Annotated in this window: 50 protein-coding genes and 1 pseudogene (2 of these 51 running past the window's edge); 21 read left to right on the top strand and 30 right to left on the bottom strand. The window is 37.5% G+C overall.

The features are described from left to right. On the bottom strand, nt 1-744 hold the beginning of the coding sequence (locus AC3CAU_RS01085; RefSeq protein ID WP_447053094.1) for a DUF262 domain-containing protein. The gene continues 1329 nt to the left of window position 1, outside the view; only the first 744 of its 2073 coding nucleotides appear in the window; it begins with the start codon at nt 742-744; its stop codon lies off the left edge, out of view. Further along, nucleotides 731-2158, bottom strand: coding sequence for a DUF262 domain-containing protein (locus AC3CAU_RS01080; RefSeq protein WP_447054314.1), 1428 nt, complete (start codon nt 2156-2158; stop codon nt 731-733). The genes AC3CAU_RS01085 and AC3CAU_RS01080 overlap by 14 nt, the downstream gene beginning before the upstream one ends. 540 nt (nt 2159-2698) lie before the next feature. On the opposite strand from AC3CAU_RS01080, the gene AC3CAU_RS01075 reads away from it, so the two are divergent. Next, nucleotides 2699-2932: a VF530 family protein gene (locus AC3CAU_RS01075; RefSeq protein ID WP_131218144.1), complete on the top strand. Its 234-nt coding sequence runs from the start codon at nt 2699-2701 to the stop codon at nt 2930-2932. A gap of 858 nt (nt 2933-3790) precedes the next feature. On the opposite strand, the gene AC3CAU_RS01070 is transcribed toward AC3CAU_RS01075, so the two are convergent. From AC3CAU_RS01070 to AC3CAU_RS01060, 3 genes are all read right to left on the bottom strand, one after another. After that, nucleotides 3791-5995: an OsmC domain/YcaO domain-containing protein gene (locus tag AC3CAU_RS01070; protein WP_447053093.1), complete on the bottom strand. Its 2205-nt coding sequence runs from the start codon at nt 5993-5995 to the stop codon at nt 3791-3793. A gap of 468 nt (nt 5996-6463) precedes the next feature. Next, complete coding sequence (locus AC3CAU_RS01065; RefSeq protein WP_447053092.1) at nt 6464-7021, bottom strand: DUF4385 domain-containing protein; 558 nt, start codon at nt 7019-7021, stop codon at nt 6464-6466. Between the two features lie 265 nt (nt 7022-7286). Continuing rightward, nucleotides 7287-7502 carry a cold-shock protein gene (locus AC3CAU_RS01060; RefSeq protein ID WP_067723482.1) on the bottom strand — a complete coding sequence of 72 codons (216 nt, stop codon included), beginning with the start codon at nt 7500-7502 and terminating at the stop codon, nt 7287-7289. A gap of 1016 nt (nt 7503-8518) precedes the next feature. On the opposite strand from AC3CAU_RS01060, the gene AC3CAU_RS01055 reads away from it, so the two are divergent. Then, on the top strand, nt 8519-9598 hold the full coding sequence (locus tag AC3CAU_RS01055; RefSeq protein ID WP_447053091.1) for a zinc-binding metallopeptidase family protein: 1080 nt from the start codon (nt 8519-8521) through the stop codon (nt 9596-9598). 361 nt (nt 9599-9959) lie between these two features. Then, a complete protein-coding gene (locus AC3CAU_RS01050; RefSeq protein ID WP_488368418.1) occupies nt 9960-10121 on the top strand; it encodes a hypothetical protein in 162 nt (53 codons plus the stop codon). Here the strand turns inward: AC3CAU_RS01050 and AC3CAU_RS01045 are convergent. Continuing rightward, nucleotides 10078-10900 (bottom strand): IS5 family transposase gene (locus AC3CAU_RS01045; protein ID WP_488368406.1). Its coding sequence is split into 2 segments (ribosomal slippage): nt 10078-10518 and nt 10520-10900, totalling 822 coding nucleotides; the frame shifts between segments, so codons are not numbered across the junction. The two genes, AC3CAU_RS01050 and AC3CAU_RS01045, sit on opposite strands and share 44 nt — an antisense overlap. Nucleotides 10901-11533: 633 nt before the next feature. Here AC3CAU_RS01045 and AC3CAU_RS01040 point away from each other — a divergent pair. The 3 genes from AC3CAU_RS01040 (at nt 11534) to AC3CAU_RS01030 (ending at nt 15940) form a co-directional block, all read left to right on the top strand. Continuing rightward, nucleotides 11534-11983: a universal stress protein gene (locus AC3CAU_RS01040; RefSeq protein ID WP_131218133.1), complete on the top strand. Its 450-nt coding sequence runs from the start codon at nt 11534-11536 to the stop codon at nt 11981-11983. Between the two features lie 1687 nt (nt 11984-13670). Beyond that, nucleotides 13671-14519: a trehalose-phosphatase gene (gene otsB, locus AC3CAU_RS01035; protein WP_447053089.1), complete on the top strand. Its 849-nt coding sequence runs from the start codon at nt 13671-13673 to the stop codon at nt 14517-14519. Further along, nucleotides 14507-15940, top strand: coding sequence for an alpha,alpha-trehalose-phosphate synthase (UDP-forming) (locus tag AC3CAU_RS01030; protein ID WP_131218540.1), 1434 nt, complete (start codon nt 14507-14509; stop codon nt 15938-15940). The genes otsB and AC3CAU_RS01030 overlap by 13 nt, the downstream gene beginning before the upstream one ends. Before the next feature lie 105 nt (nt 15941-16045). On the opposite strand, the gene AC3CAU_RS01025 is transcribed toward AC3CAU_RS01030, so the two are convergent. After that, nucleotides 16046-17236 (bottom strand): MFS transporter, encoded by a 1191-nt coding sequence (locus AC3CAU_RS01025; protein WP_447053088.1) that lies wholly within the window; start codon nt 17234-17236, stop codon nt 16046-16048. A gap of 642 nt (nt 17237-17878) precedes the next feature. On the opposite strand from AC3CAU_RS01025, the gene ppnP reads away from it, so the two are divergent. Then, a complete protein-coding gene (gene ppnP, locus AC3CAU_RS01020; RefSeq protein ID WP_250697895.1) occupies nt 17879-18205 on the top strand; it encodes a pyrimidine/purine nucleoside phosphorylase in 327 nt (108 codons plus the stop codon). A 104-nt stretch (nt 18206-18309) separates the two neighbouring features. Here the strand turns inward: ppnP and katE are convergent, their stop codons facing one another. Further along, complete coding sequence (gene katE / locus AC3CAU_RS01015; protein ID WP_131218535.1) at nt 18310-20439, bottom strand: catalase HPII; 2130 nt, start codon at nt 20437-20439, stop codon at nt 18310-18312. A gap of 74 nt (nt 20440-20513) precedes the next feature. Continuing rightward, complete coding sequence (locus tag AC3CAU_RS01010; RefSeq protein WP_447053087.1) at nt 20514-21932, bottom strand: iron-containing redox enzyme family protein; 1419 nt, start codon at nt 21930-21932, stop codon at nt 20514-20516. A 243-nt stretch (nt 21933-22175) separates the two neighbouring features. Here AC3CAU_RS01010 and AC3CAU_RS01005 point away from each other — a divergent pair, with 243 nt between their 5' ends. The 4 genes from AC3CAU_RS01005 to AC3CAU_RS00990 all read left to right on the top strand — a co-directional run bounded on the left by AC3CAU_RS01005 (nt 22176) and on the right by AC3CAU_RS00990 (nt 24975). Then, nucleotides 22176-22646 (top strand): CinA family protein, encoded by a 471-nt coding sequence (locus AC3CAU_RS01005; RefSeq protein ID WP_447053086.1) that lies wholly within the window; start codon nt 22176-22178, stop codon nt 22644-22646. A 200-nt stretch (nt 22647-22846) separates the two neighbouring features. Beyond that, the gene (locus AC3CAU_RS01000) at nt 22847-23137 is read left to right on the top strand and encodes a hypothetical protein (protein WP_447053085.1); all 291 of its coding nucleotides are present in this window, start codon (nt 22847-22849) and stop codon (nt 23135-23137) included. An 80-nt stretch (nt 23138-23217) separates the two neighbouring features. Further along, nucleotides 23218-23532: a hypothetical protein gene (locus tag AC3CAU_RS00995; protein WP_447053084.1), complete on the top strand. Its 315-nt coding sequence runs from the start codon at nt 23218-23220 to the stop codon at nt 23530-23532. Nucleotides 23533-24108: 576 nt separating this feature from the next. After that, nucleotides 24109-24975 (top strand): SDR family oxidoreductase, encoded by an 867-nt coding sequence (locus tag AC3CAU_RS00990; protein WP_447053083.1) that lies wholly within the window; start codon nt 24109-24111, stop codon nt 24973-24975. Between the two features lie 107 nt (nt 24976-25082). Here the strand turns inward: AC3CAU_RS00990 and AC3CAU_RS00985 are convergent, their stop codons facing one another. Continuing rightward, nucleotides 25083-25277: a hypothetical protein gene (locus AC3CAU_RS00985; RefSeq protein ID WP_131215366.1), complete on the bottom strand. Its 195-nt coding sequence runs from the start codon at nt 25275-25277 to the stop codon at nt 25083-25085. Nucleotides 25278-26175: 898 nt separating this feature from the next. On the opposite strand from AC3CAU_RS00985, the gene AC3CAU_RS00980 reads away from it, so the two are divergent. Further along, nucleotides 26176-27597 carry a cryptochrome/photolyase family protein gene (locus AC3CAU_RS00980; protein ID WP_447053082.1) on the top strand — a complete coding sequence of 474 codons (1422 nt, stop codon included), beginning with the start codon at nt 26176-26178 and terminating at the stop codon, nt 27595-27597. 52 nt (nt 27598-27649) lie between these two features. On the opposite strand, the pseudogene AC3CAU_RS00975 reads toward AC3CAU_RS00980, so the two are convergent. Continuing rightward, a pseudogene (locus AC3CAU_RS00975) lies at nt 27650-27841 on the bottom strand (IS3 family transposase); the annotation flags it as partial. Nucleotides 27842-28021: 180 nt separating this feature from the next. Between AC3CAU_RS00975 and xseA the strand changes: the two are divergent. Beyond that, a complete protein-coding gene (gene xseA, locus AC3CAU_RS00970; RefSeq protein ID WP_424619623.1) occupies nt 28022-29284 on the top strand; it encodes an exodeoxyribonuclease VII large subunit in 1263 nt (420 codons plus the stop codon). Then, nucleotides 29277-29471 carry an exodeoxyribonuclease VII small subunit gene (xseB, locus tag AC3CAU_RS00965; protein ID WP_131215375.1) on the top strand — a complete coding sequence of 65 codons (195 nt, stop codon included), beginning with the start codon at nt 29277-29279 and terminating at the stop codon, nt 29469-29471. The genes xseA and xseB overlap by 8 nt, the downstream gene beginning before the upstream one ends. A gap of 338 nt (nt 29472-29809) precedes the next feature. On the opposite strand, the gene AC3CAU_RS00960 is transcribed toward xseB, so the two are convergent. The 6 genes from AC3CAU_RS00960 to AC3CAU_RS00935 all read right to left on the bottom strand — a co-directional run bounded on the left by AC3CAU_RS00960 (nt 29810) and on the right by AC3CAU_RS00935 (nt 34756). Further along, nucleotides 29810-30019, bottom strand: a complete 210-nt coding sequence (locus AC3CAU_RS00960; RefSeq protein ID WP_131215379.1) for a hypothetical protein — start codon at nt 30017-30019, stop codon at nt 29810-29812. 293 nt (nt 30020-30312) lie between these two features. Beyond that, a complete protein-coding gene (locus tag AC3CAU_RS00955) occupies nt 30313-30984 on the bottom strand; it encodes a glycosyltransferase family 2 protein (protein WP_131215381.1) in 672 nt (223 codons plus the stop codon). After that, a complete protein-coding gene (locus AC3CAU_RS00950) occupies nt 30981-31580 on the bottom strand; it encodes a class I SAM-dependent DNA methyltransferase (protein ID WP_447053081.1) in 600 nt (199 codons plus the stop codon). The genes AC3CAU_RS00955 and AC3CAU_RS00950 overlap by 4 nt, the downstream gene beginning before the upstream one ends. Beyond that, nucleotides 31573-32355 carry a PIG-L deacetylase family protein gene (locus AC3CAU_RS00945; RefSeq protein WP_447053080.1) on the bottom strand — a complete coding sequence of 261 codons (783 nt, stop codon included), beginning with the start codon at nt 32353-32355 and terminating at the stop codon, nt 31573-31575. Before AC3CAU_RS00945 ends, AC3CAU_RS00950 begins: the two co-directional genes overlap by 8 nt. Then, nucleotides 32343-33371, bottom strand: coding sequence for an acyl-CoA dehydrogenase (locus AC3CAU_RS00940; protein WP_447053079.1), 1029 nt, complete (start codon nt 33369-33371; stop codon nt 32343-32345). The genes AC3CAU_RS00945 and AC3CAU_RS00940 overlap by 13 nt, the downstream gene beginning before the upstream one ends. 221 nt (nt 33372-33592) lie before the next feature. Then, nucleotides 33593-34756 (bottom strand): zinc-dependent alcohol dehydrogenase, encoded by a 1164-nt coding sequence (locus AC3CAU_RS00935; RefSeq protein ID WP_131215389.1) that lies wholly within the window; start codon nt 34754-34756, stop codon nt 33593-33595. Nucleotides 34757-35754: 998 nt separating this feature from the next. Here AC3CAU_RS00935 and AC3CAU_RS00930 point away from each other — a divergent pair. Further along, nucleotides 35755-36942: a catalase family protein gene (locus AC3CAU_RS00930; protein WP_447053078.1), complete on the top strand. Its 1188-nt coding sequence runs from the start codon at nt 35755-35757 to the stop codon at nt 36940-36942. A 186-nt stretch (nt 36943-37128) separates the two neighbouring features. On the opposite strand, the gene AC3CAU_RS00925 is transcribed toward AC3CAU_RS00930, so the two are convergent. The 5 genes from AC3CAU_RS00925 to AC3CAU_RS00905 form a co-directional block, all read right to left on the bottom strand. Continuing rightward, nucleotides 37129-37353, bottom strand: a complete 225-nt coding sequence (locus AC3CAU_RS00925) for a hypothetical protein (RefSeq protein WP_447053077.1) — start codon at nt 37351-37353, stop codon at nt 37129-37131. Between the two features lie 291 nt (nt 37354-37644). Further along, entirely contained in the window at nt 37645-37866 is a 222-nt protein-coding gene (locus AC3CAU_RS00920) for a hypothetical protein (RefSeq protein WP_447053076.1), read from the bottom strand. Nucleotides 37867-38255: 389 nt separating this feature from the next. Then, nucleotides 38256-38525, bottom strand: coding sequence for a hypothetical protein (locus tag AC3CAU_RS00915; RefSeq protein WP_131215398.1), 270 nt, complete (start codon nt 38523-38525; stop codon nt 38256-38258). A gap of 170 nt (nt 38526-38695) precedes the next feature. Then, a complete protein-coding gene (locus AC3CAU_RS00910) occupies nt 38696-39130 on the bottom strand; it encodes an I78 family peptidase inhibitor (RefSeq protein ID WP_447053075.1) in 435 nt (144 codons plus the stop codon). A gap of 581 nt (nt 39131-39711) precedes the next feature. Continuing rightward, on the bottom strand, nt 39712-40983 hold the full coding sequence (locus AC3CAU_RS00905) for an MFS transporter (RefSeq protein ID WP_447053074.1): 1272 nt from the start codon (nt 40981-40983) through the stop codon (nt 39712-39714). A 362-nt stretch (nt 40984-41345) separates the two neighbouring features. Here AC3CAU_RS00905 and AC3CAU_RS00900 point away from each other — a divergent pair, with 362 nt between their 5' ends. Then, nucleotides 41346-42569: a CaiB/BaiF CoA transferase family protein gene (locus tag AC3CAU_RS00900; RefSeq protein WP_447053073.1), complete on the top strand. Its 1224-nt coding sequence runs from the start codon at nt 41346-41348 to the stop codon at nt 42567-42569. 69 nt (nt 42570-42638) lie between these two features. Here AC3CAU_RS00900 and AC3CAU_RS00895 read toward each other — a convergent pair whose 3' ends face one another. The 7 genes from AC3CAU_RS00895 to AC3CAU_RS00865 all read right to left on the bottom strand — a co-directional run bounded on the left by AC3CAU_RS00895 (nt 42639) and on the right by AC3CAU_RS00865 (nt 50486). Then, nucleotides 42639-43823, bottom strand: coding sequence for an MFS transporter (locus tag AC3CAU_RS00895; protein WP_447053072.1), 1185 nt, complete (start codon nt 43821-43823; stop codon nt 42639-42641). 38 nt (nt 43824-43861) lie between these two features. Continuing rightward, nucleotides 43862-45136 carry a DcaP family trimeric outer membrane transporter gene (locus AC3CAU_RS00890; RefSeq protein ID WP_447053071.1) on the bottom strand — a complete coding sequence of 425 codons (1275 nt, stop codon included), beginning with the start codon at nt 45134-45136 and terminating at the stop codon, nt 43862-43864. Nucleotides 45137-45177: 41 nt separating this feature from the next. Then, on the bottom strand, nt 45178-45834 hold the full coding sequence (locus tag AC3CAU_RS00885) for a 3-oxoacid CoA-transferase subunit B (protein WP_424621046.1): 657 nt from the start codon (nt 45832-45834) through the stop codon (nt 45178-45180). Continuing rightward, a complete protein-coding gene (locus AC3CAU_RS00880) occupies nt 45831-46502 on the bottom strand; it encodes a 3-oxoacid CoA-transferase subunit A (protein WP_131215413.1) in 672 nt (223 codons plus the stop codon). The genes AC3CAU_RS00885 and AC3CAU_RS00880 overlap by 4 nt, the downstream gene beginning before the upstream one ends. A gap of 39 nt (nt 46503-46541) precedes the next feature. Then, entirely contained in the window at nt 46542-47819 is a 1278-nt protein-coding gene (locus AC3CAU_RS00875) for an MFS transporter (protein ID WP_447053070.1), read from the bottom strand. Between the two features lie 281 nt (nt 47820-48100). Then, on the bottom strand, nt 48101-49300 hold the full coding sequence (locus AC3CAU_RS00870) for an acyl-CoA dehydrogenase (protein ID WP_447054378.1): 1200 nt from the start codon (nt 49298-49300) through the stop codon (nt 48101-48103). Nucleotides 49301-49331: 31 nt separating this feature from the next. Beyond that, complete coding sequence (locus AC3CAU_RS00865; RefSeq protein WP_447053068.1) at nt 49332-50486, bottom strand: acyl-CoA dehydrogenase family protein; 1155 nt, start codon at nt 50484-50486, stop codon at nt 49332-49334. A 205-nt stretch (nt 50487-50691) separates the two neighbouring features. Between AC3CAU_RS00865 and AC3CAU_RS00860 the strand changes: the two genes are divergently transcribed. The 4 genes from AC3CAU_RS00860 to AC3CAU_RS00845 all read left to right on the top strand — a co-directional run bounded on the left by AC3CAU_RS00860 (nt 50692) and on the right by AC3CAU_RS00845 (nt 55286). Continuing rightward, on the top strand, nt 50692-51465 hold the full coding sequence (locus AC3CAU_RS00860; RefSeq protein WP_447053067.1) for an enoyl-CoA hydratase: 774 nt from the start codon (nt 50692-50694) through the stop codon (nt 51463-51465). 20 nt (nt 51466-51485) lie between these two features. Next, nucleotides 51486-53003: a 3-hydroxyacyl-CoA dehydrogenase gene (locus tag AC3CAU_RS00855; RefSeq protein WP_447053066.1), complete on the top strand. Its 1518-nt coding sequence runs from the start codon at nt 51486-51488 to the stop codon at nt 53001-53003. Nucleotides 53004-53037: 34 nt separating this feature from the next. Next, on the top strand, nt 53038-54243 hold the full coding sequence (locus tag AC3CAU_RS00850; RefSeq protein WP_447053065.1) for a 3-oxoadipyl-CoA thiolase: 1206 nt from the start codon (nt 53038-53040) through the stop codon (nt 54241-54243). Between the two features lie 203 nt (nt 54244-54446). After that, the gene (locus AC3CAU_RS00845; RefSeq protein WP_447053064.1) at nt 54447-55286 is read left to right on the top strand and encodes an IclR family transcriptional regulator; all 840 of its coding nucleotides are present in this window, start codon (nt 54447-54449) and stop codon (nt 55284-55286) included. A gap of 62 nt (nt 55287-55348) precedes the next feature. Here the strand turns inward: AC3CAU_RS00845 and AC3CAU_RS00840 are convergent, their stop codons facing one another. Then, complete coding sequence (locus AC3CAU_RS00840) at nt 55349-57151, bottom strand: acyl-CoA dehydrogenase C-terminal domain-containing protein (protein WP_447053063.1); 1803 nt, start codon at nt 57149-57151, stop codon at nt 55349-55351. Nucleotides 57152-57605: 454 nt separating this feature from the next. Here AC3CAU_RS00840 and AC3CAU_RS00835 point away from each other — a divergent pair, with 454 nt between their 5' ends. Further along, nucleotides 57606-57671, top strand: the start of a protein-coding gene (locus AC3CAU_RS00835) for a PaaI family thioesterase (protein WP_447053062.1). It continues 369 nt past the right edge of the window; the window shows 66 of its 435 coding nt (coding positions 1-66); its start codon is at nt 57606-57608; the stop codon falls past the right edge of the window.

The raw sequence follows: 57671 nt of genomic DNA, 5'->3' as shown, positions 1-57671 counted from the left end.
TGCTTCCCAAATTTTATTAAAAGCCTCTCTAATAGCGGGTTCATCCGAGCTCAAATAACTCAATAAACGAGATTTAAGGACTTCATGTTTTTCGAGTTGTTCTCCTCTAGTATTCATAATTTCAAAGTAATGATTTAGATCTATACCTTGTGGAACCTGTACACGCGTCAAAATTACTGAGTTAAATAAATAGTGTAAATACCCAGAAAAGCTTCTATCCGTTTGACCTATTTTAAAATCATCTGCAATAGATTTTAGTACATGTTTCACAATTTCAAAACCTTCTGACATTTTTGTATTTGCATTGCTAAAGTCAGGGCTAATTTTTCCAAATTGATGAAGTTGATTTAAGGTCTTATCTGCAAAAATACGGCTTTCAAATTTTAAAATAGGTTGCTTAAAAAAACTGTCAAATTCTTTACGAAATAAATTTTCATTTTTCAATGAAAACTTAAGTGCACAGGCGATGATGTTAAATGTCGTTAATCTTTGTTGGCCATCAATTGTTTCAAAAGTGTTATAGGTATATTCACTATTTTTTGTCCGATTTACAATCAGTGTTCCTATATAATAATTTTTATCCGCTTCCTCTAAGTAGTAATCTCTAACATCATTTAGTAGCTGACTGATATGCTTTTCTTGCCACTCATAATTACGTTGGTAAACTGGTATGAAATAACGATCATCACTTAAGAAGAGTTCTCTAAGAGACAAAAAATCAATGAGCTCATTATTGTTGGACATAGTAATGATTCTCTTTAAAAAAGTTGACTACACGGACATCTATGCGTTCTTTAAAACTACTCCAACTTTCCTTATTTATATTGGGTAACATTTTTATCGGATAGTTAAGTACTTCTTCTACATGAATTGCTTCTTTAATCGTTATAAATAAATTGTAGCGTAGTACATAATTATCCAAAGAAATAAACTTTAATTGGCTATATTCAAATCTTAAGCAAAATGCCCAAACAAATGCTTTTTCAGCAAATTCCTCTAAATCACTAGTACCAAATTTATCGATAAAACACATCATAAGACAACCAAATAAGTTGGCTATAAATTGCTCACCTTCTCGATAACTTTTGCTATTTTTAAACAATAATGTGATGAGGTTAGTTTGTACTAACTGATTTTTTTCATCTAATAATTGGTACTGCGTAAAATTTTCATTAGAATTTAATTTAAGAATATAATCTTTAATACTTTGATAATAATCAACATATTCAAAGAATCTCCTACCATTAATCATCACTTGATCGAGTTGAAATGGAAAGTCATAGTGTTGCTTGTCAATGTTTCGATCAAGATCCTGATTATAGCGATCAGTGAAATGATGGCTAATTAATAATGCTTTAACATATGGATAATGATCAATCTTCGTTAAAGTTACACCTTTAAATAAGTGTACATCATCTTTAATGAAAGCCACTTTTGCAGGCTTGCCAGCCATCCATTGTTTTACACGATACAAATTACGAGCAAAGAGATTACTGAGCTTTTTTGATTCAATGCTTTCCCAGCGATCAACAATCGATGTTTTTCTTTGTTGGTCTACCTCCTCAAACTCTCGTAAGTGATAAGCTTTAAGTAAATCATGTGGATCTAAATCCTTACCACGTGCATTTTGAGAGTCAAAAAATTGGAATGCTTCAGTAATATTATTTAAGTAAAAAACAACGACCTGTGTATTTTGAAGGAGTAATAAAATTTCTTCATCATTCCAACTGCGCAACAATCTCAGAAGCAATTGGTAATTATTTGAGATGTTTTTAATACTGAGAGAATGATTATATTTCCAATGATGTTGCTTTAAATAGTTATAAATTTCCGTAATATTTTTTCTAATAACTTCACTACATTTGATAGTCGGCTCTTTACCAGTGACTCCAGTCAACTCAGCAAAAGCGAAAATAATGAGCTTTAATGTAGTAAATCGTTGTTGCCCATCTACAATGTCTTGAACATCATCATGTCTATGAAAGACAATCGTACCTAAACGGTAAGGTGCTTTTGGTGCATGTTGCATAATATCCTGAACCAAAGCTGTGACTTGGTGAGCTTGCCATTTATAAGGACGTTGATACTCTGGAATTTGTACTTTCCTTTGTTTTAGCAGGTCTGACACTAAAATAATGTCTGCTTGCAATTCCTCCATTTTTGCCAAGATTAACTCGCTGTAATTATTAAATAATTTAAATATTATAAAACAAATCTCTTCTTATGCTATCTCTTTTTAATGCTAGTACTTTCCTCCATATCGGTATGTTGAAACATAAAGTTCCTATTAACCTGAACTTAAACATTAGAGTTGAATTTAGTCTATTTTTCATAAAATTAACTGACAAGATCATTAGGTTCATGAACTTAAATTTTAAAAAATATTCAATATTATTGATAAGTAGCTTATATTTATATAATTATTGGTAATAATATTTATGAACTAGACTTTAGGTAAACATAAGTTAAATGGTGTGCACCTGAAAGAAGTCGTTTTCTTGTAGCTTTTTAACGGTAGCATATATTAAAAAGCTTTCTTTGAATTATTAATTAGTTAAACTATTTTATGCATCAGCACTGTTGTAAATAAGAAGATAAGCTGTAATTTTCTATGTTAATTACGTTTAAATTCCAACCCTCTCATTTTCTAACTAGCTCAGGTTATAATAATAGCCTCCCAAAATATGGTTGATCTATTATGAACACCTCCAATGACCCTTTACATGGCAAAAAACTTGCTGACATTTTGGATGAATTATTGGATTACTACGGTGGCTTTGAAGGCTTAAATCGTAAAATTGAAATTAGATGTTTTTGCATAGATCCAAGTGTTAAATCATCATTACGATTCTTACGTACCACACCATGGGCACGTGAAAAAGTAGAAAGCTTATATCTGTATGTCTTACGCCAAAAAGCCAAACAGAATTAGTAGCTATCAAAACCGTAGTCTCAGCATAATATTTTATACCAAATAGTAACCTACACTTATTGAATAGCCACCAATTTTATAGACACCTTTTAATTAGTGGTGGCAGGCCACCACTCTCCCAGACAAATTGAGTCTAGTCTTAAGATCTTTTTAGTAGGAAAATATGTATTCATAGCTAGGTTCATGAACCAAATATTTTATAATTTATCACTTTAGTGCTCTAAGTAATTAAATTTATTGTTTATTAAACTTAAATTTAATTGTGAACTAGATTCTAGGTGAACATAAGTTAATTACAATATCTTTAAAGTTCATATCCTTTATTTAGGTCAACGATCTATCTTACGTTAACCAATATTTAGTTTAATTGATGATATGTCCTAATAGTTAAATCTGATTTATAAGTCTTTCTGTTTTTAGCTACATGAATACTATGTCTAGATCCCTTACCTTAAGTTGACGAATTCGAGATATCAAAGTTTAGCAATATAATAAGCTGATCTTATGGCTCTCGAATGTTGATGAAAATTGAGTAATTTAGCGAATATATAATTCGCTACAAAGGATTTTATACTGATTAGCATGTGTCAAGAAAGTTAAATAAAACATTGAAAAGTATGGATAAAAGAAAAACTTAGCTTAACACGTTCAAAAAATCTATTTCAGTGATTTAATCTGGATATGCTTTTTTTATGTATATATTCATAGGCCAAAAAATAAGCCTAATATTTTGAAATCATTAGGCTTATTTCTGATACATAAGCATTTAACATTTCTTAACTGTCTTTAGTTTCCATCAAAAGTATAGGAGCAACTGCGTAATATGCGCGATTGCTCCCTTCCTGCTATGTGGTATTCCTATTTTGATAAAGCTGCAAACTTAGAACGTGCTGCATGAAGCTTTTTATAGCTTTCAATCAGACGTAAATGACGGTCTAAGCCTTCCAGTTTTATACTGGTTTCAGTTAAACCATAGAAGCGGATACTGCCATCCATCGAACCAATCACGGCATCCATCCGCTCATCACCAAACATACGGCGGAAATTTGTTTCATAATCATTCAAATCCATACCGTCATCCAGTTCAACTTCAAGAACGACATTCAGGCACTGATAGAATAAACCACGTTCAACCGTATTGGTATTGTATTGCAGGAATTGCTCAACTAAATCTTTTGCCTCTTCAAATTGCTGTAAGGCAATATAAATCAGTAGTTTAAGCTCAAGAATAGTAAGCTGACCCCAAACGGTATTATCATCAAACTCAATCCCAATTAAGGTCACGATATCCGTGTAATCATCAGAGTCACATTCTTCCAAACGCTCAACCAAGGCTTCAAGCTGCTTATCATCCAAACGATGGATATTTAAGATATCTTCGCGGAATTGAAGAGCTTTATTGGTGTTGTCCCAAATTAAATCTTCAACCAGGTAAATTTCAGAATAACCGGGTACCAAAATGCGGCAAGCTGTTGCACCTAAATGCTCATACACCGCCATATACACTTCTTTGCCCATTTCTTCAAGAATGCCGAACATGGTGGCAGCTTCTTGCGCATTGGCATTTTCACCATCAGCAGTAAAATCCCATTCGACAAACTCATAATCAGATTTTGAGCTAAAGAAACGCCAAGACACTAGTCCGCTTGAGTCAATAAAATGCTCTACAAAATTATTTGGCTCAGTCACTGCATTACTGCTGAAGGTTGGTTTTGGTAAATCATTTAGACCTTCAAAGCTACGGCCTTGCAATAGCTCAGTCAAACTACGCTCTAAAGCCACTTCCAGCTTCGGATGTGCACCGAAAGAAGCAAACACCCCACCCGTACGCGGATTCATTAAAGTCACACACATGACTGGATACTTCCCCCCCAAAGACGCATCCTTAACCAAGACCGGGAAGCCTTGTTCTTCCAAAGCTTTGATACCTGCCACGATGTTTGGATATTTCGACAATACATCTTCTGGTACATCGGGAAGTGCTATTTCACCTTGTAAAATCTCACGCTTCACCGCACGTTCAAAAATTTCAGACAAACACTGTACTTGGGCTTCGGCCAAAGTATTGCCGGCACTCATACCGTTACTTAGATACAGGTTTTCAATCAGGTTCGATGGGAAATAAACCACCTCCCCATCAGAATGACGCATAAATGGCAATGAACAGATACCACGCTCAATATTACCTGAATTGGTGTCATACAAATGCGAGCCAAGCAATTCATCGTCTGGGTTGTAAACTTCTAAAGTATATTCATCCAGAATTTCTTTTGGTAATTCATCATTCAGGCCTGGCTTGAACCATTTTTCATCTGGGTAATGTACAAACTCAGCATTGGCAATGTCTTCACCCCAAAACTGATCATTGTAGAAAAAGTTACAGTTCAGCCGTTCAATGAATTCACCCAATGCTGATGCCAAAGCACTTTCTTTGGTTGACCCCTTACCGTTGGTAAAGCACATTGGCGATTGCGCATCACGGATATGTAAAGACCACACATTCGGTACAATATTGCGCCATGATGCAATTTCAATCTTCATGCCAAGACCTGCCAATATCCCTGACATATTGGCAATCGTTTCTTCTAAGGGCAGATCTTTACCGGGAATAAAGGTGCTGCTTTCAGATGCTAAACTTGGCATCAACAAAGCCTGTGCATCCGCATCAATGCTTTCCACTTGCTCAATAATAAATTCAGGACCCGTCTGGATCACTTTTTTAACCGTACAGCGGTCAATTGAACGCAAAATACCTTGGCGATCTTTTTCTGAAATGTCCGCAGGTAATTCCACCTGAATTTTAAAAATCTGTTTGTAGCGGTTTTCTGGATCTACAATGTTGTTTTGCGACAGACGAATATTATCGGTCGGGATATCACGTGCTGCACAATACACCTTCACAAAGTAGGCTGCACATAAAGCAGAAGATGCAAGAAAATAGTCGAAGGGTCCCGGTGCCGAACCATCCCCTTTATAACGAATTGGTTGGTCGGCAATTACCGAAAAATCATCGAACTTGGCTTCTTGTCGAAGGTTGTCGAGATAATTAACCTTGATTTCCATGCTGCTGGCACCTAACTATTCTTATGTGTCACGACAGACCCATAAGATTCTAAATATTGAAACATAAGCCGAATCACGAAAAAGAAATTGACTTAAAAAAGAGAGTAACTAGCGTCATCCGTTTAGTGAGCACACCGAACATCCGACATTTGCAATAATGGGCAATATTATAGAGGGATTTGGTTTAATTGATAACTTTTCTCTGTCTTTAAAGATTAATTATAAAAACCTTTAATAAAAGAAAAGCTTAGAAAAAATATGGACAATCTCAAGTCATGTATTTCAAAATAAGAGAATAAATATGATAAATAAGGACTCTCTAGCGCTCTGATCATTATTTTTTTAAGTATTGCTTTGATTTAACCTTAAGCCCTAATTCAATCTCATATAAGTTTTAGAATATATAGGAGGTAATACATTAAATTTCTGGTGTTGATTCGTTCTATTTATTAGAACATCTATTGCAGCTTACACTTGGCTATTTTTCTGAATAAACGTATTAAATTGATCTTTCAATTCCAGATACTTGGGGTTTGACTTGGCGTCATCCCATTTCTTCTTAAAAATTTGTGCCGCCGCAGCTTTAACAGGATCTTCTGCACTACGCGCTAACTCTGGCCGACCATGTGCCCCACTCAAACCTTTTTTGTCTTCAGGAACTGAACCCTTATATTTTTTACCGCCTTTATGATTGGCATAGCGACGTGCGCGGGTATAGCCCATTTGTAAAAACTTTCTGGCCATATCCGCACCAATAAAGTCAGCCTGCTCTAAATACTCTAAAAATAATGCATAAATCTTTTCACTACTTTGGGTAGCTTTAACTTCATCGGCAAATTGCCAATACGGCAGTATTTCTGATTTATACGGTTCGACCAGAAGTACCCCTTGTTCACCGCGGCCAATACGATACAGTTCGGGTCTTTTTCTAAAATTAATTTTTTTAAAATCTAAAGAATAATCAAAACTTTTTGAAAAAACGCGTGATTCTCGCTTAGGGATATTTTGTTGTTGATCTGGATTCATTAGAGTCTCCATGAGCATTGCGCAGGAAATTGATCGCATATATATATAGCATCATGGCGGATTTGATTGAAAATTTGCAGCTGATTTTTGCAATCAGTTTGTTATTAAATAGAGCAGCTACTACCTGGTTGAAGGTATTAAATTACCTTATATATAGGCATAAAAAAAAGCCGAGATTCTCGGCTTTTTTTAGCATACAAAAATTAAAAATAATTGGTAATTTACATTACTTTTAATTCATCTAATTTCTGTATATTAATATCTTTTAGATAGCAACAATATTCACGGCATTTGGGCCTTTTTGACCTTGTGCAACGCTGAATTCTACTTGCTGACCTTCCATTAAGGTTTTGAAGCCTGAACTAGCAATTTCGCTGAAATGAGCAAAAACATCTGGACCGTTTTCTTGTTGAATAAAACCAAAACCTTTAGTTTCGTTGAACCACTTTACAGTACCTTTAACAACATTTGAGTTTGACATAATAAATCCTATTGATTTTTAATAATTTTAGCCAATTTAATGACTATTCATAACTTGAAAATAATAAAGAATGAAACTTAAAATCTGAAAAACGAAGGATTATGACTAAAACTGCGATACTTAAAGAAGATTTACCGAAACAAGACTTTTTTCTAGTTGAGCTAATAATACATGAATTAAATTAATATTCAAGTTTTTTATGTCTATTATTTATTTTTATGATAAATAAATTTATATATTTTTAAAAATTAAAAACTTATATACGGCGATGCATTTTAAAAAAGTCGACAGCTTACTATGGTTGATGCTTGATTGTGTGATCAGCACGTGGTCTACACCCTGACAAGTTTACCTAGAACACAGAATATTAGGATTCAACTACAAATACTCTAGAAACTAAGAATATTGAACCTATTGAAAGCTTGAGGTATCAACTATCGGTACTGATCTTAACACGGGATTTTATTCAACATTTCGGGGAATATTTGTCATCACCGCATCCAGCCTCTCCAAATGCCCTCTGCTAACCTCTTTTAAAGCAATAGATTGTTGGTTGACGTGCAGTAGTTCTCCACTGCCCCTATATCCAGCTCACGTCATAAAGTAAAATCGAGATGTCGACCATCACTGCGTTATGCTCAGTATGACCGGCAATTACATGTTTATTGATCATATCAACAACGGCTTGTGAGTGACACAGTCATACTGATTTTGTTTTGACACAAGGTTATCCTCGCGGGTGAACCTACTTCACGTATAAACCGGTACGTGTAGTAAAAGTTCAATTAAAAATTATTTTCATGTATCGAGTACTTTTTTCTGTTTTTCAACGTTCATGTCCATCTTGTTTTAGGTATTACCAACATTCTGTTTTTATTACTTAAAGATAAGCAGAAAGTGTATCAATTTTAAAAACAAGAAAACCGTTAAAAACTCACAAAAATAAGAAACATATGTGTAAAAGTAGAGATTGTATGTCCACTCTTGGGACTTTATGATAAAAAATTGGACCTGTTATGAAGTATTTTTCGTGTGCTAGCTGTAATAATCAGGTGTTTTTTGCAAATTCGATGTGCGTCAACTGTCAAACCGTATTGGGGTATGTTGCTTCTGAAAAAGATATGGGTAGTTTTCAGCAAGAGTCTGATCAGCTCTGGATTGCGTTGAATCCCAGTTTTCAGCAGCAACGCTTTAAGCCTTGTTATAACTATACGAATTATCAGGTTTGCAACTGGATGCTACCGGCGGACAGTGAGAAAATTTACTGTGAATCCTGTCAGCTCACCCAGATACTTCCAGACCTGGATATTCCGGAGAATATTATTTATTGGAGGCGCATCGAACACGCTAAACAGCGTTTTCTGTATCTGATGCAGCGGCTGAACATTATGCCCCGCCCTAAAATTTCCTCAGATGACCGGTATGGCTTGTGGTTTAATTTTAAAATTTCAGTAGAGGGCCAACCCGTACTGACAGGTCATGCTAATGGCATTATCACATTAAATGTCAGTGAAGCAGATGTCGTTTACCGTGAAACTACACGCATTAAAATGGGCGAAAATTACCGGACACTTTTAGGACACTTCCGCCACGAAAGCGGACATTATTATTTTGATGTAATGCAATATTTGCACCCAGAAGTGATTGATGAGTTTCGCGCTGTATTCGGCGATGAACGTCAGAATTATGGCGAAGCCTTAAAGCGGCATTATGAACAAGGTCCGCCCGCTAACTGGCCAGAGAATTTTGTCAGTTCCTATGCTAGTACGCATCCTTGGGAAGACTGGGCTGAAACTTGGGCACATTATCAGCATATGATGGATACGCTGGAAACAGCATACTATGCGGGTCTTGTGGTAAAACCTAACCAGCCTGACCTGTCCAATATGGAATTTATAGAAAACCCGATTGGTGCAAAGGATTTTGAAAAGATTTTACAGAACTGGATGACGGTAACATTTAACCTCAATGCTTTAAACCGCAGCATGGGTTTGGAAGATGCTTACCCATTTACTCTGTCAAATGTAGTATTGGATAAATTCAGGTTTATACATCAGCATGTGCTGGATAAAGTGTTAAAAGATACTGCACCTTAATTTCTTTTACTATAAGTAAAATAAGGTCGCGCTTTCTTCCATAATACATCCCGAAGCACAGTTAATCTTTCAGATTAAATCCCAGATATGCAATTCCATTGCGCAGCCATCTACAAAAATCGAAATGACTCACGTCCTCCTACTTCATCAAGATTTTCTATCATCTACTTAGTCAAAAATGATGCGTTTAAGATAAGAGTCAAAATGTCTGCCTCCTAATTAATATCTAGAGCTATTGTTTTTCATTACTTTCTCTGTTCTCGGTTTGAATAAAATTTTGATTCATCCGGTTGTCTAATGTTGTAGTTGTGTAAGTCTGGACGATATGATTAGATCATTAAAAAACAATAAGGAATAAAAAATGAAATTCAATTTACTTATTATTTGTATGGTTGTGACTTATAATTTTGCTTATGCTACCCAATGCTTATCAGCAAGTGAATTAAAAGAGTTAAATAATAGATCTCTTGCGAAAGTCATTATTGAAAATTTATCCGGTTTACCAATGCAGCTATTAAGTTGACGCGTAAACCAAATCTTTTCCGTCTATTTCGATAGCGTTCACTTAATATTCTAAATGTTTTCAATTGACTATTAATGTGTTCGATCACAACTCGTATTTTTCCAATCATTTTATTGTACTTTTTCTCAACATCAAATAAGGGTAAATTCTTCTTTTTCTTTATTGGCATCAATAATTTAAAGCCATCTTGCTCTAATCCGTAGTACCCTAGATCAGTCATAACATATTCACAATGTTTGAATTTCTTAACCGTTTTTCTTGCCAATTTAATGTCATGCTGACTGCCATTCGATATATCTAGCCCTATGATTTGTTTGCTGTTCGGATGATAGATCACTTGTACTTTTAGCGTATATTTCTTCTTTTTACCACTGTAGAATTTACTCTGATTTTTTTTTCGGACGTTCTATTGAACATTCTGTCGCATCAATAATTACCCAGTTAAAGTGTTCGTCTGCCGTGGTAATGCTTCGTTTTGGCAGAGTAAAACGTCTTGATTTCATCAATGCATCTTCAACCTTTTTAATGGTTCGATTCACATTACTTTCAGCGATATGGTAATTTGCCGCTAATTCCAGTTGAGTGCTGTAGTTCCGTAAGTAATTGAGAGTTAATAACAACTGATCCTCTATATCTAAAGTATGAGGACGACCTGATTTCTTTTTGAGTGATTCTGCTTTTTCTAAAACATCTACCATTTCGGTAAAAACTGGTCGAGGTACGCCAACCAGGCGTTTAAATTCAGAATCTGAAAAACGGTTTAATTTCTGATATCTCATGAAATCTATATTGAGGTGGTTTTTACTTTCGCAAGAGGTCTAATATTTATCAAAATTCAGGTCAATTTTATGGTCATGTCAAACTCGATTGCCATTCTACAAGTGAAATAGTTCAGAAAAACTGTGCTTCTTCCGAACATAAAAAAATATTAGAAATCTATCTGCGCACTGCAATTTATGATTATGAAAATACTTCCGGGGAAACATTAACAGGTAAACCCTACAAACGTGAATATTATTCTGCTTTCAAAGAAGTCACTAATAGTTTTGACAATTGTGCCGATTTAATAAAATCTTTGAAATATTTCCTGGCTACATCTATATGGTCGGATTGATTGGCATCTAAAGCATTCTCCTAAATAATCGAGTTGTATGCTTGTATTTAAACCTCTCGGTTATAGACCATAATTTTATGCGTTTTGGGTGAAATAGAATTAATAATCACTGATAATGAGTACTACCAATTATTCAGGTATTTTGAAGTAAAGCCACTATGGGAGCTCCACCTCAAATGCTTCTGCAAGATAAGAGAAGTGTTAGCTAAAAGATAGACTTTTATCCTTTTTTATCACTGTACTCCAGTTATGTTAATCTTTGAGTAGATAACTAATCTTGAAACAACAGGAAAGTATCATGAATTACCAACACATCTTAGTCGCTGTTGATGATTCCCCTATTGCCATTGCAGCAGCTGATCAAACCATCATTTTAGCTAAAGCATTGGGAAGTAAAGTCACCATAGCAAGCGTTGTCGTGATAGATCCATTAACCAGTGTAAGTTTTTATAAAAATGTACCTGGAATAACGGATTATTATATGGAAGCAAAAGCTCATGCTAAAAATATTTTGGCCGAGCTAGGACTAAAATTTACCAATCTAGGTATTGAAACCAATACCAAACTTCTCAGCGGTCAATCACCCGGTGAGGTCATCGCCAAAATCGCTGATGAACTAAATGTTGATCTAATTGTCGTCGGTTCTCATGGACGTACAGGTTTTAAAAAAGCTTTTATTGGCAGTATTGCGCAAGAGATTCTAACCTCAAGCCATGTACCGGTACTGGTGGTAAAACACACAAAATAATTCTTTATAAGCAATAAATTAGTCTACTTTTTAGTGGACTAATTTTCTATCTGCGATTTCTCTAAAACTTTTAAGTCTTACAAAAAATATTTTTTCCTACGTTTCTGATTTTTTCATACATATTGCTCCATGTAATTATTATTCAACTTGGTGTTATATTGTTTTGGAAGATGACTAGAATACAAGTCTTACTTTTGCAGAATTCCGTTCCTCATTATTGAATAGATCAGAGTTGACTCCTACCTAGAAGTAAAATCTTGGCGAATTGGTTACTGTAGTCAGTCCGATGCATAAATTTTAGGGTTTAAATCACTCTTTGGGTAATTACCTCAATATAACCCGTTCCTTCAGGTAACAGATGCTTAATTTGTCCCCCCCTGATGTTCTGTAAATCCCTAGCGTTTAGTCATGGAAAAATAAGGACGTATGAGATTTTTCGAGTTAATTGATGACTTTCTCTAAATAAATATAAGATGAATAGAATATCCACGATTAAGGCCTACTCAAACAACTATAGGGTAACATTGGTCAAAGGCAAGTTAATACAATAAACGATAAGACAGTTCAAACATAAAACCAAGAAAAATAACTAATTCTTCTAGGGCAATCGATTTCTCCTGTTCTGACAACGAGAAAAGCTACTGAATTAAATTAAAGAATAAATGTATTGCATGATGATGACGGTGGTTCATCCTCATGCAATTTAATATCTCTCTTTACTAAAAAAATCACAATGTTTTCACTGTGCTCTACATGAATTTGAGTTATTCAAAGGTAATTTACAGCATATTCCTGTCAGGGCTTTTATCCCCTGAAGATAAAGACTATCAGGATATTTATAATCTGGAGTACAATAGCCTGTTGCATTGAAAAGCTAAGAAACGTTGTAAATTGAATACTGATTTAAAACACAATAGCCAGAAAACTAATAGAAGACGTATTGGGCCTAAAAAGATTCAATTTAATTGCTGGAATTTATATGGGGGGGAACTGAGCAAACAATGATTGTTGAAAGAGGTCTAAAGTAGAGATAACCTCTATACAAAGGTATAAAATTGAATCAACGAAATAAGTCAGCACTGATTTCAAAAATCTAATATTGAATATCTCAAGAGTTATATAGATAAAATTTATTTAATAATATCAAGATAATATTGGTTATTTAAAGTAATATCTTCAGCTAATCAGACTTCGTTTTTCCACACTTCCGGCATTCAATATTCTCGAAATATTCATAAGTATGTAAGCAAAGTAATTCACGCAAAAAATGAAACATATTATTAAGCTCCCATAGCAAAAAAGTAGTATCCAAATTGGATATTACTATGTGTTGGATCATAATATTTATATGGGGGCATGAAATCAAAGTTAAAGATTATAATTTCAGAAGATTATCCATTTCTGCTTTAAATATCACTAGCATTTTTATTTATAAAATACTCCTATTAATAAGTAAATTAATTTTGACTATTTGTTAATTGAAAGGTTATTTTTAAAATAAAAAATCATACATCATGTTAATAAATAATGTAAGCACATGTAAATAAAAACAAAAAATAACATAGTTAAAATAAGAAGAAAATATGTAATTTTTAATTAAGTTATGTAGGTTTAATAATAAATTACGTCATTAATCAAGTTTTTAGTGCTATTAGTGATTAACCATAATAAGTAGTAGATATAGAACATGCATAATGCTACACGCCAATCTTTAAATAAAGAATCTTATTCTCAGAACTTATTATCTGTTATTAGCGAATATTTTTCTAAAGAAAAACAATGCTGTATATTTCTTGATATTGATGGAACTCTTTCCGAATTCCATATAGATCCTTTAAAAAGTTTTATTCCTAAAACAACCTTGTGTACATTGCGCCAACTAAAGGATTTAGATATTCCTGTGATTGCTATAACCGGACGTTCTGTACAGGTAGCCTCACATTTATTTTCTCCACTACAGTTACCAATTGCCGGAACGCATGGTCTAGAAATAGACATGCAACCATTTGGGAAGTTAAATGCAGATATTAATAAAGCTCATATTGCTTTAATTCAGCAAGACACTCAAAAGACCTGTCTTCCCTATCCTCAATTGTTAATTGAGAATAAAGATTATTCAGTGGCTATTCATTATCGGCAATACCCAGAAATGGCCGAAATTGCAAAAAAAATTGCACATGATATCCAGAGTAGACATTCGGAATTTAAAATTAATGAAGGTAAATATGTATTTGAATTAATCCCTGTAGCGGCTGATAAAGGACAGGCAATTCAGAAGATATTGAATCATTTAAATTTTACCAATGTTTTACCTATTTTTATTGGTGATGATAAAACCGACGAATCCGGTTTTGAAGTAGTAAATCACTATCACGGTATCAGTATAAAAGTTGGAGAGGAGGAAACAGAAGCATGCTATCGCCTTAAAAATGTTGCAGATGTCGCTAATTTTCTTGACTTATTTTTACAATTTTTTAAAACACATTTTTCAAGACACTCTGAAGTATCGCATGGAGAAAAAGCATGTCTAAATTAATCGTATTATCAAATCGCGTAAGTTTACCCAATCCCGAGAAATCCACAGCCGGTGGCTTGGCAGTTGCTTTACAAGATGCACTACAGGATATTGGAGGAATTTGGTTGGGATGGAATGGTGAAAAAATTAAAAATAACCAACATCCGTATTTCAGCCAGACTAAGTATCAAGGTGTGGAATATATTACCTGTCCTTTAACTGAAGAACAATATGACGGCTATTATTGTGGCTTTGCCAATAATACGCTTTGGCCAGCCATGCATGATCGCGATGATCTAATTAACTACAAACCAGAAGAATTTAAAACCTATCAAGAAGTTAATCGTTTGTTCGCCCATCAACTTTATGAAATTGCTCAACCAGATGATGTAATTTGGGTACATGATTATCATTTTCTTAGTGTAGCTCGTTATTGCCGTGAATTGGGCATGCAAAATAGGATTGGATTCTTTTTACACATCCCCTTTGCCGGTTTAAAGATCTGGGACTTAATTCCTACTGCACCGTCATTGATTCAAGATCTTTGCCAGTACGATGTGGTAGGTTTACAAACTGAACATGACCAAAAACAATGTATGGAAGTATGTCATCAGGTCTTAGCTTCTGAAGTTATTAATAGCGATCTATTAAGCTATAACAATCGCCAGATTGCTATCAAATGCTATCCAATTGGAGTTAATCCTGAACTCATACAACAGGTTGCTCAGCAAGAAACAGAGATTTCTCACCCTGTATTTGAATTTGAAGATTTAACTGATCAAAAAACCATTATTAGTGTTGACCGGATTGACTATTCCAAAGGATTAATAGAGCGTTTTAATGCTTATGAAGAGTTTTTAAAAACCAATCCCGAATATCACAAAAATATTACTGATCTACAAATTGCATGTCCATGCCGCATGGAGATTTCAGCCTATAAAAATCTCTATGACCATTTAAAATCTAGAATTGATTTTATTAATCAGGAGTTTTCGCAAGATGACTGGTCGCCTATCAATTGCACTCATGAAACTGTTTCGCATGATGAGCTGATGAAAATTTATCGACAAGCCAATATTTGTTGGGTTAACTCATTGCGCGATGGCATGAACTTGGTAGCAAAAGAGTATGTTGCTGCTCAAAATTCAGAGGATCCCGGTGTTTTAATTCTTTCAAAGTATGCCGGTGCAGCAGAACAAATGTCTGAAGCAATTATTGTGGATCCAGAAGATCGTAACAGCATGATTAAGGGTTTAAAAAAGGCTTTGACTATGTCCAAGGCAGAACGTCTGGACCGCTACAAACACCTCATGAAAGGATTACAACGTTTTAATATTAATGACTGGCGGAATGCTTTTCTGGAAGATTTAAGACGAGCAGAAGCACTTAAAATTTTTACCCCCCAACTCCGTAAATCCTATAATCGAGTTGTTCAGTATTAAAGATATACATTAGATAAATTGCATATTTTTCAATATAAAAAACCGGTAGATTAGTTGATCTCCCGGTTTTTTATGTATCTTAAATAAAAATTTGAAGCAGGCGAATTAAGAAGCTTTAATTTGAGTAAAGTGATTCAAAAATGCAATCAGCATCAGTAAGGCGGCAATCATTCCAAAAACAATAGTTAACCCTATCATTTCACTGGCCATTCCTACCAATGCAGGACCTAATAAAGATCCACTATACGCCATAGTCGAAACACAGGATAATGCAGCAGCTTTGGGCATGACATTTTGACGTCCTACACGTGAAAACATCACCGGTACAATATTAGAACATCCTAAACCGAGCAAACTATAACCCAATAAAACCACTATCCAATGTGGTGCCATAACTACAGTGAAAAGACCAAGCGATGCACAAATTGCACTGTAAATAATGATATTTTTTTCACCTAATATTCTTTGTAAGTAATGGCCCGCAAAACGTCCAGCAGTCATTGCGATAGCAAAAAATGTATAAGCCAGCCCAGCAAATGCCGGTTTTAGGCCATACTCACTGACTAAATAAATACCACTCCAGTCCATGGCTGAACCTTCTGAAAGAAAAGCAATAAAGCAGACCAACCCAATCAATATAATGAATGGACTTGGTAATTTTTTCGATTTAGACTCAAGTTTAGCAGGATCAGTTTTCTGATCATTTTCAATTTTAGACAGACTATTCGGCACAGCAATTAAACTGATGATCATCAGTAAAGTGCAAATAGCCAGAGCACTCATTAACGGTGTTACGCCCATTGCCAGTAACGCTGTGACCGTCATTACTCCAGCCAAGCCTCCTAAACTACACATACCGTGGAACTGAGACATCATACTTTTAGCACTGTTTTTTTCTACAATTACAGCTTGTAAATTAATAGCAACGCCTAAACTACCTGCAGCTGTACCAAATAAGAACAATGCTACAGACATGAAGATGATGCTGCTACTCAAAGCAAAAGTCGGTAAAACGAGTAATAATATTAAAATTGCTACCGAGATAATCACACGACAGCCCACTTTCTGAATTAATAAACCTGTTGCAGGCATAGCAATCATGGAACCTAACCCTATACTCAGCAACAAAGTGCCAAAGTCAGCATGATTAAGATGAAGTCTTTGCTGAGCATAAGGAATAAGAGGTGCCCAAGCGGCAGTACTTAATCCGAGAGTGAAAAAACAAAGTAATGTAGATAGACGCTGCGCACTATGTTGTGTTGCATGGTCTAGATGTACTGTTTTGGAAGAAAACATGTGTGAGCCACCACGATAAGAAAGTTCTGGGCATCCAAATCCAAAATAATTCCATAGAAAAACCCCTGTAGATTTATTGGAAACCAATAACTGTACAGGGGCTAAATTTGGCGAAATTATACACAAAATAACTATAAATAAATTGCCTTTTTCAATTATTTAAAAACTGTTTTGTAACTGTTTCAAGGTACATAAAGTACGCTTAAGAAATGTTATAAATAAGCTATTAAAATTATAGATTATTTAATTGGCATACAAGCAATAGAACTCATTTTTATAATAGATGTAGTAAGCTTGACTGGATCAATATGGACATTAAAAATTATAACTTAAGCATAAAATTTTAATAGTTTGTCTAGATTCTGTCTCGCGCTAACGAGGAATTGATTAGGTTAAATATCCTGTAAATTAAAATATAAAAGTTCACATAAAGGGACCTCACTCCTTTTAAAAATAGAAAATAATGAAATAGTTATAATATATTGAATAATTTAGTTTTTCCATAAAATGAGGTTGTCGGCAACAACTGTTAATTAAATTTACATAATTAAACTAAAAAATATATTTCTCCTGTATATCTTTGGATTTCAAATACATATTCTAATATTGCTCAATTATTATAAAAAACTTTTCAGGAGCATCTTGATGTCAACTCAATTTGATTTTGTTTCTGTAGTAAAAAAGCCAAATATTTATTTTGACGGTTTATCTATTAGTCGTACTATTCAGTTTAAAAATGGCACAAAAAAAACAATAGGCGTAATTTTACCTACAGAATCCCCCCTTACTTTCGAAACAAATGTACCTGAACGTATAGAAATCATTTCAGGTAAGTGTCATGTTCAACTAGAAAATGATGTACAAGGCCAGATTTACTATGCTGGCCAATCTTTCTATGTTCCAAGGAATAGTCGGTTCAAGATTAGGGCAGATGAAGTCTTAGATTATATTTGTCACTTAGAGGACTAAATTTTTATAAAATCATAAAATAAGGGGAAACATTGCATTTCCCCTTACTTGTTGAAAATTTGCCCTACATAAACTTGCTAAAAAATTTATGCTTTTATAAATATTTAAGCTGGAATCGCTTCTGCTACTTGTTCTCGTGCCCAAATACGATGAGCTCGAATCAGATCCTTAAACTCATCTCTTACTGCATTAAACTCTTCAGCCACTAGCGTACCTTTATCCATCACCAATTTTAGATCATCAATTAAGGTTTTCTTATCGCCTAAGAAAATGATCGGTTTTAAATGTTTATAAGCTTCCAGAATATAATGAGTCGCAATACCATCTGTCTTGACTACATCGTAATTATCACCATCAACAATTACAACTGCATCATACATAATAGAAGGCTCACCCTTTTGCATTCCATTGGAAGGCAATTTAGCTTTCTGGTCATTTAAAACGGGTGCAGGGGTTGGAGTAAGAATATGAGCCACTGCATTTTCAGCTTTAGCCCATGTTAAAATTGCATCAATATTGGCTTGATTCACATTATCATGCACCAGCACAGCGATTTTTCTGGCTTTAATATCTTCAGGTACAAAAGCCTCAAAACTTAATTTCGCAGACTTCTCAACTGAGGATTTCTTAAGATTTTTATCCGTATTATTAGGCACTTCAATACCTAACTTCAGACCGACCTGTTGCGCTAAATCTAAATCAATATTCGCCAACACTTCTTTTACTTCCCGCTCTCGAATATGTAGACGTTGAACTTTACTTAATTCGAATACGTAAGCATCTACCACGTGCTTTTGCTCATACGGAGCCAGGCTTTGGTAATAAAGACGAGCTTGAGAGAAATGATCTGAGAATGAATCACTACGTGCACGAATCTTATTACCGTCAATACGTTCCTGATAACTCTCGAACCCCCCACCTTGGGTAGCGGATGGTGTTTCTACTGGCCAATTGTTGTCAATAGAGTCTGGTTGGTAAGAGGCCTGTCCCTGATGTACAAAGCTTTGGTGGATGCCATCACGCTGATTGTTATGGAATGGACATACTGCACGGTTAATTGGCAATTGATGGAAGTTTGGACCGCCTAAACGACTCAACTGAGTATCGGTATAAGAAAATAGGCGCGCTTGCAATAGCGGATCATTGGTAAAATCTAGCCCTGGGACAATATGGCCCGGACAAAAAGCGATTTGTTCAGTTTCAGCAAAGAAGTTGTCGATATTGCGGTTGAGCACCAATTTGCCAATTGGAGTTACAGGCACCAGTTCTTCGGGAATAATTTTTGTGGGATCCAGTAAATCGAAATCAAACTTCATCTCGTCTTCTTCTTCCACAATCTGAATACCCAGTTCCCACTCCGGATAATTTCCTGCTTCAATCGCTTCATATAAATCACGACGATGGAAATCCGGGTCCTTTCCTGCAATTTTTTGTGCCTCATCCCAAACAAGTTGAGCCATGCCCTGTTTTGGAGTCCAGTGAAACTTGACAAAAATTGCTTTACCCGCAGCATTGATCATGCGGAAAGTATGTACTCCGAAACCTTGCATCGAACGTAAGTTTCTGGGAATCGCGCGATCAGACATGGCCCACATTACTGTATGTGCAGATTCAGGTACCAGTGATACAAAGTCCCAGAAAGTATCATGAGCACTAGCACCTGTTGGAATTTCTGTATTAGGTTCTGGTTTTACTGCATGGACAAAATCGGGAAATTTAATCCCGTCCTGCACGAAGAAAACAGGTGCATTGTTACACACCATGTCGTAATTACCTTCTTGAGTATAAAACTTGATTGCAAAGCCGCGAATATCTCGAACAGTATCTGCAGAACCACGTGGCCCCTGCACAGTAGAAAACCGCACAAAGACTGGGGTTTTTGCACTAGCATCAGTTAGAAAAGCCGCTTTTGTATATTGTTCATTACCTTCATAGGCCTGAAAATATCCATGCGCGCCTACACCACGTGCATGCACAATACGCTCTGGAATACGTTCATGATCAAAATGGGTGATTTTTTCTCTTAAAATAAAATCTTCCAGTAAAGTGGAACCACGCACACCTGCCCTTAAGCTATTCTGGTTATCAGAAATTTTGACGCCATGATTTGTGGTCAGTGCCTCGCCAGTAGCATCTCGGCGAAACTCATCCAATTGTTGCGATTTGGCATTGGTATTTTGCTTATCTAAAGTGTCAGTTCCTGCTACTTCACTTTTCTTTGCTTTAGGGTCCATATTCCTACCTATAATTGTTAGTTAAAGTACTACTGAGGATGGTAAAAAATGATGCAAATTGTATTTGCATGCAATTAATGAATGGATGATTTTTTCTCACTAAGAAAGGGAAAAAGATAATCCACAAAACGTTGAGTACACCAAAGGCCAGCTTCTTTATGATGGGCATGAGGTGCCAGATAAGGTAGCAATTTATTTATTTTGACAGCTAGATTGCCTGATTCAGAAATTTGCTGTTGTAGGGTCTCTAACTCTCCATCAGCTAAATAACTGAACATGAACTCATCGATAGCGCTAGAAGTGGAGCTGACCTTTTTGTACTTCGAATGCGATTGTTTAAAATAGTCACCTGCAATCCAGTCGTGAATAATTTGCTTTTCAGTCGCATTAAAAACCCCATACATTTTGCCTTCTTCATGACTGATCAACTTCCAGAACCGGCTTTGTTCAGGATCCTGATTTAGAATGATCCACTGCTTTTCAATCAGCAGTTCTACAAATTCTTCGACCAGATTCGGCTCAGAAAGCCACTCATTAATAGACCGATTATTAAATTTACATTTATCATTATGAATGACATTGCCAACTAGGGCTTTCCGTTTCGAAATATTAACCACTAAAGCTTCTGAATTTAAATTTTTAATAATTTGTCTAGAAGATAATCCTTTATTATTCAAAGCAAAACCAATTTTCATTTTTTCTATAAATGAATCTTTATCTTTGAATTTTTTATAAATTTTTTCCAAGGCCTTAATGGATAAGTCTGCATGACCATTGTCCATATTATCTATAGTGATATGCAGATTAAAATATTGGGAATTAATGCCTAATTCATTGAGCTCATAATTGGTAATCAGAAGATGTAATGGCAACTGTTCGTAGCCCAAATTAAAACCGACTATTTCGGGAATAAATTCAGGGGGGGCATAAGCAAGTGCTAATTGAATTGCAGGCTGATGATAATACTCATCCTCTAACTCTAATACGAAATGTTCCAGACCCAGCTTAACCAGTAAATCATCAAATAAACTTACATGATTAGATTTGGCTAAGCCCAGCCCTAATTCCTCTACATATATTTGGATTAACTCATGAAAAATTGGATCATTCCAGTAATGAACTAAGCTATATAACCATGCACCATCTACCCGCTTTACCGGAGCGACTTTAATAAGGAATTCAAACGCTTGACTTACATTCTTAAAATACTCTCGCTCTCCCCCGCTACTCCTTCTATCTTTATATAACTGATATTCACTACATTGAACTTTATTATCATTACAAAGCCATTCAGGAATTTTATTCAAGTCCAAAGGAAATTCTAAGCTATCTAAATTCAAGGTCTGAATTTCTTTGCGTAAAAAAATCGCGGCTTTTCGCTCTTTAGCATGTTGGGTAATTTGTGAATTCATAAAGTAATTCACTATATCGCAGTAGTTCTGATGATTTTTATCAATTAAATCGAGCAAGCGTTCTTTTACTGCTACTGGCATTTTTATTCTCCAAGCGGTAATTCTGCTATAAACATAGGTTACCAATATGACATGGTAAAAGATTCAAATTGTTATTATTCGTTTAATTTGTGTTTAACTGGTTTTTATCTATTTATATAATTCAAACAGTTAAATTACATAACTCCTAAATTATGATAAAAAATTTATAGAAAATATATTGTTAATATCTATGTTCATCCTTAAGATATTATAATCAAAAAGGCTAAAAACAAGGTTATGAATATGACTGCTAAATGTTGTAAATTAATGGCCAAAAATAAACTTAATATTACTTTTATTGAAAGTGCTTCTGCAGGCTATCTGGCTTACCGATTCTCTCTTAGCCCTTTTTCTGGTGACATTTTAAATGGTGGATTAGTTTGTTATGATTTAAAAATTAAGGAAAATGTTTTAAAAATCCCCTCCAAAATGATTAAAAAATATACACCAGAGTCTTCTAAAATCACTGAAGAATTAGTTAAAAAATCAAAAAAAATATTCAAATCAGATATATATGTGGGATGTACTGGGTTGCTTAAACCTGGAGGATCAGAAACCAAGGATAAACCTGTAGGAACCTTTTTTTATTCTATTTTATATAAAAATAAACTATATAGTTATCGGTGTTTTTGCAAAGGAAAAAAGGAAGAGAAATTAAAAAAACTGATTGATTTGATATGTAAGAGTTTAGTTAAAATTATTCAAAATAATTAATTTTTAAAATAGAATTTCTCTTATTTCTAATTTTTACCACATTTTATTTATTAAAAGTATTCTATAGAAACATTAAATAAAATATTACACAATATGTAACATCTATTTTATTTATTAATCAAAAATCCATGCTAATAATAATTATATCTGGTTTATACAGATTCTAAAATTTTACTAACTATATATTATGAGGTGTAAAAATGAGTAATGTAAATAATCAGCAAGATCAAAATAATGTTCACTCTAATAATCCAAATCAACAGCAAAATGATAACTCAGGTCAGCAACAGCAACAAAATGATCAACAGCGCCAGCAAAACCCTCAAGATCCGCAACGTCAGCAAAATGGTCAACAGCAGCAAAATTCTAACCAGCCTCTAAAACATGTTAATGATAAGCAGCAACAACAGAATGACAATCAGCGTCAACAAACTGGCCAACAGCAAAATTCTGGAAAAAATCCAAATGACCAAAACGAACAGCAGAAATAATTTTTAAATTAAACATTCTTTATCATACATATGGGTATTAGATTCCCTTATATATTGATTCAAAAAATAGGAATAAAATAATGATTGATCCAAATCTAGAGAATCAAACTCGTACTCCAAACAGTATGGAATCTGAAAAATACTGGCGCGAAAACCATACTAATCGACCATATTACAATGATTTACATCGTGATATTCCAGATATTGATTATGATCGAGATTTATCTTCCGCTTATGAATTTGGACGTAATTCCCGGTCTGAATATGGTGAAAATGCACGTTTCGAAGATTCCGAGAATGATCTACAAACAAAATGGGATAAATTTAAAGCAGAGTCTCGTTTAAAATGGGATCAAGCTAAGCATGCGGTAAAAGATGCATGGGATAAAATGTAATATTTTAGAATATGGGCTTTTATAGCCCATATTTTTTAAATTCTTAGAATTATTCCGATATTAAATTCTTTAATATCTTCCTGATGGAAATCAAGCTTACGCTATAGCACTTTATTAGTTAATATATAAAGAAAACCCTAATAGGAAATATCTTATCTCTAAGTAAAATATAATCTTTTTTATAGTAATTTATGCAAGTAATTTTTATTTAAAAAATAATTAAAATAGAGATGAATCCTACATCTTAACCCCTATCAAAAAAAGCTTTATTTATATTGAAAATTATTTATAGCGTCGAGACAAATCTCCCTGTTTGTTGATTTAAATAAAATCTATTTCCTTTTTATTACCAAAAAGTACTGAATAATTTTCAATTCAACTGAGATAACGAATTTTTATATTTAATTATATCAATATATTGATTCACCCAATTAATATAAAATATTTCAATTATTTAATTTTTTAAAAATATATAAATATTAAATTAATTATGTTATTTAATGTTTATCTGCAATAAAAAGTATAGGAATTCAAATAAAATCTTTTTTAAGTATGTATAAATATGGAAAATAAGTTATGAACCAATATCCTAAAAACCCCTCTACAGAAATGCAAAGCCATCAACCGGGTATTCAATCTAAAATGAATCCCATGCCCGAAGTCATCAAAAATAATTACAAAGGAAGTGATAAATTAAAGGGTAAGGTTGCACTGATCACTGGAGGTGACAGCGGAATAGGCAGATCGATTTCCGTATTATTTGCTCGAGAAGGTGCAGATATTTGTATCTGCTATTTAGAAGAAGATCAAGACGCGCTTGATACTAAAAAAATGGTTGAAAATGAAGGAAGACGCTGCCTACTCATAAAATGTGATTTACAACATCAAGATGAAATAAAGGAAATGGTAGAAACTGCCCTTCAAGAATTTCAAACTATCAATATTTTAGTCAATAATGCAGGAGTGCAATATCCACAAAAGTACATTACCGATATTAATACACAGCAACTTTTTAAAACCTTTGAAGTAAATATTTTTTCTATGTTTTATTTAACTGAACTGTTAGTTCCTTATATGAAACAAGGCGATACTATTATTAATACTACCAGTATTACCAGTTATCACGGACATGATTTACTTATAGATTACGCGAGTACCAAAGGTGCAATTACCTCATTTACCCGTAGTTTATCTACAAATCTCTTAAAAAATAAAACAGGAATTAGAGTGAATGCTGTCGCTCCCGGACCTATATGGACACCATTGATACCAAGTAGTTTTGATGAGGAACAATTGAAAGACTTTGGTAAAGACACACCAATGGGACGTATGGGACAACCTAGCGAAGTCGCTCCAGCCTATTTATTTCTTGCCTCTGATGAAGCAAGTTATATCTCTGGACAGGTTATTCATGTCAACGGCGGTAGTATCGTAAATGGCTAGATAAAAATTGATAACTTAAATCCCAATCAGAGAATGCAGAATGATCATTAAATAGAAGTTGACACGAAAACGCGGATCTTAAGATCCGCGCTTTTATTTATCACTGATTACTTTTGCTGATTTTGTTGGCGTTGTTGATCATTTTGTTGCTGCTGTTGACGTTGCTGATCTTGTTGATTTGGTTGACGCTGTTGATCATCTTGTTGTTGCTGACGTTGCGGATTTTGTTGTTGGCCCTGCTGATCATTCTGTTGTTGTTGCTGGCGTTGTTGGTCTTGCTGGTTTTGTGATTGATTAGCCATTTCTATATCCATCCTAGTTTTAAAATAAGTCATATGAGTTTGTAACTATTCTAAATTTGCATATTCATTGGGATAAAGCTATAAGGCTCATGTGACATTTTTTGTCGTTGTAAATTTGATTTTCTTTAAAACAGAATAAATGACTCATTAAAATCAAATTATTTAAATATTTTCAAAAGATATTAATTACATTTTTTACCGAATTTAAACATAGATAAAATTCAAATAAGGATCAAGTTTTAACTTGGCTAAGATTGCATTAGCACTGGTGATTAGCGCTAACACTATATTAACTTTAGCGCGCATATAAACTGAATTATTACAGGCTGTTGAAAAAATTGAGTTAAATAAGTATTTAAATACTTGCTATGAAGTTGCCAGAAAACCTTTATCTTTTTAAAATAAATACAAAAGTAATGGGATTGTTAACTATCATTTAAATAAGAATGGCAATATTAAAGTCGACAATAGTTTTTATACAAAAGATGAAAAGTTCAAAAATTCATTTGGTGAAGCATTTGTATAAAATGCATCCTTTAATTCTAAATTGAAAGTGAGCTTTTTAGCTAAAATCATCCGTTTTCCCAGTCGCATGAATTGACTACTGGGTTTTAAAATTTGATGAACATTATGAAACAGTATTAGCCGTTGAACCCGATAAAAATAGATATGAAGCCTTTCTCGTTCACCACACCATCAACCAGAACTGGTACAGGAGCACTTAGATTATGCTGAATCCATTGGATATGACTTGAGTGATGTAATTAAAAACCAAACAGACTCAGAAATAACTTCCCTAATGAATCATTTGAAGCATAGACCACATGTTCATGCTTTTTTTCTATCTCAACTTTGCATAGAATAATAATCAACAATTTTCTCAAGATATTATAATTCCATGCAATTCATCTGGTTTCGACAGGATTTACGCATTCAAGATCACGCTGCTCTTTGGCATGCTACGCAAGCGGGGCCCTGCATTGCATTGGTTATCATTTCACCTGAACAATGGGCTTTACACAGCGACGCCGCTGTTAAAATAGATTTTTATTTAAGACAACTTCAATCGCTTAAAACGCAGCTAAAGAACTTGAATATTCCGTTAGTGGTTCGGCATATTCCCTTTTGGAAAGATGTTCCACAAGGCATTTTGAAGGTTACCCAACAGCTCAATATCAATTGTATACATGCCAATATCGAACTGGGTGTAAATGAGTTAAAGCGCGATGCCCAGCTTCAGAAGCTCTTAGAAAAGGATAATAAATCCTTTGAGCTGTACCATGACCGCACTTTATTTCCAGTGGGCAGTATTCGCAATAAGAGTCATCAACCTTATCAGGTTTTTGGTGCATTCAAGAAAAATTGCTATGAACAATTCAGTGTGAGTTTACCGCAATGTTATCCTCAAATTGAAGCACAGTCTGATCTTCGGCTTGACTCTCTCATAGACGAACCTGTTTGTACTTTTGCTGAGTTATATCCAAATCATCCTTCAATAGAACTACAGGATCGTTGGCCATTCAGTGAAGAATATGCCCTAACTTCATTGGATGATTTCATTAATGATAAAGTGATTCACTATGAAAAAGAGAGAGACTTTCCTCATCAGGATTCAACCAGCCAATTATCACCTTATTTAAACTTAGGGATAATTTCTATTCGTCAATGTATTCAAGCTCTATTTCGTCGACAGCATGGTCACTTCCAGATAGAACATTTAGGTCAACAGACCTGGCTTGATGAACTATTATGGCGCGAATTTTATCAACATATACTCTTTGATTTTCCTCAAGTCTCTAAACATCAGCCTTTTAAGACACACACAAAAAAAATCCAGTGGCGTGATGCCCCTAAAGACTTGGCTGCATGGCAGCAAGGACAAACCGGCATTCCAATTGTAGATGCAGGGATGCGCCAATTATTGGCAACCGGCTGGATGCATAACCGTGTTCGTATGATCACGGCCATGTTTCTGACTAAAAATCTGCTGATTGACTGGCGGCTGGGTGAACAGTGGTTTATGCAACATTTAATTGATGGTGATTTGGCAGCCAATAATGGCGGGTGGCAATGGTGTGCCTCTACAGGTACGGATTCAGTGCCCTATTTCCGTATATTCAACCCCATCAGCCAGTCGCAAAAGTTTGATGTCAATGGAAACTATATTCGCCAATGGGTTCCTGAACTGGCCCATTTAGATGCCAAAACCATCCATGAGCCTTATGCCAAAAATTCCAATTTGGCTTTAAATTATCCGAAACCAATTGCAGATCTGAAGCAAACCCGAATTCGGGCAATTGAGGTTTTTAAAAGTATCTAAAATAGGCATCAGGTATGTTGATCGCTTCCTCTATCCCACACATAAGGCAGTCTCATTTTAAAGCTGCCTCAAATGCTTCCAGGTTCATACCATCGAGATGCGAATAACGCCTAATTCGATTGTAGAGCATTTCGGTATAATCAAATACATCTGCACGGACCATTTCTCGTGTTTTACAGATCCGCTTTTTAATTCTTTCCTTCTTTAAACTTCTAAAAAAGGACTCTGCAATGGCATTGTCTAATGAGCAATTTACTGTACAAGGCCTCGACAACTTATGCGGGGAATTAAGTTACGCTTAGAGTGGTGACACTCCAATTTAGTTTTTGTGTAAACCGAATGCAGAGTTAAGCAAGTTCAATTGCCTTTGAACGATCAGTTCGATACTATTTTTATAATTATACTTTGCAAGCATATTTATTCTATGTCCATATCCCAGCTTTCATTAAGTGAATACTTATCTGCGGTAAAGGAAGTTATCCGTATCACTTTTAATGAGCCGGTGTGGGTGAAAGCAGAGATTCGTAATCTCAGTATCAAAGGTGGTCATTATTATTTAGAGCTTGCAGAAAAAGAACAAGATACCGATAAAGTCATTGCCAGCTGTAAGGCCACGATCTGGAAATTTTCAGCGGCCAAAATGGTTTTAAAGTTTGAGCGTGAAAGTGGAATTGAGCTAGCGAGAGATTTAAATGTTCTTATAAAAGTGAAAGCCACTTTCAGTCCTCAGTATGGTTTTTCAGTCAATATAGAAGATATAGATTCCAGTTATACCTTGGGTGATATTGCTAAACGTTATCAGCAAATATTAGAGCGCCTTCGCTTAGAAGGCTTAGCCAATAAAAATAGCTTACTCCCTACTCCTTTCGATATTCAGAATGTTCTGGTAATTGCTCCTGAAAATGCTGCAGGTTTAGGTGACTTTAAAAAAGATGCCGATGCTTTAAATCAAGCGGGTGTATGTCACTTCGTATATCACACGGCGACTTTCCAGGGAAATACAGCAGCGGTCAGTATGATTGAATCTTTAGCAAATGGTTTGGGTCAATGGGCGACAGATTTCCATTCTGCTCCTGATTTGATTGTGATCATTCGGGGCGGCGGTGCTGTAAATGATTTAGCGTATTTGAATGACTACCCTTTAGCAGCTTTCCTATGTAAATGCTCAGTTCCAATATGGGTAGGCATTGGTCATGAAAAAGATCGGACTATTTTAGATGAAGTCGCTCACCGTTCTTTTGATACGCCTAGCAAAGTAATTGGGGGAATTCGAAATCTGATTGTGGAACGTGCTCAAGACGTACTAGATTTTCTGCAAACCATTAAGCTTTTATCCCATCACCAAATCGCGGCCTATCAAAGTCAAAATGATCAGTACCTTAAAGTGATTAAGACGCTTGCCCAAAATCAAATTAATACGACTAAGCACACACTTGAGTTAATGAAAAGCAATAATCAGTATTTCGCGCAACAACAAATTAAAATGGCATCCACCCAGGTTGAATCATTGATGCGGGAAACCCTATTACAGAACCCAAGAAATGTAATGGCCAAAGGGTACGGTATTGTCCGCAGTCAAGGAAAAGCTATTCGTTCGATTCAACAGATCTCCGGTGAGAGCATCCAGGTAGAATTACAGGATGGTATTATTAACGCCAATGTTAAAGAGGTGATCGACCATGACTAAAAAAGAATTAACCTTTAAACAAGGTTATGAAGTTCTTAAAAAGAATGCAGAACTGCTTGAGTCTCAGGAAGAACCGGATATTGATAATTTGATGAAAATTGTTGAACAATCTATGATTGCATACAAAGCCTGTAAATCACGGGTAGATGCAGTGCAACAAGCTCTGAACGAGACGTTTAAAGATTGATTCATCCGCTGTCTTTCCAGTTGTTAGATTCGTATTTGAATTAAATATTTTCAGGTGTCTTGTTAAGGTTTTAATCTTTGGGAAAAGAATCAAGCAAGAATTTTAGAACCTTCGCAATTGTCTTTCTCTGCGTAATAGGCCTAATATCTCTTTTCGCTGGATAATCTGATCATCAGTAAATGGTAAGTTGATTCTCAGCTCTGCAAAGGTGAGCGAATGGTTCTCAATCAGATAACCATCCTGCTCTGTGGTCCAGCTGGTTGTGGCTACTTCAAGTGGTTTTCTGGTTCGTCTATTCATTTATAAAATTATAGAACATCCACTACCGATTAGACAATTTAAACAATTATTTCCCAAATAATAGAATTTTCTTCGGCTTCATAAAACCCTACCACTTCATTAGTGTCATCCATTTGCGGAATAAAATGATTGTTATGCATATCATAATAACCGGCATGGTCTTGTGCCTTAGCTAAGGTGACTTGATCACCGAGAACTTTATTAATCGTTCTTTCTTCACCGGAATTTGGATTTTTAATTTTGATCATATCTATTTTAACTCTCTCTCTAAGTTTCTATCATAAGGAATCTAAAGTGAATGTATAACTTACTTTGTTAGCTTCAATGTAAATGTATAGTTGATTTTTGATATTTACATTTTTCCCTTTTATTGAAAACCAGACTGCTATTACTCAAATCAATTTTGGAATCAGGTTTTTAAATACATTATATTTTAAATATTTACCTGATATAAAAGCCAATATATCCTTCATTTTTTTTATTATTCTTAATCTATTAAATCTCTAATTTTATAATTTATAAAAATATTTGTACCTCAAAATTATTCAACTGCCCTGCTTGTTATTTCTAACTGATGTAAAAAACTGGAAAACCCTTCTGGAGCACGAGCATTTAAACGGCTACTTGTCTTAACGCGTACTAAATTAGTCCAGATGATTTTTAAATTCAGGTTCCGCATTCGCTGGATTAAGTCAACGTCTTCATGACAGCATAATGCTTTAAATCCACCTGTTTGGAGATAGGCAGTTGAACTAAAACTTAGGTTGGCTCCATGAATATGGGTATGATTCATAACATCCTGATAATGCGCCAAGTATTTTTTGCGAGTAAGAATAGAAAAATTGCGCCAGCTATCGACTTCTACCACACCACAAATTGCATCTGCAGGTTGATGATTGAGTTGTTGTAAAAGCCATTGGATATCCACACAGGTATCGGCATCAGTACATGCAATCCAGGTAGCGCCTGAATTAATAAGGTGACGCACACCTAAATCACGTGCTTTACCTACGCATCCAAAATTGCACTGTAAATAGTCTACTCCTGCATTTTGGACAATGTCTAACGATTGATCATTACAGTTGTCTAATACCACCAGTACACGGACTTCCCGGCTCAAAGTAGGCAAAGCCTGTATTGCTAACCGTATATAATGTAAACACTTTTCCAAGTATTGTTGTTCATTACACGCTGGAATTACAATCCCAATCATATCAAGCCCTCTTTGAAAGCCAATGTGGTTGTTTCTTTATTCCATAAATCAATTATAAAATCAGGATCGTTGACATTCAAATAATGCTGTAAATGAAAATGCTGCTTTAATAAATGATGAACTTTTTCACCTGTCAATACAAATCCATCAATCGGATAACGCCAATGACAACATAAGACTACCCCTTGTGAGGTTAAACTGTTTTCAACTTTTTCTATTAACCTGGATAATTCCTCTGGTTTAAGATAATACATAATTTCACTAATGATAATCAGATCAAATGATCCTGCAGGAAATTGGTCAGGAATGCGCTGCTGGATAACTTGTACGTGAGATAAGTTTTCAAGACGTGTCTTTGCTAACTGTATCGCTTTAGAATTAGCATCCAGACAGATTAATTGCTTCGCTCTTTGAGCCAGGTGCTGACTAAAAACACCGTTAGAACAGCCAATTTCCAATACCTTTGAATAGACAGGTTTTAACAGCAAGGCCAAGCAAATTTGCCGTTTACGCTCTTCATACCAACGCTGTTCATACTCCCAAGGGTCATCACTTTTTTTATAAAGTTCACCAAAATAATCAGTTTGATCAAGCACAAATATATACCTCGCAATGCAATAAAATTCGTTGAATAGTCTGCTTGGATAAAATAGGCGCTTGTCCTGTACTTGTATCGATTTCCAGCTGGCTTTTAAAACACAAGATTGCCTTATTTTTATATTGTAATTGTTGTGGGGTGAGTTCCAGCTTTAAAGCCTTTTCCCAAGGAATACGGCGATCATCTGGAGTGGCCCAATGCCATGCCCAGATCAGCACTTGATAACAGCTTAAGTAAGCTTCATTTGTCAATTGTTGTACCACTCGTCCTGTGGCTTCATGATCAGGATGCCCATCTTTATCAAAGGTGCATACCAGGATATCATCGGGACAGATCAATTCTGTTAAAGCTTGATAAAGCCTGTCTTGCTGAGCAGTAATTTCGCCGTCCATCAAGTTTAAAGCAATACGTTTAACTGTATGGTTTACACCTAATACTTTAAGCGCACTATGAGTTTCAGCAGGCCGTATTGTATTTAATTGATCAGGTGTATAAAGCAATGAGTCTGGATGGCTCTGAGTTCCGTTGGTGACGGCTACAAGTACAATGTCACGTTTAAGCTCAGCAAGTTGTTGTAATAATCCTGCACAACCTAGAATCTCGTCATCCGGGTGTGGCGCGATGATAAGGACACGCTTTCCTTCAGGAAAACAGGTAACGAGATCTAACTGCTTTAAAGACTCAAGTCCCGACCAGTCTTGCCATTCTTGGTAACTTGTCCCTTCTCCATAAATAATGCGATCTTCCACCTCATTGTCTTTTATAACATCCATGTAGCACCTTTATTTTTCTGGAGTACAAGCTTTGCAATTTGTTCTAAATCAAATGCTGCATGACTCTGTCTTAAAAAGACCGGCAAGTCTGCTGCCAAAGCTGCAAAGGTTCTATTTTCACAGAACGGTCGCGCACCGAGTGCCTTACCTACTTGGTCTAAAACCAGCTGTGCCGTTTGCTCAACTTTGGCACGTAATATTCGGATAATAAGTTCATGGCTTTGCTTAGGATACTGATCAATCTGATTTGCAACATGATGAAAATATTGTTTCGTTGTAAAGAGTAAAGTACTAACTTCTCCCAGATACATCAAACGGTAAGCATGCGGCTTCGTTTGACATGCCTGATATAAAAAATCGGCCAGACGTGCTGCTGCCCCAAACCAGCAGGCTGCGACTCCAGCTGCACCGTGCCAAAAACCGGGTCTTTCTAAATAGGCATTTGACTGACCAACCGCTTTAGCACTCACCTGATCAAAAGATAAAGAGGCAGTGCGTGTATGTTGCATTCCAACGGCGTTCCAACCGTCATGTTTGATTTGAATATTTGGCTGACTCATATCGACAATGATTAACTGTGAATGATTGTGCTCATCGCGGTAGGTAAGCAGACCATAATCAACGAGTCCTGCACCCGAACACCAGTTTTTCTGACCTGAACAAAGAGCTTGTTTAAAATGAATGGGAGGTGTACTTCCTTCCGCCGCCCATACTGCCCAAAGTCCAGTATTGACCGGACTATAATTTAATTCATTTAAAATGCTCAGTGCATCCAGATGTGATTCAAACCATTTGGCTAAATTTAAATTAGTGGATCCCACTTTTGCCAATATCTTCCATCTTACTAATGTTTCTCCCTCTCCCGGATGAGGAATATCAGGTACAAACATGATGAGTTTTTTAATGGTATTTTCTAAATTTTGATCAATATCAGTTTCATTCTGTTCGAATTCAAACAAAACTTTATTTAAACTCAAGGATATTTCTCCTTTTATTTTATTGCTATACGCATTCATTCATACACCATGAATAGGGGGTTATAATTGAATTTTATTTCTGTTACATTTCAATCAATCTTAAATGGGTTAATTATTTGAATTATAGTAATTTTGTATAGTAATGATATGAAACTCTTAAAGCAAAACAGTAGCGCCATTTAGAATGACACTACTGTTGAAGATAATTTACTTTTATATGATTCATTTAAGAATCTTAATGCAGCTATGAGGGTGTCAAATTAAGGCGTTAAGATCACTTTACGGCATTCCTGTTCACGTTTATCAAAGATACGATAACCTTCAGCCGCTTCTGACAAATTCAGACGATGAGTGATAATGACTTCGGGCGATAAGTCGCCGTTTTCAATATACTCTAAAAGTTGAGGCAAGAATTTATGCACATGCGTTTGACCCATTTTGAAAGTAAGACCTTTATCAAAGGCATCTCCAAACAGAAATCCGTGAATGGGACCTGCATACACACCCGGAACACTCACCACACCACCACGACGCACCGCGGCTATACATTGACGTAGTGCTGCCCCGCTTGAACCTTCAATTTTAAGATTGGTCAGCACAGTTTCAATCATGCTTCCTTTGGCTTCAAAACCAATCGCATCAATAACTGCATCTACACCGCGTTGACCAGCAGTATTACTGATAATAAATTCAGCCGCATCGACCTTGTCAAAATTTACAGGAATTGCCCCATAGGTGTTGCGAGCATACTCCAAGCGATAATGATTATGATCGACCATAAAGATCTGTTCAGCACCTAACATTTGTGCACATGCAGCGGATAGCAACCCCACAGGACCTGCTCCATAAATGGCGACGCTGGAACCTTTACCAATATTTGCATTGGTCACCGCTTGCCAGGCAGTGGGTAAAATATCTGTCAGGAATAATACTTTTTCATCGGATAATGAGCCTGGTACCTTAAAAGGTCCTACATTTCCCTTTGGCACCCGTACATACTCCGCCTGTCCACCCGGTATACCTCCATATAAATGACTATATCCAAACAGTGCTGCACCTGGGGGAATCTGTTTCTTATTTAAAATAGCTCCTCGCCCTGTGTTGGTCTTTTCACACGCTGCAGTCAAATCATGTTCGCAGAAAAAACAGTGACCACAGGCAATAACAAATGGAATAATCACTCGATCACCTTTTTTGACTTCGGTGACCTGCGGCCCTACTTCTTCGACAATTCCCATAAATTCATGCCCGAAGATATCCCCTTCTTCAGTTGCAGGAATTTTACCGCGATAAAGATGCAGGTCTGAACCACAGATAGCCGTCGCAGTGACCCGCAAAATGACATCATCAGGTTCCTGAATCACTGGATCTGGAACAGACTCGACTCGAACATCGCGAGTACCATGATAAGTTAGAGCACGCATAATGATTTCCTCTACTATTTGAGTTTTAAATGACATATTTCAGGCTAAATAAATTTTTTTAAATTTTACGGCGGATATTTTGGTAATAAATGATGCTTCTTTAAACTTAGGGCTAAAAAGACAATTGTTCATGTCCAAAATTGTATAAAATATAACGTTTGAGTTATTTAATTGTGTGTTTGAGGTATCTATAAATAATAAGTTTTAGAGTTTATTCCTCTCGTTTATACAAAATTATCGCCTAATATCAGGATGGTTTTAACTAATTTTTCTCTATTTATAATTTATTGCCTGAGTCAAAAATGAATACCCTATAGCCTTTTCTAAACTGATAAAGCTTAATAGGGTAGCCTCTCTTTTACGCTTTGCATTTCCGTAAGTCCCGAATTATCTTATTATAATTATTATGTGATTTTTCAATTTCTCTAATGCGAAGTTCGTTTTAAAATATGAGCAATAAATAATATCGAAAATTTCTTTTTTGTAAGCGACTACCTGCAAATATGAAGATTTCTTCTCTTATATAGATGAGTCACTACAAGTGAGCGATCAATAATTTAAATAATACGAATTAAGTGGAAAATCTAAGTTTTAACTTGCAACAATCAGAATAGGCATATCTTTCTCAATTTATGTTTCATATTCTTATTCTAATAAGAAATAAGAAGTCCAAAAAACATAAAACAATAATTATAAGTATTGAGTAGAAAGTAAGTGGGTGACAAGAGTTATAGCAAACCGTATATAAAGAAGCCCTGACAGGACATCGGAGCTGCTTTTATTAGTAGGGTACTTTTTTATAAATCCCAAAAAGGTATCTTGCAAGATATCTATAAAGTTAGTTTCTATTCATATCGTACATTGTGGCTAAATGAGTCAAAAAAATGTCATAGATATTATAGTCATTTAGTGTATTAAATAAGCTCAAGGCTTTTAAAATTCTGAGCGCAAAAAAATAATATAATTTTGCTGTTATCGTTGCAGCAAGGAGAAAATCGATGCCAACTATAATCCGGCCGATACACTTTACCCTACTGTTCACTCTGGCACCTCTAGTGGTGATGATCAGCGGTTGCTCTGCTACGCAACCTCAAAATCCCACTCTTACAACGCTGAACACTCCTAATCGTATTGCTTATCCCAGCATTGATCCTGGTCTAAGTGAAAATCTGTATCCTCATGAAGCGGCAATAGCCGAAAAAATCTCGGAGGTAATTGAAAAATCGATCCGTAAACAATATTCCGCGGGCACGGCCCTTCGTGATGCACATCCGAAAGCTCATGGATGTGTACGAGCAGAGTTTCATGTGAGGGAAACGCTTCCTCATTATCTTGCACAGGGGATTTTTATTCCGGGTAAAACCTATCAGGCATGGATTCGTTTCTCGAATGGTTCCCGTGATGCAACGAAAGCAGACATTAAAAGAGATGCAAGAGGGATGGCAATCAAAATTTTAGGTGTACCGGGAGAAAAACTCTTAGAGGATGAGGCCACCACACAAGACTTCATTATGATCAATCATCCAGTATTCTTCGCTAATGATCCTGAGCGCTATATGGCATTGATGCAAGATATAAATAGCGATAATTTTTTTAGAAAGCTGCATATTCCTTTCGCACTGGGTGCTAAAGGAACTCTGATTGCCTTAAACCTCAATACCCGAATTTCAAATCCCCTGCAAACCCGATATTGGTCTATGGTTCCTTACCAGCTAGGACTAGGTTCTGATCGTCGTGCGGTAAAATATTCTGCTAGGGCTTGCTCGACAGTAACAGACCCCATACCAGAAAAACCGAGTCATGATTTTCTGCGAGATGCCCTACGAAATAGCCTGCAAAAGGGCGATGCCTGTATGGAGTTTCTGGTACAACCCAGAACATCAGATATGTTACCCATCGAAGATTCAATGACCGAATGGAAAGAAACGCAGGCACCCTTTTATCAGGTCGCAACTATTCGTATTCCTGAGCAGGTTTTTGATACACCTGATCAGAATAAATTTTGTGAAAATCTTTCTTTCACCCCATGGCACTCTTTACCTGAACATAAACCCCTCGGAGCAGTGAACCGACTGCGTAAAGTGATCTATGATCGGATCAGTCGAGTCAGACATGAGATGAATTCGGCTAACAGGAACGATTTCCCAAGCAATGATTCATCGGAGCCTATTAACTCAGTTAAGTGATCCTTATCATGAATATATAGCGAAAATTCAGGTTTGAGGAGTAGATTAATTGCTCACCCTTTCAAATCTAAGTACTCGTACAATTTTATGAGGTATGCTTCGTTCTCTTGAGCATTTAGATTAATGGGTAGATATGGTCTATTCATAAAATTTACCCCTAAAAAACCTCCCGCAGGAGGCTGGTTATTATTCTATTATTTCTATAATTAAGATTAATCTCTGACCCAAAGCAAAACGCATATTAGGCATCACCGAATGTCTAGGCATTTTGCCATAGGGATGTTTAGAGGAACGCAAATAATTTCCCTCTTGATCATGATAAAAATAATTTAAAGTCCCCATGCTCGTATCTTCTTCAGCATCGAGTTCTATCAGTTCACCTGTATTTCGATCTCTAGCAATAATTTTCATTCTAATGCCTTATATTATGGAGTAGGCTCTATAACTTATCATGATGAATGAATACAATTTCATCTGCGAACTTAACCCATACTGATCCTTACATAAGAAAAGAAAAAACCGCCCATAACTCGTATGTGGCGGGGTTTATGGGCCGTAGCAGATTCGGCTATAGCGGGAGAAAATCATATTTTGTCTAGGTTTTTTCCACATTTTCGGCACACTTTGATCATCTTGCCCGTGTCATCCTGTTCATACTCATACGCGTGCCAACAACATAACTCTCTTAAAAATTGCATTAAATTAATACTCCACAGTAATCACAAATGTATTCTCGCCCTCTAAATGAGTTTGAAAATTAAAAGCGTGTTTTCGGCAGTATTCTTCCAATTCTAAAATTGCACCCTTCTCGATAGAATCTAAAGGTTTTTTCAACCGAACGGGGTTTTGCTCTCGTTTAGCAATAGCATTGTGAAGTTCAGTAAATAATTCTTCAAATGTTAATAGCGAAGTGGATACAGTCATTTTGGTCACCATTGATTACCAAAAATACAATTACAACCCAAATACAAAATTATAAAGGCATGATAATAAATCATAAGTATTTGTTTTATATTATTAATTATATCTGTAATCTTCACCAAGTCGCTTCCGACACTCAATTTCATCAAAGTATTCATAGGCATGGAGATAAAATCATTTACGTAGAAATTAGCGCATTTAAATTTTTTTAAAAAAATAGAATTTTAGGCAAAATAAAATCTACTTAATTGGTAAATTAGTCGAATTTATCTACTTGATTTATTTTTTCTCTATCTTCGAATAACTGAACTAAAGAAGCTCCCCCTTGCTAAGGAAGCTTCCTCTTGTCATTTGAAATGATTAAAGGGATATTGTTAAAATAAATTAAATCCTTATCGATGTAATTGTTTATATACCCATGCCAGAAACTCATTTTTATGCCGTATAGGAGGCGCTAAATTAATATTGATTATTTGTCGGCTGCCAAATTTACCAATAATTTTAGAAGGTGAATCTAGCCTTATCTCCGATTTTTGATCTTGCTGTATTTCTGAAAAAAATTCTAATAATAGATCTAACTCTCCCTTGGTTTTAAAGTTCGGTTTCTCAGCAATAAAGTTATAAACTTGCTGCAACATCTGAAAATTAATGGCACTTTTCATTTTTTATTGCTCCAGCAAACTTATTCATTAAATAATATACACCCGAAGAATTTCAAAAATATTCACTGCATTTGTTAGCTGATTGTTCACATTTAGTTATAAAAAAAGCCCGTCTTTCGATGAGCTTTTAAGTTCTTCTTTTTACTTCAATAACTTTATTTTAAGAAAAATTAACCACAGTTGGCTTGGGTAATTTTCTTAGTAACTGGATCAATCGTCACTGTAATTCGATTTGCACGGTAATCCATAGTTACTGGCTGTCCAGGCGCTATTCTACGAATAAATTCAGATTGAGTTTTTTGTTTAATCTGAGCATCCGTTAAACCCGTTTGCCCTACCAAAACTTTCGCTTCTTCTGCTAAGCATTCTTTTGAACTATCTCGGAAATATTTCCACTCTTCAATAACTTGACTATTTGGCAAATGGCAATAACCTACCTGACCGTTCGTCTCATTTTTGATTTCTAATTTTCCACCTTGGTTAATACAATATTCACTCGCAGGATTAGCTGTACCTAATTTTGGTGCAACAGTATCTGTGTTGTGTACAGTTGAACAGGCTGCAAGTGAGGAAATCATAAAGCCTAGTAACACTATCTTTTTCATGATTTTGAATTCTTAGTAAAATTTAAAGATATCAAAAATAGGAATATTATCAATATTGTTATTTGAGGCAACCCCCTCTACTTCAAGCTTAATCAATTCTCATTTGAATTCTTTTCAAAAATTTGTTTTATAATTATCTTTATATCCCAACTGCTTATAGCATTTACTTTTTTCAAATAAGAATTATAGATATTTCTATAATCTTTTTATTATTAAGGCTAATAAATCATAAAAAAGCTTTTTTATTTTAAAAAAATCTTAGAAAAAGGTTTCTAATCTAGTACCTACTTAGGTAAAGTTTATTCATAATAACTCTAACAAATTGGCTAAACAGCATTATTTGAATATCTTCCTCGAATGCTAAACGCTATAGAAACTATAAGAATTTTATTCGGTTGCTCCTAATTTTAATCATATGGTCTAAATGTGATGCCGTGTGATAACTTTAATTTACCTTTTAAATAAAGTTAATAATGGGCTAAAAAATATTAAAATCGAGAATGAAACTGTAGATCAAAAGTAAAAAGCGTACAGTAAAAAATGAGCCTATAAAAGCTCATTTTTCTTCTTTATAGCTTTTATTATGCCTTTTGTGGGTCATATTGACGGTCTTTGATAAAGATCCCGGATACCGCACCACATAGGAAATAAGCACCACCCATAATCAAGAAACCGAGGCCAATTGATCCGCCACTTGCAGCAGCACCGATAATCGCAGGTGCGAACATAGCGCCAATACGTCCGGCATTATATGCACCACCGACCGCAGTACCGCGAATAGAAGTCGCGAAACTTTCAGTCATATAAGTAGCATTGATGGCATAAGGAATACCATAAAGGAAACCGAAGAAAATCAGCAAATAGGCAATATTGTCCGGCGTATTAAATAACACAATGATGGGTAAAAAGATCGCCGTTCCAATGGCGCCAAACGCAAATACAAAGCGTCGTCCTAGGCGGTCTGCGGCAAAACCCGCCAAAATTTTACCGAAAATCATGGCGACATAAGTACCTATCATATAACCAGCCATAGATTTAAAGTTCATATGTAATTCAGATTCTAAATAAGCTGGCATCCAGTTGTTTACGCCATAGTAGCCAAACTGTAAAAAACCTGCCGTAAAAATCCATAGAATGAACATTCTGCGATTTTGGGGGTCTGCAAAAATTTCTTTTGCCGTACTCTTTTTAACTTCCTGCTTTTGAGTCGTTTGTGTCGGTGCATATAAACGCTCTAGCCTTGCACGCTGCCAAGATTCTGGTTCTGGCACCAGTTTCTGGATAAAAATGGCCATAACAGACGGAATAATCGCGACAAAGAACAGCATACGCCAGCCGTAGTCTGGAATAATCCATCCAGCAAGCAAGGTTGCCACAATATAACCCACGGTCCATCCCGCTTGTAATGTTCCTAATACCGTGGTTCTGTATTCTGTTGGGACATACTCCGCCATCAATGTATTTGCTGCAATATAAAGAGAACCAATACCGAATGCCGACAGAAAGCGTAATATCGCGAATTGTTCAAAATTTTGGGTAAAGCCCAGTGCTGCGGTTAAAATTGAAAAAATAAGAATAGAAATGACCACAGTACGAACACGACCTAAGCGGTCGCAGGCCCATCCTCCAATAAAACCACCGATAGCCATACCACCAAGGGTAAAACTTCCAAGCGTTCCTGCCTGCAAATTGGTCAAACCAAATTCAGCTTTCAGACTGTTTAAACTAAAAGACAGCAACAGCATGTCTGCGCCATCGACCAATAAGGCTAAAAAAGCAAATACAAAAGCAATTTGCTGTGTCCTTTTGGTGGTGGGCTTAATTTTTTCTAACGCTCTCATTAAATCCGTCATGGGTTAATATCCTTGTTGTTCCCTATCCCGTGTTTATTGTCCAGTTTGCATATAACTCAACCATTATCTGGATGAATGCTTTTTTACTATGTATATATCCATAGTTCAGATCGTTCACTCACAGCTCCTGTTTTTCTAATGATTCTTTAGCGATGGTCTTGATCCCATCTTGATTTGAATAATTACTCTAAAGCTGATTTAGGGTAATCAAGATATCGTGAATTTTCAATAAAATTCGATAAATAATTTTGTCATACGAAATAAATTACCGTAAAGTTGATTATTAAGTCGTTTTAATATAGTTTTTATATGATTATTGAAAATTAAATAACATTGAATAAGATAAGACAGGGAGCGTAACAATGGGTGCTTTAACAGGCTTTCGCGTATTGGACTTAAGCCGTATTTTAGCCGGCCCTTGGTGCAGTCAAATTTTGGCTGATTTAGGTGCAGAAGTGATTAAAATTGAAAAACCGGATCATGGCGATGACACGCGCATCTGGGGACCACCTTGGTTAAAAAATGATAAGCACGAAGACACGCATGAGTCAGCTTATTATCTCTCTACCAATCGCGGCAAACACTCTGTTGCGGTCGATTTATCTACACCTGAAGGCCAAAGCATTATTAAAAAAATTGCCCAGCAAAGTGATGTGGTGATTGAAAATTATAAAGCCGGGTCTTTAAAAAAGTATGGTCTGGATTACGAAAACCTGAGTCAATTGAATTCACGATTGGTATATTGTTCGATTACCGGTTTTGGACAACATGGGCCACGCGCGCATGAACCGGGTTATGATTTTATTGTGCAAGGTATGGGTGGCATGATGAGCGTCACGGGTGAACGTGATGACCTGCCAGGCGGTGGCCCGCAAAAAGCCGGTTTGGCCTTTGCCGACCTGACCACCGGTTTATATTCTGCGATTGCCATCCAAGCTGCCTTACTGTTTCGGGAAAAAACTGGTGAAGGTCAGCATATTGATATGGCGCTGCTGGATACGCAGGTGGCCTCTTTATCTGTTTTAGCCATGAATTATCTGACTTCAGGCAAAGTACCGGGTCGCTTCGGAAATGCACATGCTAATATTGTGCCCTATCAGGTGTTTAAAGCCCAGGAAGGTGAATTTATTATTGCCTGTGGTAATGACCTGCAATTTCAAGCTTTGTGTCAGGCCGTTGGTTTGGCTGAGGTGGCAGAAGATCCTCGCTTCTTGAAAAATTCTGGGCGTGTTACACATCGGGAAGAACTGACCACAGTTCTACAAGCTCATTTCTATACTCGACCGGCAAAAACCTGGGTAGATCTGATTCATGCGGTGAAAGTACCGGTGGGCATGATTAATGATTTAAAACAGACTTTGGAAGAAGAACAGGTACTTGCCCGTGAGATGGTGATTCAGATGCCGCATACTTTGCGCGAAGATTACACCTCTATTGGTTCACCGATTAAACTTTCCAAAACGCCTGTGGAGTATAAGAAAGCGCCACCATGTTTAGGTGAAGATACCGATGCCATCTTGAGCCAGTTTTTAAGCACGGATGAAATTGAGGAATTTAAAAACAAAAAAGTGATTCAGCAGCGATAGAAAATTTTCAGAAAAACAAAAAAGGAATCGTAAGATTCCTTTTTTTATAAGCGGCTTATACAGCTGTGCTTATACGGCTGAAGCCTGCATGTGTTTACGGTCTAATACATCAAAAAACACGGTCATTAAGCTAAAAGCTAAACCTACGATACAGCAACCGGTCCATCCCCAATGATACCAGGCATATAATCCGGCCATGGAACCAACAGCAGCCCCCATAAAATAGATAAACATATAAATGGAATGTTGTCTTGAGCGCGTTTCATCGGCTGAACGTAAAATCAAACTCTGATTTAGCACGTGTATCATCGAAAGTGCCGAATAGCCGCAGAGCAAGCCAAAAACATATGCCATGAGTGAATGTTGTGCGAAATATAGCATTAACCATTGAACGATAAGCAGAGCACAGCCTAGTACTGCCACAAGTTTTTCTTTGGCCTGATCAATTTGCTTACCTGCCCATTTTGTTGCGAATACCCCAGCAGCTCCGACAAATCCAAAAAAGCCAATATAAAGTTCCGAGAATGCATAAGGTGGATTAGCCAACACAAAAGCCATGGTACTTAAGGCAAGAATCATGGATGCAAACGCCGTGGCACCTACACAACTCCGACGGATGAGTTGTGGCGAATGCATGGCTATACTGAACATCGATTTATAAATCTGCATGAGTTTTAGATTCTGATTCGATGCTGCAGGAACAGGTAATTTAAAATACATCACTACAGCTAACAATATAATGAGTAATCCACTGCTGAGATAAACCAGGTGCCAATCTGCGATAGTGGTAATAATTCCGGCATAGGAACGTGCCAGTAAAATCCCTAAAAATAGTCCACTCATCAGTGTGCCAATAATTTCCGACATTTTTTCTGATTCAACAATGCTGGAAATGAAAGGAATTAAAACTTGAGAGGCAATTGAGAAGGTCGTGGCAATAAAGGTAAAAAAATACAGACTCCACAATTGTTGCGAAAAAGAAATACAAATTTGGGCCAATCCGCAGATCACCATTAAACTAATAATGATTTTACGTTTGGAATATTTATCTCCCAAAGGAATCAGGACAATCAGCCCTAAAGCATAGGCAAACTGGCTAATCACAATCGTTACGGCTGACTGTTCAACCGTTACTCCAAGGGATTTAGCCATGGCATAAATCAGCGGCTGGTTATAATAGTTGGAACCGGCACAAACCCCACAAGTGATCGCCATAATTAAAATAAAGCTTCGGCTAAATAAAGATTGACTCATGAGATCTGTGCTTTCCGTCCGATGTTTCAAATTAACGATTAAAATTTATATTGTGCAGACAGGTTTACCCTTGAAATGTCTGCCGTTTTCCCTTCAAAACTTTTACGCTCCCCCAGATGATATTCCACGCCCAAATCGACATAAGGACGTGGGGTATAAATCAGATTAATAGCATGATCGGTTAGTTGTTTGTTATTGGTGATATTTGCTTTTGCATATGCACTATCATCTTCAAATTTCATCAGAGAGGTCGCAATATTGCCACGCCATTGATCATTGAATTTATGCGAGTAGCCTAGCGTCAAACTGTCAAACTCATTCTGCAAAAGTGAGTTATTGTTCAAATCTACAGAATAATCCCCTCCCATTGCTGCACCATCACTACTCGAGCCTTGTGTGGTGTAAGACACAAATTTCTGATCACCTTTGACATGGTAATAATTGGCTTGAACAGACTGTTTTGGAGTAATTTTATAGCGTGCACCTAACCCCACGCCCCAGCTCAATTTATCAATATCACGATTATCCACTTCAGCGCGCTTTTCATTGATAAACCCTTGGCCCATCAATAATACGGCCTGGTTCTTGTAAATATATTTTGCAGTTAATGCCGGTAGTTCAGAGGTGCGATCGCTTGCATATTCCAAAGCTAACTGTAATTTATTTGCTGCATTAAAATTGAAATCACGACGTACTTGCGGCAAGCGTGTAGTGGAAACCCCTAAAAACTGGGTGTAGTCAATACTTTCAGTCATGGTTTCCATATTTGACATCAATGACCAGGTTTGACCGAATAACCAGTCATCAAAATTTACATAGGCATTACGGATTCTAAGTTTGCCATCGCCTTTACCATTGTCAACCCAGAAATCGGCTTCCAGTTTAGCTTTAACATCTTCACGACCTGCCAGATTTTTAATATCAAAGCCAATACGCGAGGCTGCAATGGTGAAGTCAGAGCGCTTACCTTGAGCGGCATCAAACGGTACTTTATTAATTTGATTTGAAGTTCGGCCACGCGCAGCCGTGGTATCTTTAAAGTCTATGGCACCATCTAAACGCAAAATCCCATAAACATCCACATTGTCTGTCCAACTGCCGCTATTTTTTTGCGCTGCAGATTTAAGCTCCGTATTGAATTGTTCTTGCTGCTGAACCAATTGAATATTGGTATTTTTCTGGGCAGATACTTCCTGTTTTAAACGCTGTAATTCCGCTTCCAACAAATTAATACGCTGCTCTGTTGTCGAAGTTTCGGCAAAAGAAATCCCTGTCACCGCAGCGCAAGCTGCGGCTAAAATTAATTTTTTCATTATTTTCCCTAATAAATCAAATCAATGGTTTGAAAATAAATTTATGCTGCGGTTCTCGTATCAATCAAGACACAACCAGTTTTTTGCTGTAGTTCTTCAAAACTCAAACCTTCTACAATTTCTGTCACGAAGGCTTGATTGTCTTTTAAATCAATAATGCACAAGTCGGTATAAATCCGGTTCACACAATTTGCACCAGTTAAAGGATAAGTCAGTTCATTCACAATTTTAGGTTGATTATTTTTGGTCAGATGTTCCATACACACATAGACACAGCGTGCGCCTACTGCCAAGTCCATTGCGCCGCCCACAGCAGGAACAGTATCGGCAGAACCGGTATGCCAGTTGGCCAGATCGCCATTCACAGCGACCTGAAAAGCGCCCAAAATACAGATGTCTAAATGACCACCACGCATGATGTCAAACGAGTCTGCCGAATGCATGAAACTGCCACCACCCAACATGCTAATTAACTCCTTACCGGCATTGATCAAGTCATCATCTGCATGTTCTGGAGAAGTTAAAGCACCGAAACCTAAAACTCCATTTTCTGAATGCAAGATAATTTCATTTTCAGGTTTTAAATAACCTGCAACTTTGGTTGGCAAGCCAATACCCAAATTGACATATGAACCCGGCGCAATATCCTGGGCAACGCGTTCTACAATTTGTTCACGGCTGCGTTTTTGGATGGTCATTTAATATCTCCAACTTTAACTACGTGCTGAACGAAAATGCCCGGTGTCACAATCACTTCTGGATCTAACTGGCCTAATTCAAGCACTTCATGTACTTGAGCAATTGTGGTTTTAGCTGCTTTGGCCATGAGTGGACCAAAGTTTCGAGCTGCCTTTCGATAAACCAAATTACCCCAGCGATCGGCCTGATGGGCATAAATCAAGGCATAATCAGCATAAATTGGATATTCCAGCACGTAATTTTTACCCTCAATACAGCGCGTTTCCTTGCCTTCCGCAATTTTGGTGCCATACCCGGTTGGCGTGAAAATTGCCCCTAAGCCAGCACCTGCAGCCTGAATCCGGCAAGCCAGATTGCCTTGCGGAACCAGGTCCAACTCAACTTTTCCGGCTTTATATAAATCCTCAAAAACAGTGGAATTGTTGGCTTTAGGAAACGAACAAATCATTTTTTTAACCAAACCAGACAGTAGCAGATTGGTTAAACCACGATCACCCGAAGCTGCATTATTATTAATGATGGTTAAATCTTTCGGACCAAAATCAATCAGCGCTTCAATCAGCTCGATAGGCTGTCCTGCCAAGCCAAAACCGCTGGTCATAATGCGTGCACCATCTGGTATTGACTTAAGTACTGTCTCAATATCCGTTGTGACTTTATTAATCATGCTGTTCCCTAACACTGTATATACGTTTGAAGAATTAAATTAGTCTGCTTTTTGTGGATCGAATAAACGATCTTTAATAAAGATGGCAGGAATTACACCACACAAGAAATAAGCCACACCCATAATGAGCAAGCCTGTACCAATTGAACCGCCCTGCGCAAAATAACCAATCGTAAGGGGTGCCAATACCGCGCCTAAACGACCGACGTTATAAGCTCCTCCGACTGCCGTACCACGAACCTTGGTCGAAAAACTTTCAGTCATGTATGTCGCGTTAATACCGTATGGAATGCCATATAAGAAACCGAAGAACAACATCAGCCATAAGATATTGTCAGGTGTATTACCAAACACGATGATGGGAATAAAAATAGCTGTACCAACCGTACCGAAAGTAAATACCGCGCGGCGGCCTATTTTATCGGCAATGATGCCTGCAATGACTTTAGTACACATCATGATCAGGAATGTGCCAATCATATAAGTTGTCATTTCTTTGAACTTAATTCCTAGATCTGACTCTAAATATGCTGGCAACCAGTTACTGACACCGTAATAACCGAATTGTAAGAATGCTGTACTGAATGACCATAAGATGAACATGCGGCGGCTGAGAGTATCTTGAAAGATCATTTTGAACGTATTTTTAGGTTTTTCTTCAACGATTCCACTTGCTTGTGCAGCCAGACGTTTACGACGAGACTCAACCCAGGCTTGCGGTTCAGGCACCAAGAAATACATAGCCACTGCAAGAACGATTGGAATGATGGAAATGTAATATAAATATCTCCAGCCAAACTCTGGCAATAGCCAGCCTGCTAAAAGGGTTGCGACCACAGAACCTAAAGTCCATCCAGTCATCAAGCCTGCCAATATAGTAGAGCGGTATTTAGTTGGAACATATTCTGCCATTAAGGTATTACAGGCAATGTAAAGTGCGCCTAATCCAATTGCGGAAATAAAACGCAGCCATTTAAATTGCTCATAGCTTTCTGCAAAACCGAGCCAGCAGGTAAGTAACGAGAATAAGGCAATTGCGATAACAATGACGCGTACGCGACCAAATCTATCACAGGCCCATCCACCGAAGAAACCACCAATCGCCATGCCGGCAAGAGTCCAGCTGCCTAAAGCGCCCGCTTGAATACTGGTTAATGAAAATTCCTGTTTTAAACTGGTCAAGCTATAGGAAAGGAACGCAATATCTGCACCATCCACCAGTAATGCTAAAAAAGAAAAAAGAAATGCCAGAATCCATATTTTCTTTTTCGGTGTATCGTTATTGCCTAATAGGACCTGTTCTGAACTTACTGTCATTAGATGTTCCCTATTATTCTTCAAGCACTCCTGTGCTCTACAAATCTTTTAAAAATTTATGGACTATTTAAGCATTAATGAAACACTTGATTCAGCTGTGTCCCAATTTTAAATAGCCTGTTAAATATGATATTAATAAACCATTTTTAAATCCAAAAAACAATAATAATAAAACTTTATTTCTTATGGCGAAATAAAATTATCAATATTGATTTTTAGTTTTGCTAAAAAATACAATTAAAAATAAGCCAGTAAAAATTTACTGGCTTATTTTTTTTACATTAATTACCGAACGCAGCGATACCCGTTTGTGCACGACCCAGAATCAGGGCATGCACGTCATGGGTGCCTTCATAGGTATTGACTACTTCCAGATTGACCAGATGACGGGCCACCCCAAACTCATCACTGATGCCGTTGCCCCCGAGCATGTCACGCGCCAGTCGGGCAATATCCAGCGCCTTGCCGCAGTTGTTGCGTTTGATCAGTGAAGTCCCTTCAACCGATGCAATGCCTTCATCTTTCATCCGGCCAAAACGTAAGGCAACCTGTAAACCCAGTGCAATTTCAGTTTGCATATCCGCCAGTTTCTTCTGGATCAGCTGGTTGGCCGCCAGTGGACGGCCAAACTGTTTACGGTCCATGGTGTATTGATGGGCAGTATGCCAGCAGAATTCAGCCGCCCCCATCGCGCCCCAGGCAATGCCGTATCGGGCACTGTTCAGGCAGGTAAACGGACCACGCAGGCCGCGAATTTCCGGGAAGGCATTTTCTTCAGGTACAAACACGTTATCCATCACGATTTCACCAGTAATCGAGGCACGCAAGCCGACCTTGCCGTGAATCGCCGGTGCAGACAGCCCTTCCCAGCCTTTTTCCAGAATAAAGCCGCGGATCTCGCCGACATTACCTTCTTTTGAAACCTCTTTGGCCCAGACCACAAACACATCGGCAATCGGACTGTTGGTGATCCACATTTTTGCACCAGTTAAACGGTAACCGCCCTCGACCTTTTTGGCCCGGCTAATCATGCTGCCCGGGTCAGAACCATGATCCGGCTCGGTCAAGCCGAAACAGCCGATATATTCCCCAGTGGCCAGTTTGGGTAAATACTTCTGTTTCTGTTCTTCCGAGCCAAATTCATTAATTGGCACCATCACCAGCGAGCTTTGTACACTGGCCATGGAACGGTAACCCGAATCGACATATTCAATTTCACGTGCCACCAGGCCATAACTGACATAGTTCAGCCCTGCACCGCCATACTGTTCCGGAATGGTGGGACCCAACAGGCCCAGCTCACCCATCTCACGGAAAATGGAAGCATCGGTTTGTTCATGGCGGAACTGTTCCAGGACACGCGGCAACAATTTACCCTGGCAATAGGCCTGGGCAGAATCACGAATCATGCGCTCCTCTTCTGTGAGTTGCTGCTCGATTAAAAATGGATCTTGCCAGTTGAATCTGGTTTTTGAAGTCATGTTGTCTAGTCCAAAAATATAGTTGTTCTATTTAAGCGGTGGCTTGTTTAATCATTTCACGGGCAATAATAATCTGCTGAATTTGAGTGGTGCCTTCATATAAGCGGAACAGACGTACATCGCGGTAAAAACGTTCAATTGAATATTCACTGATATAGCCCGCACCGCCATGAATTTGTAAGCAGCGATCTGCGACACGGCCACACATTTCCGTTGCAAACATTTTCGCGCACGAGGCTTCGACAGTCACATTCTGGCCGGCATCGCGCAGTCGAGCCGCATCCAGCACCATACATTTTGCCGCGTAGATTTCAGCCTTGGAATCGGCCAGCATGCCCTGGATCAGCTGGAAGTTGGCAATCGGCTGACCAAACTGTTTCCGTTCTACCGCATAATGCAGCGCATCTTCCAGCATGCGTTCTGCCATGCCAACACTGTAGCCGGCAATATGCAAACGGCCTTTATCCAGTACGCGCATCGCAGTTTTAAAGCCAATGCCTTCCTGCCCGCCAATCAGCTGATCCTGATGCACGCGGCAATGATCAAAAATCACGTCACAGGTATACGAGCCATGCTGGCCCATTTTTTTGTCAATCTTGCCCAAAGACAGCCCCGGGGTGCCGGCTTCAACCAGAAATGCAGAAATGCCGCCCGCGCCTTTAATCTCGGGATTGGTACGTGCCATCACGGTAAAGGTGGTCGCACGCGGGGCATTGGTAATAAAGCGCTTGGTGCCGTTTAAAATATAATAGTCACCGTCTTTAACCGCTGAGGTTTTTAACGCGGCCGCATCTGAACCTGAATCCGGTTCAGTTAAACAGAAGGACCCGATATATTCCCCGCTGGCATAACGCGGCAGATATTTCTGCTTTTGCGCGTCTGTGCCATCGATCAGGATCCCGCTGGAGCCAATGCCGTTATTGGTACCAATCAGGGAACGGAAAGCGGCCGAGGTCTGGCCCAGTTCCAGCGCCACCAGAATTTCTTCTTCCATGGTGATGCCGAGGCCGCCATATTCCTCCGGAATGGTCAGGCCAAACAGACCCAGCGCTTTCATCTGGCTGACGATATGTTCAGGAATGGCGTTGCTTTCCTCCACCTCGTGTTCTAAAGGCACCAGTTCATTTTTAACAAAATTTCGGATGGTGTCTAAAAGCTGTTCCAGCATTTCCGGATCACGGATCATGGTTTACTCCCTTTGTTCATTTTTACGGTAAATTCCTTTACCTTTTTTTAATTTCGCAATACGAAATAAATAACCACAAAAGAATAAAAACAGCAAGGGGAAATACAAAATAAATATTTTTGTATAAAAGATATTGAGTTTAGGTAGGAATAGGATTAATTTAAATGAAAATAAAATTTCGCATTACGAAATTAATGGAGTGGTAATGAAACATACAGTGACAATGGAGTGTATCGAAGATCATATTGCGATCGTTAAAATCGACCGTCCTGAAGCGAAAAATGCGCTTAATACAGAAGTTCGCAAACATCTTGCACAGATCTTCTCTGAACTGGCTTTAAATGATGAAATCCGTGTCGTGATTCTTACCGGCGGTGAGTCAGTCTTTGCTGCCGGTGCAGATTTAAAAGAATTGGCTTCGGCACAGACAGCAGAAATGTATTTGCGTCATACCGAACGTTACTGGCAAGCCATTGCGCATTATCCAAAACCGGTGATTGCTGCAGTAAATGGTTATGCCTTGGGCGGCGGCTGTGAGTTGGCCATGCATGCCGACATTATTATTGCCGGTGAATCTGCACAGTTTGGTCAACCCGAAGTCAAGGTTGGCGTGATGCCCGGTGCTGGCGGCACACAACGCTTATTCCGTGCAGTTGGAAAATTTCACGCCATGCGCATGATTCTGACGGGTTGCCTGGTTTCTGCACAGGAAGCATATCAAATTGGTTTGGCGTCACAGGTTGTACCAGATAGTGAAACGATCAGTACTGCCATCAAAATGGCAAAAACCATTGCACGTCTACCGCCTATTGCCCTTGAGCAAATTAAGGAAGTGGCGTTAATGTCTGAAGATGTACCGTTGAATGCCGGTTTAAGCTTGGAACGAAAATCCTTCCAGTTGCTGTTCGATACCCAAGATCAAAAAGAAGGTATGCAAGCCTTTATTGAAAAACGTCATCCGCAATATCAAGGCAAATAAATTATTTAGGGAAAGCTTTTATGTCCATTCAAATTGCCACGATTGGCATTATCGGTTCCGGCATCATGGGTACAGGAATTACCCAAATTGCCCTGCAGTCCAATCATCACGTGTATTTATATGATGCTAATGCAGGTGCTGCCCAAACAGCAGCCGAAAAACTACAAGCAACTTTAAATAAACTGGTCGAAAAAAATAAAATCACTGCAGATTCTGCTCAGCATGCCTTAGCTAATTTAGTGATCGCACAAAGTTTAGATGAACTTAAAAACTGTGATCTTGTTATTGAAGCAATTGTTGAAAATCTTTCAGTTAAGCAAGAACTGATCAAGCAGCTAGAAGCATTGGTCCCGGAAAATACCATTATTGCTTCGAACACTTCGTCACTTTCCATTACTGCAATTGCATCGCAAAGCCAACATCCTGAACGTATCGCAGGTTATCACTTCTTTAATCCAGTACCTCTCATGAAAGTAGTGGAAGTGATTCCCGGCATCCGTACTCAACCCGAGATTGTCAGTACCTTAGTCGATTTGTCTTATAAAATGGGACATCGACCTGTGGTTGCAAAAGATACACCCGGATTTATTATCAATCATGCCGGTCGCGCTTACGGCACCGAATCTTTAAAAATTCTTAATGAAAATGTCGCCAGTATTCATGAAATTGATCGAATTTTAAAACAAAATCTTGGCTTTAAAATGGGACCTTTCGAGCTGCTGGATTTAACCGGTTTGGATGTGTCGCATCCAGTGATGGAATCGGTTTATGAGCAATATTATCAAGAACCACGTTACCGTCCCAATGTACTCACTAAACAAATGCTGATTGCCAAACAACTGGGGCGTAAAACGGGTCAAGGTTTTTACCGTTATCCAGCGGGACAAAAACTAGATGAACAGCCGGCAATTCGAGTTGAAAAATTGGCTGAATACCCTGCCGTCTGGATTGCGGCAGATTTTGAAGCAGACCGTCAGGCATTAACCGACTATCTAAATACGCATCAAATTAAAATCGATACGCAAGATTATCCGGCCGCGGACAGTCTGATTTTAGTGGCAAGTTATGGTGAAGATACCAGCTCAAGCATCCAGCGCCTAAACCTCGATCCTACACGTACTGTCGCTATCGACTTAATTAATGGTTTAAATGCTCATCGTACTTTAATGCCAAGTCTGATTACCCAAGAAAAATTGAGCCAGACAGCACATTCCATTTTCAATCTGGATGGTAATAGCGTCACCGTGATTCAGGAAAGTGTCGGTTTTGTTGCACAGCGCGTGATTGCGATGGTGATTAATTTAGCCTGTGATATTGCCCAGCAAGGGGTTGCCACAGTCGATGACATTAATGCTGCGGTACGCTTAGGGCTAGGCTATCCACATGGTCCAATTAGCTGGGGAGATGTGCTCGGCCCTGCAAAAATCCTGCTTATTTTGGAGCGCATGACTCAAATTACCGCAGACCCGCGTTATCGCCCAAGTCCTTGGTTGCAACGTCGTGTCAAGCTTAACCAATCTTTAACTTTTACCGCTTAAAACTTTTATATCAAAATTCTTCAAGGAAAGAAAAATGTTAAACGCTTATATTTATGATGGATTACGTACTCCTTTTGGTCGTCATGCAGGTAGCTTAGCTACAATTCGCCCGGACGATTTAGCCGGTTTAGTGATTCGCCGTCTGGTTGAAAAAACAGGCATTCCAGGTGCAGATGTAGAAGATGTAATTTTTGGCAGTACCAATCAGGCCGGTGAAGACAGCCGTAATGTGGCACGTCATGCTGCCCTTTTGGCAGGATTACCAGTCACCGTTCCGGGTCAAACCGTTAACCGCTTATGTGCTTCAGGCTTGGGCGCTATTATTGATTCTGCTCGCGCTATTACTTGTGGTGAAGGTGATTTGTATATTGCCGGTGGTGTCGAGTCAATGACACGCGCGCCTTTCGTGATGGCGAAAGCTGAATCTGCTTATAGCCGCGAAGCAAAAATTTATGACACCACCATTGGTTCACGCTTCCCTAACCCACAGATTGTCAAGCAATTTGGCGGTCATAGCATGCCGGAAACAGGTGATAATGTTGCGGTAGAGTTTGGTATCAGCCGTGAACAGGCAGATGCATTTGCTGCAGCGTCACAAGCCAAATATGAAGCTGCGAAACAGGGCGGTTTTTTTGAAGATGAAATTACCGCAGTGGAAGTTTCTCAAGGACGTAAATTACCGCCAAAATCAGTAGTTGAAGATGAACACCCTCGTCCGAGTTCTAATTTCGAAGCATTGCAAAAACTGAAACCACTTTTTGAAGGTGGTGTGGTTACTGCAGGAAATGCTTCCGGCATTAATGATGGTGCAGCTGCAGTACTGATTGGTAGCGAAGCGGTACAGCAAAAATATGGCCTAAAGCCAATGGCTAGAATTTTGTCTGCAGCAGCAGCAGGTATTGAACCGCGTATTATGGGCGCAGGTCCAATTGAAGCCATTAAAAAAGCGGTTGCACGTGCCGGTTTGACTTTAGATGATTTGGATATCATTGAAATTAATGAAGCTTTCGCATCTCAAGTGCTGTCTTGTTTAAAAGGCTTAGGGATTGATTCGGATGATCCACGTGTCAATCCAAATGGTGGTGCCATTGCGCTCGGTCATCCATTAGGTGCTTCAGGTGCACGTCTTGCATTAACCACTGCACGCCAATTACAGCGTACAGGAAAAAAATATGCTGTAGTCAGCTTATGCATTGGCGTTGGCCAAGGCTTGGCCATGGTGATTGAAAACGTAGGCTGAGTATTCTTTTCAGTAAGCCTTGAAATCTTATTAAGCGGCTGTGGTTATTCAGCCGCTTAATTTTATGTAACATTCATTTCATAAAAGATATTAAAAAATGGATGGTCATTCATCTTAATAAAACTAGATAATTAGACATTTATTTTGTATCGTGAAATTTAGTTGTTATTATATTTTATAGTTACCTATTTGATTGCACTATCATGACATTAAAAAATAAATCAGGTGAAAGTTCCAACTTTGATGAAATACGTTTAGACCCCATTTCTCATATTCATCGCGAAAACAATCCACAATTTATTGCTTCAATTGCACGTGGGCTAGAAATCCTACGTTGTTTTTCATCAACCAATCAATTGCTAGGCAATCAGGAAATTGCACATCTGACCAATCTTCCTAAACCGACTGTGGCACGTATTACCAGTACCTTGGTTTCTTTAGGCTACTTAAAGCAATTGCCCAATACCACCAAATATTTACTCGATGTTGGTGTATTGGCATTAGGCTATTCAGCACTGTCCAATATCTCTGCACGCACTCAGGCACAACCTTTTATGGAGGAAATGTCTAAATATGCACAGGCACCAGTAGCGATGGCGACACGCGACCGATTAAACATGATCTATCTGAATGTAGTGCATACAGATTCTACACTCACCATGCGTCGTCCGATTGGCTCAACTTTACCTATTCATAGCAGTGCGATGGGCCGGGCATGTTTGGCTGCTATGGTTGAGAAAGAGCGCCATTATTTATTTGATGCGATTAAAAAAAGAAATGAAGACAGTTGGTCGAGTATTAAGCGTAATTTAGAACGTGCAGTTCGTGATTATCAAGATTATGGTTATTGTCTGTCTATTGGTGACTGGGCCAAAGATGTCAATTCGGTAGCGGTACCGCTGATTCATCCGCAACATGGCATTTTGGTGTTTAACTGTGGCGCGCCAAGTTATTTGTTGGATCAGGAAAAGCTGGAAAATGAGATCGGGCCGCGCTTAATTCATATGGTCAATAATATTTCCAGTACCTTAAATAACAACTAAAAAATTTTAGATAAATAAGAAGCGCCTAAATGGCGCTTCTTTCATGCAATTTGATAAATAAATTAATCAAATTTAAATGCTTCAGGATCTAAGCTGAACACGACTTTACCGCCTTCTAAAATATTAGCGGCATGCGTTTTAGTTCGGTTTAACAATTTACTGTAATAAAATTGCGCAGTCGCCAGTTTTGCTTGATAAAACTCATCTGCTGAGCCTGCTGCAATTTGACTTTGTGCAACCTGTGCCGCTTTAGCCCATACATAAGCCAGTGTCACATAGCCAGAGAAATACAGATAATCGACAGAGGCTGCACCTGTTTCGTCAGGGTTGGTTTTGGCTTTTTCCGCAATAAAATCAGTCAGAGTTTTCCATTCTGTCAATAATTCAGACAACTTGTTTAACAAGGGTTGAATACCCGTCTGATTTTGATGTTCTGCGATAAAATGTTCAATCATATCGGTGAAATTATTTAAAAGGACACCCTCTGATTTCAAAATTTTACGACCGAGCAAGTCAATCGCCTGAATTTCGGTAGTGCCCTCGTATAGACAGGCAATACGCATATCACGCGCCAACTGTTCCATCCCATGTTCAGAAATATAACCATGACCGCCAAACACTTGCATACCGTGTTTAGAACACTCCACGCCCATTTCCGTTAAGAAAGCTTTGGCAATTGGAGTTAATAAAGCGAGCAGATCTTCAATTTTTTTCTTTTCGGCAGCATCCTGAGTTACCCCAGCTACATCGACCCAATGTGCAATTAAATACGTTAATATACGGCCTCCTTCGGCAAAAGCTTTTTGGGTCAGCAACATACTGCGTACTGCAGGATGGACAATAATCGGATCGGCTGCTTTTTCAGGGAATTCTGCACCACCAAGCGCACGTAAAGCCAGGCGATCTTTGGCATAAGACAAAGCACCTTGATAACTTGCCTCAGAAATGGCTAAACCTTGGGTTGCGGTACTTAAACGCGCTGCGTTCATAAAAGTAAACATACACAGTAAACCTTTATGCTCCGGACCAATCAAATAGCCACGCGCAGCATCAAAATTTAGAACACAGGTCGCGTTACCATGAATGCCCATTTTATGTTCAAGCGAACTGCATACCACATTATTACGATCGGCTTTATTACCCTCTGCATCCACATTAAATTTTGGCACAATAAATAGAGAAATACCGCGTGTACCCTCAGGTGCATTTGGCAAGCGAGCCAGTACAATATGCACAATATTTTCTGCCAAATCATGATCGCCTGCAGAAATAAAGATTTTTTCACCGCTAATCGCATAGCTGCCATCTTCATTTGGTACAGCCTTGGTACGAACTTGCCCTAAGTCTGAACCTGCTTGTGCTTCTGTTAAGCACATGGTTCCTGTCCATTGCCCGCTAATTAATTTCGGCAGATAAATTTGTTTTTGTTGTTCTGTCCCATGGTGATTAATCGTGCGCATAGCACCATGCGATAAACTTGGGTACATGCCCCATGCCCAGTTACACGCCGTAGTCATTTCCTGAATTGCGGTACGAAGTAAGTTTGGTAAACCTTGACCACCAAATTCTTCACGTGCAGTTAAGGATGGGAAACCTAATTCAACATATTTATTATAAGCTGCTTTAAAACCGTCTGGTGTAGTCACAATCCCATCTTTTAAAGTACAACCTTGACGATCCCCTACTGCATTTAAGGGCAGAATTTCATTTTGGCAAAAATCTGCTGCGACATCTAAATATTGATTAAATAATTCAGCCGACACTTTGTCTTGGTAATATTCAAAACCAGAATAAGTTTCTTCAATGTTGAGCACTTCATTTAAGACAAAGTTCATATCTCGACGCGGTGCAATATAATCTGGCATTGTTTAATCCTTCCTTTTATATTCCCTGCTAAAATTTTTAAATATTTGGCAGAGTAGTTCCAATGTTCTTGTGATCTTTAAAATGAATATTTCACATTTATAACGGCGTGATTTTTTCACATCATAGAAATAATTTCGTATAACGAAATAATATTCCATATACCTACTATTTACTACAAAAAGCACATCAATCCGTTTTTTTTGATTAAATTTTATACATCTCTATCTAAACAGAGTCATTTAATCTTTGAAAATCTGCCATATTTTCTCGTTTAATTAATGATGAATAAAAATATCTGAATAAAATCATTTTTATCTTTCTTATTTTTCTATAAAAAACAGCGAAATACTCAGATAAGATTTAAATATTTTGCAATACAAAATTTTATTTTATAAATTTCCAGATTATGTTATTTTTCAATAAATCGAAAAAGACAGGACAAGGAATAAAGGAATGCTGACTGACCAATATTCAGGAATTGAAGCACTTAATGCACTTAAAAATGGTGAAATTCCACAT

It is taken from the genome of Acinetobacter sp. GG23, assembly GCF_057766365.1.
This window is presented reverse-complemented; position numbering and strand designations above follow the sequence as displayed.

Bases quoted from the DNA above. Each gene is read 5' to 3' on its own strand.
- xseB (WP_131215375.1), top strand. From the start codon at position 29,277: ATGACTAAAAAAGAATTAACCTTTAAACAAGGTTATGAAGTTCTTAAA.
- AC3CAU_RS00850 (WP_447053065.1), top strand. From the start codon at position 53,038: ATGTTAAACGCTTATATTTATGATGGATTACGTACTCCTTTTGGTCGT.
- AC3CAU_RS00855 (WP_447053066.1), top strand. From the start codon at position 51,486: ATGTCCATTCAAATTGCCACGATTGGCATTATCGGTTCCGGCATCATG.
- AC3CAU_RS01050 (WP_488368418.1), top strand. From the start codon at position 9,960: ATGAAATTCAATTTACTTATTATTTGTATGGTTGTGACTTATAATTTT.
- AC3CAU_RS01010 (WP_447053087.1), bottom strand. From the start codon at position 21,932: ATGCCAGTAGCAGTAAAAGAACGCTTGCTCGATTTAATTGATAAAAAT.
- AC3CAU_RS00995 (WP_447053084.1), top strand. From the start codon at position 23,218: ATGATTGATCCAAATCTAGAGAATCAAACTCGTACTCCAAACAGTATG.
- AC3CAU_RS00910 (WP_447053075.1), bottom strand. From the start codon at position 39,130: ATGAAAAAGATAGTGTTACTAGGCTTTATGATTTCCTCACTTGCAGCC.
- xseA (WP_424619623.1), top strand. From the start codon at position 28,022: ATGTCCATATCCCAGCTTTCATTAAGTGAATACTTATCTGCGGTAAAG.
- AC3CAU_RS01040 (WP_131218133.1), top strand. From the start codon at position 11,534: ATGAATTACCAACACATCTTAGTCGCTGTTGATGATTCCCCTATTGCC.
- AC3CAU_RS00920 (WP_447053076.1), bottom strand. From the start codon at position 37,866: ATGACTGTATCCACTTCGCTATTAACATTTGAAGAATTATTTACTGAA.
- AC3CAU_RS00930 (WP_447053078.1), top strand. From the start codon at position 35,755: ATGCCAACTATAATCCGGCCGATACACTTTACCCTACTGTTCACTCTG.
- AC3CAU_RS01025 (WP_447053088.1), bottom strand. From the start codon at position 17,236: ATGTTTTCTTCCAAAACAGTACATCTAGACCATGCAACACAACATAGT.
- AC3CAU_RS00985 (WP_131215366.1), bottom strand. From the start codon at position 25,277: ATGGCTAATCAATCACAAAACCAGCAAGACCAACAACGCCAGCAACAA.
- AC3CAU_RS01060 (WP_067723482.1), bottom strand. From the start codon at position 7,502: ATGTCAAACTCAAATGTTGTTAAAGGTACTGTAAAGTGGTTCAACGAA.
- AC3CAU_RS00960 (WP_131215379.1), bottom strand. From the start codon at position 30,019: ATGATCAAAATTAAAAATCCAAATTCCGGTGAAGAAAGAACGATTAAT.
- AC3CAU_RS00840 (WP_447053063.1), bottom strand. From the start codon at position 57,151: ATGCCAGATTATATTGCACCGCGTCGAGATATGAACTTTGTCTTAAAT.
- katE (WP_131218535.1), bottom strand. From the start codon at position 20,439: ATGGACCCTAAAGCAAAGAAAAGTGAAGTAGCAGGAACTGACACTTTA.
- AC3CAU_RS00880 (WP_131215413.1), bottom strand. From the start codon at position 46,502: ATGATTAATAAAGTCACAACGGATATTGAGACAGTACTTAAGTCAATA.
- AC3CAU_RS00885 (WP_424621046.1), bottom strand. From the start codon at position 45,834: ATGACCATCCAAAAACGCAGCCGTGAACAAATTGTAGAACGCGTTGCC.
- AC3CAU_RS00900 (WP_447053073.1), top strand. From the start codon at position 41,346: ATGGGTGCTTTAACAGGCTTTCGCGTATTGGACTTAAGCCGTATTTTA.
- AC3CAU_RS00945 (WP_447053080.1), bottom strand. From the start codon at position 32,355: ATGGATGTTATAAAAGACAATGAGGTGGAAGATCGCATTATTTATGGA.
- AC3CAU_RS00990 (WP_447053083.1), top strand. From the start codon at position 24,109: ATGAACCAATATCCTAAAAACCCCTCTACAGAAATGCAAAGCCATCAA.
- AC3CAU_RS00905 (WP_447053074.1), bottom strand. From the start codon at position 40,983: ATGACGGATTTAATGAGAGCGTTAGAAAAAATTAAGCCCACCACCAAA.
- AC3CAU_RS00895 (WP_447053072.1), bottom strand. From the start codon at position 43,823: ATGAGTCAATCTTTATTTAGCCGAAGCTTTATTTTAATTATGGCGATC.
- AC3CAU_RS01000 (WP_447053085.1), top strand. From the start codon at position 22,847: ATGAGTAATGTAAATAATCAGCAAGATCAAAATAATGTTCACTCTAAT.
- AC3CAU_RS00875 (WP_447053070.1), bottom strand. From the start codon at position 47,819: ATGACAGTAAGTTCAGAACAGGTCCTATTAGGCAATAACGATACACCG.
- AC3CAU_RS00865 (WP_447053068.1), bottom strand. From the start codon at position 50,486: ATGATCCGTGATCCGGAAATGCTGGAACAGCTTTTAGACACCATCCGA.
- AC3CAU_RS01055 (WP_447053091.1), top strand. From the start codon at position 8,519: ATGAAGTATTTTTCGTGTGCTAGCTGTAATAATCAGGTGTTTTTTGCA.
- AC3CAU_RS01005 (WP_447053086.1), top strand. From the start codon at position 22,176: ATGACTGCTAAATGTTGTAAATTAATGGCCAAAAATAAACTTAATATT.
- AC3CAU_RS01065 (WP_447053092.1), bottom strand. From the start codon at position 7,021: ATGAATCCAGATCAACAACAAAATATCCCTAAGCGAGAATCACGCGTT.
- AC3CAU_RS01080 (WP_447054314.1), bottom strand. From the start codon at position 2,158: ATGGAGGAATTGCAAGCAGACATTATTTTAGTGTCAGACCTGCTAAAA.
- AC3CAU_RS01075 (WP_131218144.1), top strand. From the start codon at position 2,699: ATGAACACCTCCAATGACCCTTTACATGGCAAAAAACTTGCTGACATT.
- AC3CAU_RS00890 (WP_447053071.1), bottom strand. From the start codon at position 45,136: ATGAAAAAATTAATTTTAGCCGCAGCTTGCGCTGCGGTGACAGGGATT.
- AC3CAU_RS00955 (WP_131215381.1), bottom strand. From the start codon at position 30,984: ATGATTGGGATTGTAATTCCAGCGTGTAATGAACAACAATACTTGGAA.
- AC3CAU_RS00845 (WP_447053064.1), top strand. From the start codon at position 54,447: ATGACATTAAAAAATAAATCAGGTGAAAGTTCCAACTTTGATGAAATA.
- AC3CAU_RS01070 (WP_447053093.1), bottom strand. From the start codon at position 5,995: ATGGAAATCAAGGTTAATTATCTCGACAACCTTCGACAAGAAGCCAAG.
- AC3CAU_RS01030 (WP_131218540.1), top strand. From the start codon at position 14,507: ATGTCTAAATTAATCGTATTATCAAATCGCGTAAGTTTACCCAATCCC.
- AC3CAU_RS00870 (WP_447054378.1), bottom strand. From the start codon at position 49,300: ATGACTTCAAAAACCAGATTCAACTGGCAAGATCCATTTTTAATCGAG.
- AC3CAU_RS00860 (WP_447053067.1), top strand. From the start codon at position 50,692: ATGAAACATACAGTGACAATGGAGTGTATCGAAGATCATATTGCGATC.
- AC3CAU_RS00980 (WP_447053082.1), top strand. From the start codon at position 26,176: ATGCAATTCATCTGGTTTCGACAGGATTTACGCATTCAAGATCACGCT.
- AC3CAU_RS00925 (WP_447053077.1), bottom strand. From the start codon at position 37,353: ATGAAAATTATTGCTAGAGATCGAAATACAGGTGAACTGATAGAACTC.
- otsB (WP_447053089.1), top strand. From the start codon at position 13,671: ATGCATAATGCTACACGCCAATCTTTAAATAAAGAATCTTATTCTCAG.
- AC3CAU_RS00935 (WP_131215389.1), bottom strand. From the start codon at position 34,756: ATGCGTGCTCTAACTTATCATGGTACTCGCGATGTTCGAGTCGAGTCT.
- AC3CAU_RS00915 (WP_131215398.1), bottom strand. From the start codon at position 38,525: ATGAAAAGTGCCATTAATTTTCAGATGTTGCAGCAAGTTTATAACTTT.
- AC3CAU_RS00940 (WP_447053079.1), bottom strand. From the start codon at position 33,371: ATGAATGCGTATAGCAATAAAATAAAAGGAGAAATATCCTTGAGTTTA.